At 68.8% G+C, this 41,076-nt stretch carries 22 protein-coding genes (1 of these 22 running past the window's edge); 7 read left to right on the top strand and 15 right to left on the bottom strand.

The window, feature by feature from the left end; all coding sequences use genetic code 11:
- A partial coding sequence (locus NS1_RS21140) for a non-ribosomal peptide synthase/polyketide synthase (RefSeq protein ID WP_157125325.1) occupies positions 1-20,847 on the top strand: 20,847 nt, incomplete at its 5' end.
- 151 nt (positions 20,848-20,998) lie between these two features.
- A complete protein-coding gene (locus tag NS1_RS21135) occupies positions 20,999-22,033 on the top strand; it encodes an ATP-grasp domain-containing protein (protein WP_084503884.1) in 1,035 nt (344 codons plus the stop codon).
- A 555-nt stretch (positions 22,034-22,588) separates the two neighbouring features.
- Here the strand turns inward: NS1_RS21135 and NS1_RS21130 are convergent.
- Positions 22,589-23,230, bottom strand: a complete 642-nt coding sequence (locus NS1_RS21130) for a TetR/AcrR family transcriptional regulator C-terminal domain-containing protein (RefSeq protein WP_084503883.1) — start codon at positions 23,228-23,230, stop codon at positions 22,589-22,591.
- 96 nt (positions 23,231-23,326) lie between these two features.
- Here NS1_RS21130 and NS1_RS21125 point away from each other — a divergent pair, with 96 nt between their 5' ends.
- Positions 23,327-24,322 (top strand): NAD(P)-dependent alcohol dehydrogenase, encoded by a 996-nt coding sequence (locus NS1_RS21125; RefSeq protein ID WP_255284625.1) that lies wholly within the window; start codon positions 23,327-23,329, stop codon positions 24,320-24,322.
- 15 nt (positions 24,323-24,337) lie between these two features.
- Here the strand turns inward: NS1_RS21125 and NS1_RS21120 are convergent, their stop codons facing one another.
- From NS1_RS21120 to NS1_RS21105, 4 genes are all read right to left on the bottom strand, one after another.
- The gene (locus tag NS1_RS21120) at positions 24,338-26,458 is read right to left on the bottom strand and encodes a 5-oxoprolinase/urea amidolyase family protein (protein ID WP_255284624.1); all 2,121 of its coding nucleotides are present in this window, start codon (positions 26,456-26,458) and stop codon (positions 24,338-24,340) included.
- Positions 26,455-27,069, bottom strand: a complete 615-nt coding sequence (locus tag NS1_RS21115; protein WP_062987006.1) for an urea amidolyase associated protein UAAP2 — start codon at positions 27,067-27,069, stop codon at positions 26,455-26,457. Before NS1_RS21115 ends, NS1_RS21120 begins: the two co-directional genes overlap by 4 nt.
- The gene (locus tag NS1_RS21110) at positions 27,066-27,812 is read right to left on the bottom strand and encodes a DUF1989 domain-containing protein (RefSeq protein ID WP_062987005.1); all 747 of its coding nucleotides are present in this window, start codon (positions 27,810-27,812) and stop codon (positions 27,066-27,068) included. Before NS1_RS21110 ends, NS1_RS21115 begins: the two co-directional genes overlap by 4 nt.
- A 114-nt stretch (positions 27,813-27,926) precedes the next feature.
- The gene (locus tag NS1_RS21105) at positions 27,927-29,465 is read right to left on the bottom strand and encodes an amino acid permease (RefSeq protein WP_062987019.1); all 1,539 of its coding nucleotides are present in this window, start codon (positions 29,463-29,465) and stop codon (positions 27,927-27,929) included.
- 217 nt (positions 29,466-29,682) lie between these two features.
- On the opposite strand from NS1_RS21105, the gene NS1_RS21100 reads away from it, so the two are divergent.
- The gene (locus NS1_RS21100) at positions 29,683-30,363 is read left to right on the top strand and encodes a TetR/AcrR family transcriptional regulator (RefSeq protein WP_084503882.1); all 681 of its coding nucleotides are present in this window, start codon (positions 29,683-29,685) and stop codon (positions 30,361-30,363) included.
- A 22-nt stretch (positions 30,364-30,385) separates the two neighbouring features.
- Here NS1_RS21100 and NS1_RS21095 read toward each other — a convergent pair whose 3' ends face one another.
- The 6 genes from NS1_RS21095 to NS1_RS21070 form a co-directional block, all read right to left on the bottom strand.
- Complete coding sequence (locus NS1_RS21095) at positions 30,386-30,913, bottom strand: hypothetical protein (protein WP_062987003.1); 528 nt, start codon at positions 30,911-30,913, stop codon at positions 30,386-30,388.
- 95 nt (positions 30,914-31,008) lie between these two features.
- Positions 31,009-31,806 (bottom strand): family 1 encapsulin nanocompartment shell protein, encoded by a 798-nt coding sequence (locus NS1_RS21090; RefSeq protein WP_056814091.1) that lies wholly within the window; start codon positions 31,804-31,806, stop codon positions 31,009-31,011.
- Positions 31,807-32,862 carry a Dyp-type peroxidase gene (locus NS1_RS21085; protein ID WP_062987002.1) on the bottom strand — a complete coding sequence of 352 codons (1,056 nt, stop codon included), beginning with the start codon at positions 32,860-32,862 and terminating at the stop codon, positions 31,807-31,809.
- Positions 32,863-32,939: 77 nt separating this feature from the next.
- Positions 32,940-33,266 (bottom strand): cupin domain-containing protein, encoded by a 327-nt coding sequence (locus NS1_RS21080; RefSeq protein WP_056814086.1) that lies wholly within the window; start codon positions 33,264-33,266, stop codon positions 32,940-32,942.
- 105 nt (positions 33,267-33,371) lie between these two features.
- Positions 33,372-33,851 (bottom strand): dihydrofolate reductase, encoded by a 480-nt coding sequence (locus NS1_RS21075; protein WP_062987001.1) that lies wholly within the window; start codon positions 33,849-33,851, stop codon positions 33,372-33,374.
- Between the two features lie 2 nt (positions 33,852-33,853).
- Entirely contained in the window at positions 33,854-34,657 is an 804-nt protein-coding gene (locus NS1_RS21070; protein ID WP_056814079.1) for a thymidylate synthase, read from the bottom strand.
- Positions 34,658-34,715: 58 nt separating this feature from the next.
- Between NS1_RS21070 and cobF the strand changes: the two genes are divergently transcribed.
- Both cobF and NS1_RS21060 read left to right on the top strand, forming a co-directional pair.
- On the top strand, positions 34,716-35,456 hold the full coding sequence (gene cobF, locus NS1_RS21065; protein ID WP_062987000.1) for a precorrin-6A synthase (deacetylating): 741 nt from the start codon (positions 34,716-34,718) through the stop codon (positions 35,454-35,456).
- Between the two features lie 43 nt (positions 35,457-35,499).
- On the top strand, positions 35,500-36,369 hold the full coding sequence (locus tag NS1_RS21060; RefSeq protein WP_062986999.1) for an Fpg/Nei family DNA glycosylase: 870 nt from the start codon (positions 35,500-35,502) through the stop codon (positions 36,367-36,369).
- Here the strand turns inward: NS1_RS21060 and NS1_RS21055 are convergent.
- The 3 genes from NS1_RS21055 to pdxR all read right to left on the bottom strand — a co-directional run bounded on the left by NS1_RS21055 (position 36,362) and on the right by pdxR (position 39,497).
- On the bottom strand, positions 36,362-37,807 hold the full coding sequence (locus tag NS1_RS21055) for a dihydrolipoyl dehydrogenase family protein (RefSeq protein WP_056814061.1): 1,446 nt from the start codon (positions 37,805-37,807) through the stop codon (positions 36,362-36,364). The two genes, NS1_RS21060 and NS1_RS21055, sit on opposite strands and share 8 nt — an antisense overlap.
- Positions 37,804-38,049 (bottom strand): DUF2630 family protein, encoded by a 246-nt coding sequence (locus NS1_RS21050; RefSeq protein WP_056814059.1) that lies wholly within the window; start codon positions 38,047-38,049, stop codon positions 37,804-37,806. The genes NS1_RS21055 and NS1_RS21050 overlap by 4 nt, the downstream gene beginning before the upstream one ends.
- 71 nt (positions 38,050-38,120) lie before the next feature.
- Complete coding sequence (pdxR, locus tag NS1_RS21045) at positions 38,121-39,497, bottom strand: MocR-like pyridoxine biosynthesis transcription factor PdxR (RefSeq protein WP_062987017.1); 1,377 nt, start codon at positions 39,495-39,497, stop codon at positions 38,121-38,123.
- Between the two features lie 81 nt (positions 39,498-39,578).
- On the opposite strand from pdxR, the gene NS1_RS21040 reads away from it, so the two are divergent.
- Positions 39,579-40,271, top strand: coding sequence for a pyridoxamine 5'-phosphate oxidase family protein (locus NS1_RS21040; RefSeq protein ID WP_062986998.1), 693 nt, complete (start codon positions 39,579-39,581; stop codon positions 40,269-40,271).
- Here the strand turns inward: NS1_RS21040 and NS1_RS21035 are convergent.
- Positions 40,268-41,076: the 3' end of a bifunctional lysylphosphatidylglycerol flippase/synthetase MprF gene (locus NS1_RS21035; protein ID WP_062986997.1), read on the bottom strand. It continues 1,294 nt past the right edge of the window; only the last 809 of its 2,103 coding nucleotides appear in the window; its start codon lies beyond the right edge, outside the window; the stop codon is at positions 40,268-40,270. The two genes, NS1_RS21040 and NS1_RS21035, sit on opposite strands and share 4 nt — an antisense overlap.

Below are 41,076 nucleotides of genomic sequence, written 5' to 3'. Positions count from 1 at the left end.
TTCGACGTGTCGGTGTGGGAGTTCTTCTGGCCCTTGCAGATCGGCGCGCGTCTGGTGGTCGCGAAGCCCGACGGCCATCGCGATCCGGCGTACCTCGCGGAGATCATTCGCGTCGAGGGCGTCACCGTCACGCACTTCGTGCCGTCGATGCTCGCGGTGTTCGTCGCCGACGCCGATGTCGCGCGCTGCGAGTCGCTGCGGATGGTGTTCGCCTCCGGTGAGGCGTTGCCGCCCAAGCCCGCGCATCGTCTGCGCGAGCTGACCGGCGCCGCGCTGCACAACCTGTACGGCCCCACCGAGGCCGCGGTCGACGTCACCTTCCACGAGGTCGTCGACGCCGATCTGGACACCGTCCCGATCGGCGCCCCGGTCTTCAACACCCAGGTCTACGTCCTCGACGCGCGCCTGCGCCCCGTGCCGGTCGGCGTCGCGGGTGAGCTCTACCTCGCGGGCACCCAGCTGGCCCGCGGCTATGTGGCACGCCCCGACCTGACCGCCGACCGTTTCGTCGCCGACCCGTTCGGTGACGACGGGGAGCGCATGTACCGCACCGGTGACCTCGTGGCCTGGACCGAACGGGGCGAGCTGGAATACCTGGGCCGCACCGACTTCCAGGTGAAGCTGCGTGGTCTGCGCATCGAGCTCGGCGAGATCGAGTCCGCGCTGACCGGCCTCGACGAGGTGGCACAGTCGGTGGTCGTCGTGCGCGGCGAGCAGCACACCGGCGATCAGCTGGTGGCCTACGTGATCCCGGCGACCGGCCGTACCGTCGACATCGAGGACGCCCGCGAGGAATTGGGCAACAACCTGCCCGCCTACATGGTGCCCGCGGTGATCATCGTCCTCGACGAGTTCCCGCTCAATGCCTCGGGCAAGCTCGACCGCAAGGCGCTGCCCGCGCCGGTGTTCGAGGCCGCGGTGTTCCGCGCCCCGACCACCCCGGTCGAGGAGATCGTCGCCGCGACCTTCGCCGACGTGCTCGGCCTGGACCGGGTCGGTCTCGATGACGACTTCTTCGCACTCGGCGGCAACTCGCTGACCGCCACCCAGGTCGCCGCCCGCCTGTCGGCCGCGCTGGAGACCGATATCGGCGTGCGCGAGCTGTTCGAGGCCTCGACCGTCGCCGGGCTGGCCGCCCGCGCCGAGACGCACTCCGGTGCCGAACGTCGCGCGCCGCTGGTACCGCAGCAGCGCCCCGAGCGGGTGCCGCTGTCGCTGGCCCAGCAGCGCATGTGGTTCCTCAACCGCTTCGACCCCGAGTCCGCGGTGGACAACATCCCCGCCGCCGTCCAGCTGTCGGGCCTGCTCGACCGTCAGGCGCTGCAGGTGGCCGTGGCCGACGTGCTCGCCCGCCACGAGTCCCTGCGCAGCTACTACCCGGAGGTGTCGGGCGCCGGCTACCAGGTGATCGTCCCGACCGGCAAGGTCATCCCCGACCTGGCGCCGATCGAGACCACCGTGGCCGAACTGCCGCAACGGCTTTCGGAGCTGGTACTCACCGCGTTCGACGTCACCGCCGAGGTGCCGTTCCGCGCCGCCCTGTTCGAGGTGAGCCCCACCGAACACGTGCTCGCCCTTGTCGTGCACCACATCTCGGCCGACGGCTTCTCCATGGGCCCGCTGACCCGCGACGTGATGACCGCCTACAGCGCCCGCGTGGAAGGCGCCGAACCGGCCTGGCGTCCCCTCGAGGTCCAGTACGCCGACTTCGCGCTGTGGCAGCGCGCCGTGCTCGGTGACGAGGACGACGCGAAATCGGTGATCGCCCAGCAGATCTCGTACTGGGGTTCGACCCTGCGCGGCCTGCCCGAGCAGCTCGACCTGCCCGCCGACCGGCCGCGTCCCGCGGTCGCCAGCGGACGCGGCGCCACCCACACCTTCGAGATCGACGCGAAAACCCATGCGGCGCTGACCGAGCTGGCCCGCACCCGCGGCGCGACCCTGTTCATGGTCGCCCACGCCGCGCTGGCCCTGCTGCTCTCGCGCCTGTCCGGCGAGAACGACATCGCCATCGGCACCCCCATCGCGGGCCGTGGTGAGCGCGCCCTCGACGACCTGATCGGCATGTTCGTCAACACCCTGGTGCTGCGCACCGAGGTCGACGGCGACGAGAGCTTCACCGACCTGCTCGGTGCGGTCCGCGCGAGCGACATCGCGGCCTTCGGTCACGCCGACCTGCCGTTCGAGCGGCTCGTCGAGATCATCAACCCCGCCCGCTCGCAGGCCCGTCACCCGCTGTTCCAGGTCATGCTGGCCTTCCAGAACACCGGCCAGACCAGCCTGGAACTACCCGGCCTCACCGTGAGCGGTGTGGAACTGCCGATCGACGTGGCCAAGTTCGACCTGCAGGTCGTGCTCACCGAGAAGCCGGGCGACGCGTCCGGCATCGTCGCCGAGCTGATCTACGCCACCGACCTGTTCGACGCGGCCACCATGGACCGCTTCGGCGCTCGCTTCGCCCGCCTGCTCGCCGAGATCGCGGCGGCTCCGAACCGCGCTGTCGGCGATATCGCCCTGCTCGACTCCGCCGAAACCGCACTGGCCGTGCGTGGTTGGAACGACACCGCGCATGAGCTGCCCGGCGCGGACACTCTGGTGGACGAGTTCGCCCGCCAGGCGCTGGCCACCCCTGACGCGGTCGCGATGGTCGACCCGGCCACCGGCGAGACCCTGACCTACGCCGAATTCGCCGCTCGCGTGCACCGTTTGGCGCATCGCCTGATCGAAGCGGGCGTCGGCCCGGAATCCCTCGTCGCGCTCGGCCTGCGCCGCAGCATCGACCTGGTCGTCGCCGCGTACGCGGTGCAGGAAGCAGGCGGTGGCTACGTGCCGCTCGACCTGGACCAGCCCGCCGACCGCATCACCTACGTCTTGGAGACGGCGGCCCCGGTCGCCGTCCTCACCACTACCCGCGACGGGTTCGGACTCGACGACGACGCGGCCGTGGACACCGCCCCGACGACGCTGGTCATCGACGCGATCGACCTCACGGCGTACCCGCAGACTCCGGTCAGCGATGCCGAGCGGATCGTTCCGCTGCTCCCGCAGCACCCGGCCTACGTCATCTTCACCTCCGGCTCGACCGGCCGCCCGAAGGGTGTGGCCGTGCCGCACTCGGCCGTGGTGAACCAGATTCGCTGGATCACCGGCGAATACGGCATCGACGCCGACGATGTGGTGCTGTTCAAGACCCCCGCCACCTTCGACGTGTCGGTGTGGGAGCTGTTCGGCCCGCTGAGCACCGGCGGCCGGATCGTCGTGGCGAGCCCCGACGGTCACCGCGATCCGCAGTACCTCGCCGATGTCATTGCCGCGCAACGGGTCACGATGACCTCGTTCGTGCCGTCGATGCTCACCGTCTTCGCGGGCAGCATCGATGCCGCCGCTGTCGCGGGCGGAGCTCTGTCCTCGCTGCGCGCCTTGCTGATCGCCGGTGAGGCGTTCACCGCCGACGCGGTCGTGGCACTGCGCAAGGTGAGCGACGCGGCCCTGTTCAACCTGTACGGCCCCACCGAGTTCACCGTCCACGCGACGCACGGCCCGGTCGCCGACCAGGTCGACGGCGCCGTCCCGATCGGCTCGCCGGTCTGGAACTCGCGGGCCTACGTCCTGGATTCGCGACTACACCCGGTCGCCGCCGGTGTCGCCGGTGAGCTGTATCTGGCCGGCGCCCAGCTGGCCCGCGGCTACTTCGGCCGCCCCGATCTCACCGCCGACCGCTTCGTCGCCGACCCGTTCGAAACCCACGGCGAACGGATGTACCGCACCGGTGACCTCGTCCGCCGCGACGAGAACGGCGTGATCACCTACCTCGGTCGCACCGACTTCCAGGTCAAGCTGCGTGGTCTGCGCATCGAGCTCGGCGAGATCGAAGCCGCGCTCACCGCGCACAACACCGTCACACAGGCCGTGGTGGTCGTGCGTTCGGACGCGCGTACCGGCGACCAGCTCGTCGGCTATGTCGTCCCCGCCGCGGGCGCGACCGTCGACATCGACGCGCTGCGCGCGCATCTGGCCGCGCAGCTGCCGTCCTACATGGTTCCGGCCGCGTTCGTCGTCATCGACGAGATGCCGCTGAGCGCCAACGGCAAGCTCGACCGGCGCGCCCTTCCGGAGCCGGTGTTCGAGGCGCGTGAGTTCCGTGCGCCGCGCACGCCGATCGAGGAGATCGTCGCCGCCACCTTCGCCGAGGTGCTCGGCCTGTCCGGCGACCGCGCGGTCGGCCTGGACGACGACTTCTTCGACCTGGGCGGCAACTCGCTCATCGCCACCCAGGTGGTCGCCCGCCTCGGTGCCGCCCTCGACACCCGCGTCCCCGTGCGCGCGCTGTTCGAAGCGCCGTCGGTATCCGCGCTGGCCGCCAAGGTCGAGGTCCACGCGGGCAGCGGCAGCCGCCGCGAGCTCGTGGCCGGTGCGCGCCCGGACCAGATCCCGCTCTCGCTCGCTCAGCAGCGCATGTGGTTCCTCAACCGCTTCGACAGTGCGACCGGCGTCAACAACATCCCGCTGGCGGTCCGCCTGACCGGTGACCTCGACATCGACGCCCTGCGTCAGGCCGTCGCCGACGTGGTCGACCGGCACGAGGTGTTGCGCACCGTCTACCCGGAGACCGTGGAGGGTCAGGGCGTCCAGGTCGTGCTGCCCGCCGGGCAGATGCCGATCTCGCTGCACCCGATCACCGTCGGCGAGGACGAGATCCGCGACCGCATCAGCGCACTCGTGCTCGCCGGGTTCGACGTCACCGCCGAGGTCCCGGTGCGCGCCGAACTGCTGCGCGTCGCGGGCTCGATGGATGGTTCGCACCCCGACACCCACGTGCTGGTCTTCGTCGTGCACCACATCTCCGGTGACGGCTGGTCGGTGCGCCCGCTGGCCCGCGACGTGATGATCGCCTACGCCGCCCGCTCGCGTGGTGAGGCACCCGGCTGGGTGCCGCTGCCCGTGCAGTACGCCGACTTCGCCCTGTGGCAGCGCGAAACCCTCGGCTCCGAAGCAGATTCGGCGTCGATGATCGCGCAGCAGGTGGCCTACTGGTCGCAGAACCTGGCCGGGCTGCCCGACCAGCTCGACCTGCCCGCCGACCGGGCCCGTCCCGCCGTCGCGTCCAACCGCGGTGGGGTGCACGAGTTCTCGATCGACCCCGCCCTGTCGGCCGGACTCAACGCGCTGGCCCGCGAACACGGCGCGAGCCTGTTCATGGTGGTGCACGCCGCGTTCGCCGCACTGCTGGCCCGGCTGTCGGGCAGCGACGACATCGCCATCGGTACCGCCGTCGCCGGTCGTGGTGAAGCGGTGCTCGACGACGCCATCGGCATGTTCGTCAACACCCTGGTCCTGCGCAGCGCCGTCGACCCGGCCCAGCCGTTCACCGAGCTGCTCGCGCAGACCAGGGAGAACGATCTCGCCGCCTTCGGCCACGCCGATCTGCCGTTCGAACGGCTCGTGGAGATCCTCAACCCGGCCCGTTCGCAGGCCCGCCACCCGCTGTTCCAGGTGATGCTGTCGTTCCAGAACACCGGCGAGGCATCCTTCGAACTGCCTGGCCTCGAGGTCGCGGGCGTGCCGCTGGATGTGGTCACCGCCAAGTTCGATCTGCACCTGAACCTGGCCGATCGCCACCGTGCCGACGGTTCCGCCGACGGCATGACCGCCGAATTCGCCTACGCCACGGACATGTTCGACGCCGACACCGTCGCCGCCCTCGCGCAGCGCCTGGTGCGGATGCTGACCGCGGTCGTGGCCAAGCCCGCCCGCGCGATCGGCGAGGTCGACCTGCTGGCCCCGGCCGAATACCGCCAGGTGGTCACCGACTGGAACGCCACCGAGCACTCGGTCGACCAGGCCGCCACGCTGGTGTCGATGTTCGAGGCACGGGCCGTGACCAGCCCGAACGCGACCGCCGTCACGTTCGAGGGGACGAGTCTGTCCTACCGCGAGTTCACCGCCCAGGTGAATCGCCTCGCCCGTCATCTCATCGCCCATGGCGTCGGCCCGGACACCATGGTCGCGCTCGGCATGCGCCGCTCGCTCGACCTGGTGGTCGGCATGTACGCGGTGAGCGTGGCCGGTGGCGCCTACGTGCCGCTGGACCCCGACCACCCGGCCGAGCGCACCCACTACGTGCTCGAGACCGCGGCGCCGGTGTGCGTATTGACCACTGTCCGTGACGAATTCGACGCGGGTTCGACCACGGCGCTGAACATCGAACGCCTGGATCTCTCGGGTTACTCGGATGCGCCGATCACCGATGCCGAGCGGATCGCGCCGCTGCGTCCGGAGAACACGGCGTATGTGATCTTCACGTCGGGTTCGACGGGTCGTCCGAAGGGTGTGGCGGTCAGCCATGGCGCGATCGTCAACCGTTTGGTGTGGATGCAGCAGGCGTACGGCCTGACCGAGGCCGATGTCGTCTTGCAGAAGACCCCGGCGACCTTCGACGTGTCGGTGTGGGAGTTCTTCTGGCCCTTGCAGATCGGCGCGCGTCTAGTCGTCGCGAAGCCCGACGGTCACCGCGATCCGGCCTACCTGGCCGAGATCATCGCCACCGAGGGCGTCACCACCGCGCACTTCGTGCCGTCGATGATGTCGGTGTTCGTCGCCGAACTCGCCGAGTCCGCCGCTGTCGCGCTTGCCGACGGACGGCAGATCTCGAGCAGCCTGCGCCTGGTGTTCGCCTCGGGTGAGGCGCTGCCCGCGCCGACCGCACAGCGGATGCGCGCCCTCACCGGCGCGGCCCTGCACAACCTGTACGGCCCCACCGAAGCCGCGGTCGACGTCACCTTCCACGAGGTCACCGACGCCGACACCACCTCGGTGCCGATCGGTGCGCCGGTCTTCAACACCCAGGTGTACGTGCTGGATTCGCGTCTGCACCCGGCGCCCGTCGGCGTTCCCGGCGAGCTGTACCTGGCCGGTGTCCAGCTGGCGCGCGGTTACGTGAATCGTCCCGACCTCACCGCCGACCGCTTCGTCGCCGACCCGTTCGGGACCGACGGCGAGCGCATGTACCGCACCGGCGACCTCGTCACCTGGACCGCCGACGGCGAGCTGGAGTACCTGGGCCGCACCGACTTCCAGGTGAAGCTGCGTGGTCTGCGCATCGAACTGGGCGAGATCGAGTCGGCGCTCACCACGCTGCCCTCGATCGCCCAGTCCGTGGTCGTGGTCCGCTCCGACGACCGCCTCGGCGACCAGTTGGTCGGGTACCTGATCCCGGCGGCCGGTGCGAGCATCGACCTCGATGCCGTGCGCACCGACCTCGGTGGCGCGCTGCCGACCTACATGGTCCCCACCGCCTTCGTGATCCTGGATGCCTTCCCGCTCAACGCCTCCGGCAAGCTCGACCGCAAGGCGCTGCCCGCGCCGGTGTTCGAGGCCAAGGTGTTCCGCGCGGCGTCCACCCCGATCGAGGAGATCGTGGCGGGCACCTTCGGCGACGTGCTCGGCGTGACCCGCGTCGGCGCCGACGACGACTTCTTCGAACTCGGCGGCAACTCGCTGCTGGCCACCCAGGTCACCGCCCGCATCGGCGCGGCCCTGGACACCCAGCTCTCGGTGCGCGACCTGTTCGAGGCCTCGACCGTCTCCGCGCTGGCCGCCCGCGCCGAGCACAACGCGGGCTCCGGCCGGACCCGTCCGCGCCTGACCGCGGGGGAGCGGCCCACCGTCATCCCGCTCTCACCGGCTCAGCAGCGCTACTGGTTCCTCAACCAGTTCGACACCTCTACCTCCGCGGTCGACAACATCCCCCTGGCCGTCCGCCTCACCGGCGAACTCGACGTGCCCGCGCTCGAACAGGCCATCGGCGACGTGTTCGCCCGCCACGAGATGCTGCGCACCACCTACCCGGCCTCGCCCGACGGCCCTCATCAGGTGATCCTGCCGAACTCACAGATCAGCGCGCAGGTGCACCACATCGAGGTCGACGAGACCGAATTGCTCGGCGCGGTCATCGAATTCGCGATGACGACCTTCGACGTCACCCGCGAGGTGCCGCTGGCGGTCGCGCTGTTCGAACTCACCGAGACCGATCACGTACTCGCGTTCACCGTCCACCACGTTTCCGCCGACGGTTCGTCGATGGGCCCCCTCGCACGCGACATCATGGCCGCGTACGTGGCCCGCGTGCAGGGCGAGGCGCCGCAGTGGGCGCCGCTGCCCGTGCAGTACGCCGACTACGCGCTGTGGCAGCGCGAAGTCCTCGGCGACGAGACCGATCCCGAATCCCTGGCGACCAAGCAGGTCGCCTACTGGACCGAAACGCTCGCGGGCCTGCCCGACCAGCTCGAACTGCCCACCGACCGGCCGCGCCCACCCGCGCAGTCGTTCCAGGGTCAGGCCATCCGCTTCGAGATCGACCCGGACCGCCACGCGGCCCTGCACGACCTGGCACGGGCGAACAACGCCTCGCTGTTCATGGTCGTGCACGCCGCGCTCGCGGTGCTGCTCGCTCGCCTGTCCGGCACCGACGACATCGCCGTCGGCACCCCGATCGCGGGCCGTGGCGAGCGTGAGCTCGACGACCTGATCGGCATGTTCGTCAACACCCTGGTGTTCCGCACCGCCGTCGACTCCGGCGCGTCCTTCGCCGAGCTGCTCGCCGATGTGCGCAACCGCGACCTGGAAGCCTTCGCCAACGCCGACGTGCCGTTCGAGCGCCTGGTCGAGGTGCTCAACCCGGTCCGCTCCACCGCGCGCAACCCGCTGTTCCAGGTGGGCCTGTCGTTCCAGAACCTGGCCGACACCACCTTCGAACTGCCCGGCCTGACCGTCAGCGCCGTCGACTACGACTCGCAGCTGGCCAAGACCGACCTGCACGTCACCCTCTACGACCGCTACACCGACGACGGCGCACCGGCTCAGCTGGTCACCGAATTCGGTTACGCCATCGACCTGTTCGACGCGGCGACGGTCCAGAGCTTCGCCGACCGCTTCGTGCTGGTGCTCGATGCGGTCACCGCCGACGCCACCATCGCGGTCGGCGATATCGACCTGCTCACCACGCCGGAATCCGCGCAGATCGTCACGGCGTGGAACGACACCGCGCACGCGGTCGACACCGACGCCACCCTGGTGTCGCTGCTCGACGCCAGCGTGACCGCTACTCCGGATGCCGTCGCGCTGGTCGTCGACGAGGCCGACGGTCGCCGCGAGCTCGCCCACCCGTCGCCCGACCACCACCCCTCATCGACTCGCTTCGCGACCCTGACCTATGCCGAACTCGATGCCGAGGTGAACCGCCTCGCGCGGCACCTGATCTCGCGGGGCATCGGCACCGAGGATCGGGTGGCGCTGGCCATCCGCCGCTCCGCCGAGCTGATCATCGCGATGTACGCGGTGGCCCGCACGGGTGCGGCGTATGTGCCGATCGACCCGGATCAGCCCGCCGAGCGCACCGACTACATTCTGGAGACGGCCGCGCCCGCTGTCGTGCTGACCACGGCGAACGCCGAATTCAGCACGGCGGCAGCCGAAGTGGTGGTCCTCGATGAGCTCGACCTGAGCGCGGTCAGCGACGCCGCGATCACCGGGCGCACCCTGGTTCCGGCGAACACCGCGTACGTGATCTTCACGTCCGGTTCGACCGGCAAGCCCAAGGGCGTAGCGGTCTCGCACGGCGCGATCGTCAACCAGCTGCTGTGGGAGACGGCCGAATTCGGCATCGGCGCCGACGACGCGGTGCTGCTCAAGACCGCCGCCACCTTCGACCTCTCGGTCTGGGAGTTCTGGACCGCCGCCGTCGCGGGTGCCCGCCTGGTGGTCGCCACCGCCGACGGCCACCGTGACCCGGCCTACCTCAACGACCTGATGCGGGCCACCGGCGTCACCACGCTGCACGTGGTGCCGTCGATGCTCGACGCCTTGCTCACCGAATCCGGTGCGGCACTACCGCGTACGTTGCGTCGCGTCCTCGCGATCGGTGAGGCGTTGCCCGCCGCGACCGCGCAGCGCTTCCGTACCGCGAACACCGCCGCGCTGTTCAACCTGTACGGCCCGACCGAGGCCGCGGTCTCGATCACCAGCCACGCGGTCACCGACGCGGACAAGGTGTCGGTCTCGATCGGCGCGCCGGAGTGGAACAGCCGTGTCTACGTGCTGGATTCGCGCCTGCGCCCGGTTCCGGTCGGTGTGTCCGGTGAGCTGTACCTGGCCGGCGCCCAGCTGGCCCGCGGCTACTACGGCCGCGCCGATCTCACCGCCGACCGTTTCGTCGCCGATCCGTTCTCGGTGCTCGGCGAGCGCATGTACCGCACCGGTGACCTCGTCGCCTGGAACGCCGACGGCGAACTGGACTACCGGGGCCGCACCGACTTCCAGGTGAAGATCCGCGGCTTCCGGATCGAGCTCGGCGAGATCGAGGCCGCGCTGCTGCGTCAGCCGGGCATCACCTCCGCCGCTGTCCTGGCCCACACCGATCCCGTGGTCGGCGACCGCCTGGTCGCCTACGTCGTGGCCGACGACGCGGTCGACAAGCTGGCCCTGCGCGCCGCGCTGGCCGCCGAGCTGCCGTCGTACATGGTTCCGACCGTGTTCCTGCAGCTCGACGCGCTGCCGCTCAACGCCAACGGCAAGCTCGACCGCAAGGCTCTCCCGGAGCCCGAGGTCGAGAAGGCCGTGTTCCGCGCGCCGGTGAGCCCGAGCGAACAGCTCGTGGCTGCCACCTTCGCCGAGGTCCTCCGCCTCGACGCCGACAAGCGCTTCGGCCTCGACGACGACTTCTTCGCCTGGGGCGGTAACTCGCTGCTGGCCACGCAGGTCGCCGCACGCCTCGGCGAAGCGCTCGACACCCGTATCCCCGTGCGCCTGCTGTTCGAGGCGTCCACGGTGTCCGCGCTCGCCCACCGGGTCGAGCAGCACGCGGAAACCGGTGACCGCAAGGCACTCACCGCCAGTCCTCGCCCCGAGCACATCCCGCTGTCGCTGGCGCAGCAGCGCATGTGGTTCCTCAACCGCTTCGACACCCAGTCGGCCGCGTACAACGTGCCGGTCGCGGTCCGCCTCACCGGCGAACTCGACATCGACGCGCTGCGTGCCGCGGTCACCGACCTGGTGTCGCGCCACGAGATCCTGCGTACGATCTACCCGCAGACCGAATCCGGTGCGGCACAGGTGATCCTGTCGCCCGCGCAGGCCGCGCCGGAACTGATCGAACGCATCGTCGCCGCCGAGGAGATGGAATCGGCGGTCGCGGAATTGATGTCGACGATGTTCGACGTCACCGTCGAGGTGCCGCTCGAGGTCGCGCTCTTCCGCGTCGAGCACACCGACGAGTTCGTCCTCGCCCTGGTCATCCACCACATCTCCGGTGACGGCTCCTCGGTCGCCCCGCTGACCCGCGACCTGATGACGGCCTACGCGGCCCGCTCGATGGGCTCCGAGCCCGGCTGGGCGCCGCTGGCCGTGCAGTACGCGGACTACAGCATCTGGCAGCGCGACCTCCTCGGCAGCGAGGACGACGCCGATTCGATGGCGTCCAAGCAGGTCGCGCACTGGAAGCAGGCCCTCGCCGATCTGCCCGACCAGCTCGACCTGCCCGCCGACCGTCCGCGCCCCGCGGTGCAGACGTTCGCGGGCAGCAAGGTCGACGTCCAGATCGAGGCCGACACCCACCGCGCGCTGGTCGAACTGGCCCGCGCCGAGGGCGCGACGCTGTTCATGGTCGTGCACACCGCCCTCGCGGTGCTGCTCGCCCGACTGTCGGGCACCGACGACATCGCCATCGGCACCCCGATGGCCGGTCGTGGCGAAGCCGCGCTCGACGACATGATCGGCATGTTCGTCAACACCCTGGTCTTCCGCACCAAGGTCGACAGCGGCGAAGCCTTCACCGAGCTGCTGGCCCGCCAGCGTGAGGACGACATCGCGGCGTTCGCCAACGCCGATGTGCCGTTCGAGCGCCTGGTCGAGGTGCTCAACCCGGTCCGTTCCACCGCGCGTCACCCGCTGTTCCAGGTGGGCCTTTCGTTCCAGAACCTCAGCCGCGCCACCCTGGAACTGCCCGGCCTGACGGTCTCGGGCCTCGACATCGACTCCAAGCTGTCGCAGTTCGACCTGCACCTGATCGCCACCGACCGCTACGGCGACGCCGGTGAGCCCGAAGGCATCTCGGGTCTGTTCACCTACGCGACCGACCTGTTCGACCACGCCACGGTCGAAAGTTTCGTGGAGCGGTTCGTCCGCCTCCTCAGCGCGATCGTCGCCACCCCGCGCACCGCGGTCGGCGATATCGAACTGCTTGCCCCGGCCGAACGCACCCAGGTAATCGACGCCCGCAATGCCACCGCCTACCCCGTCGACGCCGAGGCCACCCTGGTCTCGCTGCTCGACGCGTCGGTGGCCGCCGATCCGAAGTCGACCGCCCTGGTCACCGACGACGGCGCGCAGCTCACCTACGCCGAACTCGACGCGAAGGTGAACCGCCTCGCGCGGCACCTGATCTCGCTCGGCGTGGGCCCGGAGTCCCGTGTCGCGCTGGCGATGCGCCGCTCGGTGGATCTGGTTGTCGCGATGTACGCGGTGGCCAAGTCCGGTGGCGCGTATGTGCCGGTCGACCCGGATCAGGCGGCCGAGCGCACCGACTACATCCTCGAGACGGCGGCACCGGTCTGTGTGCTGACCAACGCCGAGTTCGCCACCGATGTCGCGCCCGTGATCCGTATCGACGAGCTCGACCTGGCATCGATCGACGCCACCCCGATCTCCGATGCCGAGCGCACCGAACCGCTGCGTCCGGAGAACACCGCGTACGTGATCTTCACGTCCGGCTCCACCGGCCGCCCGAAGGGTGTCGCGGTTCCGCACGCCGCGATCGCCAACCAGCTGCAGTGGAAGCTGATCGAGTTCGGCATGGACGCCGCCGACGCGGTGCTGCTCAAGACCGCCGCCACCTTCGACCTCTCGGTCTGGGAGTTCTGGTCGGCAGCGGTCTGCGGTGGCCGCCTGGTGATCGCCTCGGCCGACGGCCATCGCGACCCGGCCTATCTCAACGAGCTGATGTCGCGCGAATGGGTCACCACCCTGCACGTGGTGCCGTCGATGCTCGACGCGCTGCTCGCCGCGGGGATGCCCGATTCGCTGTGGCGGGTCCTGGCCATCGGTGAAGCGCTGCCGGGCTCGCTGGCCCAGCGCTTCCGCGCCGAGTTCAGCCGCACCGAGCTGTTCAACCTGTACGGCCCGACCGAGGCCGCGGTCTCGATCACCTCGCACCGGGTGAACGCCGCCGACCAGGTGTCGGTCTCCATCGGTGCGCCCGAGTGGAACAGCCAGGTCTACGTCCTCGACGAGCGCCTGCGCCCGGTGCCCGACGGTGTCGCCGGTGAGCTGTACCTGGCAGGCGCGCAGCTGGCTCGCGGCTACTACGGTCGCCCCGACCTGACCGCCGACCGCTTCGTGGCCAACCCGTTCACCCCTGGTACCCGTATGTACCGCACCGGTGACCTGGTGGCCTGGAACAACCGCGAACTCGACTACCGCGGCCGCACCGACTTCCAGGTGAAGATCCGCGGCTTCCGCATCGAGCTCGGCGAGATCGAGGCCGCGCTGCTCGCGTTGCCCGAGATCGCGCAGGCTGCCGTGATCGCCAAGTCCGATCCACGCACCGGCGACCGACTGGTCGCCTACCTGGTCGGTACGGATATCGAGGTGGCGCAGGTCAAGTCGACGCTGTCGGCCGGCCTGCCGTCGTACATGGTGCCCGCCGCCTTCGTGGTGCTGGACGCGCTGCCGCTCAACGTGAACGGCAAGCTCGACCGCAAGGCACTGCCGGAGCCGGAGTTCGAGGCACAGGTCTTCCGCGCACCGTCGACCCCGATCGAGGAGATCGTGGCGGGCGTGTTCGCCGATGTGCTCGGTGCCGAGCGTGTCGGCGCCGACGACGACTTCTTCGCCCTCGGCGGTAACTCGCTGCTGGCCACCCAGGTCGCCGCCCGCCTCGGCGCCGCACTGGACAGTCGGGTGCCCGTGCGCCTGCTGTTCGAAGCGTCCACGGTGGCCGGTCTCGCGGTGAAGGTCGAGCAGGGTGCGGGCGCCGGTGGGCGTCGCGCGCTGGTCGCCGGGCCGCGTCCGGACCAGGTGCCGCTGTCGCTCGCGCAGCAGCGCATGTGGTTCCTGAACCAGTTCGACACTGCTTCCTCGGTGAACAACATCCCCGTCGCCGTCCGCCTGTCGGGCGCGCTGGATGTCGAGGCATTGCAGCTGGCAGTCGCCGATGTGCTCGCCCGGCACGAGACCCTGCGCACGGTGTACCCGTCGACCGACGGCACACCGCACCAGGTGATCCTGCCGGTCGAGGGCAATGTTCCGGACCTGACGCCGGAAACCGTTGCCCCCGAACAGGTGCGCGACAAGATCGCCGAACTGATCACCACCGGCTTCGACGTGATCGACGAAGTTCCGTTGCGCGCCAAGCTGATGCGGGTCGCGGGCGAAGAATTCGTCCTCGTCTTCGTCGCCCACCACATCAGCGCCGACGGCTGGTCCATGGGCCCGCTGACCCGCGACGTGATGATCGCCTACGCCGCGCGTGCCGCCGGTGAGGCCCCGGGCTGGGCGCCGATGCCGGTGCAGTACGCCGACTTCAGCGTCTGGCAGCGTGAGGTGCTCGGCGCCGAGACCGACGAGACCAGCCTCGTGGCCCAGCAGGCCGACTACTGGAAGCGCGCGCTCGCCGGTGTCCCCGACGAGCTGAACCTGCCGTTGGATCGGCCGCGTCCGAGCACGCAGTCCTTCGCCGGTGGCCGGGTGCTGTTCCCGATCGGCGGCGACATCCACGCCGGGCTGTCCGCCATCGCTCGCGAGCAGAACGCGACGCTGTTCATGGTCGTGCACACCGCGCTGGCGGTATTCCTGGCGCGCATGTCGGGCACCGAGGACATCGTCATCGGTACCCCGATCGCGGGCCGTGGCGAGGCCGAACTCGACGACGTGATCGGCATGTTCGTCAACACCCTCGCCCTGCGCACGCAGGTGGGTGGACAGCTGAGCTTCGCGGAGCTGCTGACCCAGGCCAAGGAAGCCGACCTGGCCGCCTTCGCCCACGCCGACATCCCGTTCGAGCGTCTGGTGGAACTGCTCAACCCCGAGCGCTCCACCGCGCGGCACCCGCTGTTCCAGGTGGCGCTGTCGTTCGAGAACCTGCCCGACGCCAGCTTCGAGCTGCCGGGGCTGTCGGTCTCGGCCGTCGACTTCGACGTCGACACCGCCAAGTTCGACCTGCTGCTCACCGTGCGTGAAGCGACGGCTGGTGACGACGCGGGCGCTTACGCCGAGTTCTCCTACGCCAGTGCGCTGTTCGATCAGTCGACGGTGGAGAAGTTCGCGCAGCGCTTCCAGCGTCTGCTCGCCGAGGTCGTCGCCGACACCACGACGCCGGTCGGCGATCTCGAACTCCTCGACGAGTCCGAGCGCGTCGAACTGCTCTCGCGCACAGGTGGTCCCGCCGCTTCGGTGAGTACCTTGCCGGAGCTCCTCGCGCAGGCCGTGGCGACGAATCCGACCGGTCAGGCCATCGTCGCGCCGGGCGAGTCGGCCTCGCTCACCTACGCCGAACTCGACGCGGCCTCCTCGCGTCTGGCGCGGGTGCTGATCGAACGTGGCGCCGCGCCGGAAACGGTCGTCGCCATCGCAATGCAGCGTTCGCTCGACACCACCCTGGCCATCTGGGCCGTCAGCAAGACCGGCGCGGCTTTCCTGCCGGTCGATCCGAAGTACCCGGCCGAGCGCATCGCGCACATGATGTCGGACTCCGGTGCGGCACTGGGCATCACGGTGTCGGCCGAGGTCGACCACCTGCCCGCGCCCGCGCTGGGCGACTGGCTCACTCTCGACGACGCGGCCGCCGAGGCCGAGATCGCCGCGCAGTCCGACGCCGAGATCACCGAGGCCGACCGTCGTGGCGCGGTCCGCCCCGACAACACGGCCTACATGATCTACACGTCGGGTTCGACGGGTCTGCCCAAGGGCGTCGTCGTGACCCACGCCGGTGTGCCCAACTTCGCCGCCGCCCAGGTCGCGCAGTTCGGTCTGGACAAGGACGCTCGGACGCTGGCCTTCGCGTCACCGTCGTTCGACGCTTCGATCCTCGAGTTCCTGCTCGCGGTCGGCTCGGCGGGCACCCTCGTCATCACGCCGGTCGGCGTGGTGGGCGGCGAGGAGCTGGCCGACATCATCGCGAGCGAGCGGCTCACCCACGTGTTCCTCACCCCGCTGGTCGCGGCGTCGATGGAACCCGCGGCACTGGCCGGACTCCAGGCGCTGATCGTCGGTGGCGACAAGGCCCCCGTCGACCTGGTCGCGAACTGGCACAGCGCGGGCACCGATCCGGCGCACCACCGGTTCTACAACGCCTACGGTCCGACCGAGGCGACCATCGCCACCAACCTGTCCGATCCGCTGCTGCCGAGCGACACCATGAACATCGGTGGCCCGATCGCGGGCGCGACCGTGCTGGTGCTCGACTCTCGCCTGCGGCCGGTGCCCGAGGGCGTGGCCGGCGAGCTGTACCTCGGCGGCGTCCCGCTGGCTCGGGGCTACCACGCGCGCCACGGCCTCACCGCCGAGCGTTTCGTGGCCAGCCCGTACGCCGTCGGCGAGCGGCTGTACCGCACCGGTGACGTCGTCGCCTGGCGCACGGTGAACGGCAAGCCGGTCGTGGAATACGTGGGCCGCAACGACTTCCAGGTGAAGATCCGTGGTTTCCGGATCGAACTGGGCGAGATCGACGCGGTCCTCACCGCGCACGACGACGTCGAGTTCGCCGCCACCATCGGTCGCAAGACCGACGCGGGCGCCACCATCCTGGTGTCCTACGTGCGCGGCAACGTCGACCAGGCCGCCCTGGTCGACTACGCGGCGCAGCACCTGCCCGCGCACATGGTGCCCGCCGCCGTGATGGTCCTCGACGAGATCCCGCTGACTCCCGCGGGCAAGCTCGATCGTCGCGCACTGCCCGAGCCTGTTCTCGCTCCGCGCGAGTTCCGCACGCCGACAAGCGAAGTCGAGGCGATCATCGCCGTCGTCTTCGCCGAGGTGCTCGGTGTCGACGCCGTCGGCCTCGACGATTCGTTCTTCGCCCTCGGCGGCGACTCGATTCTGTCCATCCAGCTGGTCTCGCGCGCCAAGGACCGCGGCGTGCTCTTCAAGCCGCGCGACGTGTTCGAAAAGCGCAGCGTGGCAGGGCTTGCCGAGATCGCCGTGCTCGCGGGCGACGCCGAGCAGATCGTCCTAGAGGAACTGCCGGGCGGCGGTGTCGGCGACATCCCGATGCTGCCGATCATGCGCCAGATCCTGGCCGGTGGCTCCACCTACGACCGGTTCTCCCAGTCGATGGTGCTCCGCCTGCCCGAGAACATCACGGCCGAGGTCCTGCACGCCACGATCGGTGCGGTCTTCGACCACCACGACGTGCTGCGTTCGCGGGTGGCTCGCGGTGAGAACGGTTGGGAATTCGAGGCTTTGGCGCCGGGCGAGGTCGACGTGACCACGCTTGTGCGTCGGGTCGAGGTCGCCGGTGACGTCGCCGAGGACCAGCTGTCCAAGCTGGCCAGCGTCGAATACGACGAGGCCATGGGTCGTCTCGATCCCGCGAACGCCGCCATGGTGCAGTTCGTCTGGTTCACCTTCGGTGCGCCCGCGGAGGGTCCGCGCCGTCGCGACGTGCTGCTCGTCGTCGGCCACCACTTCGTGATCGACGGCGTCTCCTGGCGCATCCTGATCCCGGACCTCGGTATGGCCTGGGGCCAGATCGCGGCGGGTCAGCAGGTCACGCTGCCCGTCAACGGCACCTCGATGCGTCGCTGGGCGCACAGCCTGGTGGAGCAGTCGACGGATCGTCGTGCGGAACTGCCGTTCTGGCGCGAGGTTTCGGCCACCGCCGATCCGCAGCTGGGCGCGCGGGCCTTCGACCCGCAGGTCGACACCTTTGCCACTGTCGACCGGGTGCAGGTCACCCTCTCGCCCGAGGTCACCGACGCGGTCCTCACCGCGATCCCCGGCCTCTACCACGGCGGCGTCAACGACGGCCTGCTCACCGCACTCGCACTGGCCGTATCCCGGTGGCGCGGTGACGAATCCGGCACCGCTGCACTGATCAAGCTGGAAGGCCACGGCCGCCAGGAGGAGATCGTCGCCGGTGCCGACCTGTCGCGCACCGTCGGCTGGTTCACCACCGCCTTCCCGATCCGCCTCGACCTGGCGGGCGCCGACCTCGACGACGCGTTCGCCGGTGGCGCCGTGCTCGCCGACGTGATCAAGTCGGTCAAGGAGCAGATGCTGGCGGTGCCCGACAAGGGCATCGGCTACGGCATGCTGAAGTACCTCACCACCGAGGGCGCGGATCTGCCGAGCGTCGGCCAGATCAGCTTCAACTACCTCGGCCGCGCGACCGCCGGTGAGATCCCCGCCGAGCTCGCCGAACTCGGCTGGGTGCCGGTGGCGGATCTGGGTCAGCTCGACGCCGAGATGGACCTGGGCATGCCCGCCAACGCGACGCTGGACATCAACGCCATCGTCAACGACGGCGACGAGGGCCCGCAGCTCGGCGCGAATATCGCGTTCCCGAAGGGCTTGCTCACCGCCGACCAGGCCCAGGAGTTCGCCGATCTGTTCGTGGCCGCGCTGACCGCGCTCGCCACCCACGCGCAGCGTGCCGACGCGGGTGGCTTCACCCCGTCCGACATGCAGCTCGTGCGGGTCGGGCAGTCCGATATCGAGCTCTGGGAGCGCGACTACCCCGCGCTGTCGGAAGTGTGGCCGCTCTCGCCGCTGCAGGCCGGTCTGATGTTCCACGCCATGCTCAGCTCGGCGACCGTCGACGTCTACACCGTGCAGGCCGTGCTCGACCTGACCGGCACCCTCGACACCGAACGTCTGCGCGGCGCGGCCCAGGCCGTGCTCGACCGGTACCCGAACCTGCGGACCGCGTTCGTCACCGATTCGGCCGGTCAGCCGGTGCAGGTGGTGCTGTCCGAGCTCGAGGTGCCGTGGCGCGAGGTCGACCTCACCGACCTGCCCGAAGACGAGCGGATGCCGCGCATGCGGCAACTGCTGCTCGCCGACCGCGCCGACCAGTTCGACATGGCCACCGCGCCGCTGATCCGCTTCGGTCTGTACACGACCGGCGAGGGCACCGCGCACCTGGCGATCACCGTCCATCACATCCTGGTCGACGGCTGGTCCATGCCGCTGCTCATGCGCGACCTGCTCGTCCTCTACGCGGTGCGCGGTGACCTCACCGCGCTCCCGCGGGTGGCGTCCTACCGCAACTTCCTGTCCTGGCTCTCGGGCTGGGATCGTGAGGTGTCGCTGCAGGTGTGGGCCGAAGCGCTGGCCGGGGTCGAAGGCCCCACCCAGCTCGCGCCCGCGCCGCGCACCGAGGAACGCTACGAACTCGACAAGGTCGTCGTCGAGATCGACAACGACCGCACCAGGGCTCTCGGCAAGTTCGCGGGTGAGCTCGGCGTCACCGTGAACACGCTGCTACAGACCGCGTGGGGCATCGTCGTCGGTCGCCTCACCGGCCGTGACGACGTGGTGTTCGGCGCGACGGTCTCCGGTCGCCCGGCGGAGCTGCCCGGCGTCGAGTCGATGGTCGGCCTGTTCATCAACACCCTGCCCGTGCGTATCCAGATCGACGACCGGATGACCGCGGAGAAGCTGACCCAGCGGGTGCAGTCCGAGCAGGCCGAACTGCTCAGTCACCACTTCGTCGGGATGTCCGACATCCAGCGGGTGGCGGGCATGGGCTCGCAGTTCGACACCCTCGTGGTGTTCGAGTCCTACCCGATGGACAAGGACGCCGTCACCGCGGCGAGCTCGATCGACGGCATGCAGGTCACCGGTGTGGGCCTCGACGACGCCACCCACTACCCGCTCACGCTGGTGGTGATGGCCGAGTCGACCATCGAGATCACGATGAAGTACCTGACCAGTACCTTCACCGCCGACGAGGTTCGCACGCTGTCGCAGCGCCTGCTGCGGGTGCTCGACGAGCTGCTCGACAACCCGACCGGCCTGGTCGGCGACATCGACATCCTCGACGCGAGCGAACGAGCCCAGCTGCTCGCCGATTCCGGTGTGACAGCCGCTGTTTCGGCTCCGGTGGCTACCGGCGTCGGCGCGCAGACGGTGGCCAAGGTGCTGGCCGAGGTCGTCGAAGCCGACCCGCAGGCCCCGGCCCTGTTGCGCGGCGACAGCGAAATCGCCTACAGCGCACTGGATCGCAAGTCCTCACAGCTGGCTCGCGTGCTCATCGCACGCGGTGCGGGCCCCGGCGACGTGGTCGCGATCTCGCTGCCGCGCAGCGTGGATTCGGTCCTCGCCGCCTGGGCGGTCCAGAAGGCAGGCGCCGCGGCCCTGTTCGCCGGTGAACTCCCCGGCGTCGAGATCGCGGCCGCCGGAGCGACATTCGGTATCAGTGCGACCCCGGTCGCCGGCGTGGCGGGCCAGTGGTTGGTCCTGCCCGACATCGAAGCCGACATCGCCGCGGCCGCGGCCCACCCCGTGTCCTACGCCGACCGAGTCCGTCCGCTCACCGAAGACCACCCCGCCTTCGTGCTGGTCTCCGGCGAGAACACCACGGTCCTCGGCCAGTCCGAAGCGGTAGCCCTCGCCGAGCGCCTCCGCGACGAACACGGCATCGACTACGAATGCACCACCTACACCACCCATGCCTCCGGCCCGGCCGCCGTCCAGGAATTCCTGGCCTCGTCCACCGCAGGCGCCCTGTCGGTGCTCCCCGACGCCTCGGTCGACGACGACCTGGCCGAGGGCGAGGTGACGCACTGGTTCGTGGTGGCGGGCGATGCGACCGACGCTGCCGAGGGTGAAGTGACGGTGATCGTCGCCGAATAGTCCGGCCTGTGACGTGAAGTCCTTCCTGTCGAAATGTGCCTGAAGCAGAACCGGGATATGGTCCGGGTTCTCTACGGGAAACAGGAAGGGAGCGGTTGGTATTACGCTTCGGATTTGGCTGAGCAGTGCGGGGGCGGCGACCGTTCAGGTCATGCGGTTGCTGCGGGAGAACCCCGACGGGGTCGATGTCACAATTTATGCCAGCAATGTGGATCCGAGTGCGGCTGCTCTCTCGGTGTGTGATGTGTCGGCGGTCGAACCTCGGTACGCGAGCAACGAGGAGTACGCGCAGTTCGCGCTCGACTTCTGTCGGATGCACCGCATCGACGTGCTCATCCCGCCGCGCCGCCTCGACGCGCTCGCGGGTCGGGTGGCGGACTTCGCGGCGGTCGGTACCAGTGTGATGTGTTCGCCGTTGTCGGCGGTGACGGCGCTGACCAGCAAGGTGCTCACCTACGAGATCGCCGGTGCCGCGGGCATTCCCGTGCCGCCGTGGCGCGAGGTGAGTGACGCCGACGAGTTCTGCGCGGCCGTCGACGAGTTGTCGCTCACCGGGGAGACGCTGTGCGTCAAGCCGAGCGGTGAGTATTCGGCGTTCGGATTCCGCATCCTGGACGACCGCCCGCTGACCATGGCGAACCTGCGGGTGGCACCCCGGCCGGTGGCCTCGGTCGAGGCGATCGCGGAGGCGATGCGGCGGGCGGCGCAGGACGGGGAGGCCGTGCTGCCGCTGCTCGTGATGCCGTTTCTCGAAGGTCCGGAGATCAGCATCGACTGTCTCTCGGCTCCGGGAGGCGAACTGCTGATGGGAATTCCGCGGGCCAAGCAGGGGCGTTTCCGTATGCTGCTCGATGATCCCACCGTGGTCGATATCGCACGCCGGCTCGTACGGCACTTCGAACTGGCCTTTCTGACGAATGTTCAATTGCGCTATCGCGGTGGCGAACCGGTGCTTCTCGAGGTGAATCCACGACCCTCGGCGGGCCTGTTCCACACGTCCTTCGCCGACGTGAATCTGCCGTGGGCCGCGGTTCGGCTACTGCTGCAAGGTGATTCGGGATTGCGGAAGCCGCCGCGACTGGGCGCCTGTCTCGCCGTGGCGGAAGCGGTCATGGAGGTCGTGCCGCAGTTGGATGGTCACTTGCCCGGTGCGGTGCGTAGGAGTGCGGACCTGGTACCCGGTTGATCGAGGGTGGTTCCGTGGCGGCGCACGATTCTCGGGTTCGGCAGCTGATAAACCTCTGGCCACGTTCCGGAACGGTGAATTCGGCGGTGCGGAGGTCACTAAGTGGTAACACCCGGTTTCCCGCCGTCACGTCGGGAAAATCGTCGACTTCACAGCATGCGGGCTTTTCGGGGATGACCGTCGAACGGCGAAAGTGACAGTTCCGCGACACCGCTGCGCACGGCGTGACGCTTTCTTGTCTGGAATTAACCCTGTTGGCGGCGAACACTGAGGGGGCGCGTAGCTAGGAACTAACCGAGTTCACCCGAGGGAAGGATTCCCCTGATGTCCGTGAAGATGAGCAAGGTAGCCGCCACGGCCGCCGTCGTTCTGGCTCTTGGCGCTGTCGCCGCTCCGGTGGCCTCTGCTGCCGCGCCTGGGCCGCAGGCCTCAGAAGTTGGATCGGTGGGGATCTGCTTCCCGGTGGGCAGCGTGGAAATCTGCTTCTGATCGCATCCAGCGTTGATCCATTGGTTTCCCGGCGGGACAGAATCGGAAGGCTCTGTCCCGCCGTTGTCAGCGGGGGAGGAGTCCGGCGAACCCCTCGAGAAGTAGATCGAGGCCGAAGGTGAAATCAGCCGCGCCGGAATGTGCTCCGGTGATGACGAGAGCGGCCAGCGCGTGCATGTGGGGATGGGTTTCCGTGGGGATGAGCGGGAGAAATTGTGCTGCGGCCGAGGCGTATTCGGAGGGGTCGAGGGGGAAATTGACGGCCTGGACGGTGAAGCCGTAGATGTGGCTGTCCATGGCATTCCAGGCGCGATCGGCCTGTTCGTAGGTGAAGCCCGCGGTGATCAGGCAGCCGAGGGTGGCGTCGATGTAGCCGAGCATGGCCGGGCCGACGTTGATGCGGGAGCCGAGCAGGCCGGTGGCCCAGCGGTGGTTCAGCAGGACCTCGTGGGCGGAGGTGGCGCGGTGGCGGAGTTCCGCCCGCCAGTCGCCGCCCGCCCTGGGGACGTAGATCTCCGCGACCACCAGGTCGATGATGCCGTCGTAGAGGTCGTCCTTGTTGGCGACGTGGTTGTACAGCGACATGGCTTCCACACCGACAGCCTTGGCGAGGTTGCGCATCGACAGGGCGGCCAGGCCCTGCTGGTCGGCGAGCTCGATGGCGGCACGCAGGACTCGTTCCCTGGTGAGTGGGGTGCGCGGCGGCATGGGGCTCCTGACTGTCTTCTTGACCTACTTACGGCGTAAGTGTAGCGTCTCGCAATAGAAACTTACGCTGTAAGTGCGAGGCGAGGGACAGTTCTCATGACCGATGTGGATACGACTTCGATGACCGCCTGGATCGCACCCCGGTACGGCGGGGGTGAGGTGTTGCGGGCCGAGGTCGTGCCGCGGCCGACGCCAGGGGATCGGGATGTGGTGGTCCGGGTGCGGGCGGCGTCGCTGTGCAGTGGCGACCTGCATCTGCTCAACGGGACGCCGTATCTGCTGCGTCTCGGGTTCGGATTGCGCAGGCCGAAGCATCGGATGATCGGGCAGAACCTGGCGGGCGAGGTGGTCGCCGTCGGCGGCTCGGTGAGTGATCTTCGGGTTGGCGATCGCGTCTTCGGCGAGGTCCCCAGCGGCGCGTTCGCGGAGTACGTCTGTGCCGACGCGGGTGTGTTCGCCGTTGTTCCCGATGCGTTGAGCATGGAAAAGGCGGCGGCGATGCCTGATTCGGGCATGACGGCATTGCAGGGTCTGCGCGATATCGGCAAGGTCGGACCGGGGCGCCGGGTGCTGATCAATGGCGCGTCCGGTGGGGTCGGGAGTTTCGCGGTGCAGATCGCGAAAGTGCTCGGCGCGCACGTGACGGCGGTGTGCAGCACCCGGCATATCGAGATGGTGCGCGACATCGGCGCGGACGTCGTAATCGACTATACCGCTGACGATTTCACTCGTACGGAAGTGCCCTACGACGTGATCTTCGACCTCGCGGGCAATCGCAAACTACGGGAGATCCGCCGAGCGCTGGCCGCTGACGGCGTCTTCATCTCCTCTGCCGCCGCGCCGGGCAACAACTGGTTCGGCCCGATCCGATGGCTGAGTCAGGTGGCGCTCACCGACCTGTTCGCGCGGCAGACCCTGAAGGCTCTGCTCATGCGACCCGTTGCCGCCGACCTGGAATACCTGGCCGGGTTGGCTGTCGACGGAAGCTTGCGACCCGTGATCGAGCGACAGTTCCCGTTGTCCGACACAGCACTGGCCATCGCGGCCTTCGAGCAGGGACATGCCTCGGGAAAGACCGTTCTCGTCGCATGAGCGCCCAGGCTGACGTCAGTCGGTGAGTTCTCCTGCGGTGCGCCAGGATTGACGCTCCTCGGCGAAAGCATCGGCTTGGAGCGCGCGGAAGTCGGAGATGGAATCGTCGTTGTCTGCCAGGAACTTGCGGTAATCGGCGAGGCGGAAGTCGCCGTCCTCGGTGGTGATGTCCACCTTGCCCGCGGCGAAATCCGCGCGCAGGTCGAGCAATTCCTCCGCCTCTACCGGGTGCCAGCGAATGCGATCGAAATAGCGCAGGAGCCAGGGTGTTTCGGCATCGGTGGCGAAGCGATCCACGCCGGGTCCGGCGGTGCCGGTGGGGCGGGCTCGGTGGTTCCAGACCTGGGTGGTGCGGCCGACGAATTGGTAGCCGCCGGGGCCTTCCATGCCGTAGATGCACAGGTAGGCGCCGCCGATGCCGACCGCGTTCTCAGGCGTCCAGGTGCGGGCAGGGTTGTATTTGGTGGTGACGAGGCGGTGGCGAGGATCGGTGGGGGTGGCTACGGGGGCGCCCAGGTAGACATCGCCGAGGCCGAGGACCAGGTACTCGGCGTCGAAAACGGTCTTGTAGACGTCGTCGACGGAGGGGAGGCCGTTCATGCGGCGGATGAATTCGATGTTCCACGGGCACCACGGGGCGTCGGCGCGGACACCGTGCATGTAGCGGGTGATCGCCTCCCTGGTGGCGGGGTCGTCCCAGGACAGCGGGAGATGGACCGTGCGGCTCGGGACCACCAGTTGGTCGGAATTCGGTAGTTGCGCTTCGGCTTCGGCGAGGAGGTCGAGCAGGCGGGGAATCGGCAGGACGGCCGGATCGACCCTGATCTGGAGGGAACGGATTCCCGGGGTGAGCTCGATGACGCCGCGCAGCCCGATCGCGATGAGGTGCTGGTGCAGGGCGTGGACTCGGGCGCGCAGGCCGAGATCCAAAGTGAGCGTGCCGTATTCGACGAGTACGCCGTCATCGCCCTGTCGTCGGTAGGTCACACCGGTTTCGTCGTCGACTTCGGTACGGCGCAGGATGCCGTCGTCGCCGTCGCGGCCTGCTGAGAGAACGGTGCCGAATGCGGCGCGTCGGCGGGCGCCGAGTTCTCTTGCGGGAGCGGCGTGTTCGGAGCGAATAGGGACGAAGCGAACCTTGTCGCCCGGCGTGAGCTGGCCGAGTTTCCAGCGATCGGCGGCGACTACGGTGACCGGGCAGACGAATCCGCCGAGGCTGGGGCCGTCGGGGCCGAGCAGGATCGGGGTGTCGCCGGTGAAGTCGAGGGCGCCGATGGTGTACGCGTTGTCGTGGATGTTCGACGGGTGCAGGCCCGCTTCGCCGCCGTCGGTGCGGGCCCACTCGGGCTTCGGGCCGATGAGGCGGACACCGGTGCGATCGGAGTTGAAATGGACTTCGTAATCGGTACCGACGATGGTGTCGAAGTCGTTGCGGGTGAAGAACTCCGGTGCGCCGTGTGGACCTTCGGTGACGGCGAGTTCCCAGCGGTGGGCGAAGGCGGGCTGGTCGGCCATCGGGACGGCGGGGGCGAGGCGGGTCGACGGTATACCCAGCGTGAGCGATTCGTCGGCGCGCAGGGCCGCCCCGGTTCCGCCGCCGAACTTGCCGAGGGTGAATGTCGCCGCGCTGCCGAGGAATTCGTCGACCTCGATGCCGCCCGAGATCAGGATGTAGGTCCGCATGCCGGGGCCACGGATAGCGCCGACATCGAGCACGCCGCCCGCCGGCACCTCGACAGTGCGCCACTGCTCGACCGGGATGCCGTCCACCCGGACATCGGCGACCGCGCCGGTGACACACACCCACGTGGGGGCCGAGAACCGCAATGCGGACCCGCCCAGCGTGCACTCCAGCCCGGCCGCGCCTTCGGGGTTGCCGAGCACTCGGTTGCCGAGGCGGAACGACAGGTCGTCCATCGGGCCCGATGGTGGAACGCCGATGTGCCAGTATCCGATTCGACCCGGCCAGTCCTGGATGGTGGTCTGCATCCCGGGCCGCACTACATCGATGTGCCGCTGCGAGGGGGAAGGCGCGACCGTGGCGACGACGGCCGTGGACGTGATAGCCGACCCTCCCGAAGTCGTAGCGAAGGCGGCGGAAGGGGCGTCGTCGACGCGGGTGTCGGTGAGGCTCATCGGGTCACCACCATGCGGACTGGGGTCGGGTCGAAACCGTTGCAGGGGTTGTTGATCTGAGGGCAGTTGGAGACCAGGACCAGGGTGTCGATCTCGGCGCGGAGGGTGAGCTTCTTACCCGGGGCGGAGAGTCCGTCGACGATGCCGAGGGTGCCGTCGGATTCGACGGGGACGTTCATGAACCAGTTGATATTGGAGACGAGGTCGCGTTTGCCCAGGCCCCATTCGAGGGCGGCGGTGAGGAAGTTCTCCACGCAGGCGTGCTGGTGGCGGGTGTGGTGGCCGTAGCGCAGGGTGTTGGATTCCTGGGAGCAGGCGCCCGCGATGGTGTCGTGGTTGCCGACCTCGTCGGCGACCACCGTCATCAGGGGCGTGCCGCCTTCGGTGCGCAGGACGCTGCCGGTGGTGAGGAAGATATTGCGCTGGGCGGCGACGGTGGCCTGGGCGCTGTAGCGGTCGGTGCGGTCGGCGGCGGAATAGAGCAGGCAGTCGACGGCCTGGTTGCCGTGCAGGTCGATGATGTCGAGGTGGTCGCCCGCGCGGACGATGGCCGACCACGGGGCCCGGGCTGGAACGGTTTCGTCGAGGACGACGGTGCGGGTGATGGTCATGCCGGAACCTCCGTGTTCAGTGCGGCCGTCCAGGCGGCTTCGGTGTTCTCCACGGCCCGTCGGTATTCGGGGTCGTCGTTGGTGGCGCGGTCGGCGGGCGCGGACCAGGCGAGGAGGTCGAGGTCGCCGGTGGGGCGGTCGTCGAGGGGGTGGGGGGCGTTGGCCACCAGGAGAGTCACCGGTAGATGGACGATCAGGTCGATGGTGGCGCCCGCCTCGCCGTTGCCGGTCGACTCGATCGCGCCGTCGGGTGCTACGCGAGCGCCGCGGAACAGCGCGATGGAGGGGCCGATGTCGCGGGGTTCGAGGCCCTGTTTGGCGGCGGCGAGATGGAGCTGGTGGCGGCCGTCGGCGGTGGGGCCGCACAGGGTGTCGTGGTGGCCGGAGGTGTCGGTGAGCACGGTCGCCAGGACTCTGCCCTGGTCGGAAAGCAGTGGATGGCCCGCGCTCAGGTACGCCTGCCAGGGGACCTTCACGGTGTCGGCGACATTCAGCCGTTCCCACGGCGATTCGGCGCGCAGCAGGAACAGGTGGGCGCAGGTGGTGCCTGCGGGGTCGGTGAGGCGCACTCGGGTGCCGCGGCCGAGGACGACGTTCGCGTAGCCGCCCGAGGGGATACGTTGTGCGACAACGACCGTGGTGGGATCGACGCCGGGCGGTGTCTCAGGACGCGCGGGGGTTGCTGCCGCAGCCTGGGCGCGCGCGTGGGCGCGGGCGCCGTCGGTGGATTGGGTACTCGTCATCGGTTACTCCTCGGCGAGTGGGTTGACGAACGGGGACGATGGGCGAGCTCGTGGTGCGAGCAGGGTGGTTTCGCGCGGCGGATGCGTACTCGCCGCACCCGCCGCGAAACCGGATCACGCTGTCGCGGGAGCTATTTCGGCCTCGGGCTCGGCGTCCTTCGGGGTCGCGACCACGAAGCGGTAGACGACCGCGCCGACAGTGAGGATTACGGCCACCGACAGTGGGCCTGCCCAGAGCTGCCACCAGCTGCCGCCCGCGGGGGTGTAGACCTCGGGGCGGGGCCAGGCCAGATTGATGACCATGGCGATGCCCCAGACGACGGCGAGCGCGTTGATCGGGATGCCCCAGCGGCCGAGGTGGAACAGGGTTTTGTCGTCGGGGGCGGGCAAGCCCTGAATGCGGCGGAGCAGCAGCGGCACGGTGACCAGCAGGTAGGCCAGGTACAGGCTGACGATGCAGACGCTGGCCAGGGTGGCGAAGATCGCGGGGTTGCCCAGGTTCAGTACCAGCAGGCCGATACCGAGAGCGCCGATCGCGACGGCGGGCCAGACGGGGGTGCCGAAGCGGGGGTGCACGGTCGAGAGGGCCTTGGCGAAGGGCAGCTTGCCGTCGCGGGCCATCGAGAACATCAGGCGTGAGCCCGCGGTCTGGATCGCGAGGGTGCAGACGATCACCGCGACCGCGACGCAGCCGAGCAGCACCGAGCCCGCGGGGCTGTTCAGCTTCGAGGTGATGACGTAAGCCAGCCCGCCGGTGGACAATTCGCCGTCGGTCAGACTCGGGGCCGCCATCAGCGCGCCCAGCAGCATGAGGCCACCGCCCAGCGCCGAGACGGCCAGGGCGAGCAGGATGGTGCGCGGCGCGACCTTGCGCGGGTTCTTGGTCTCCTCGGAAAGCTCACCGGCGGAATCGAATCCGACCATCACATAGGCGGCCATCAGACCCGAGACCAGGAACGCCGCCCAGTACGGGCCGGCGGAGGCCTGGTCGGTCTGGAAGACCACGTCGGGGCCGCGCTCGGTATTGACGAAGAACAGCGCGATGATCGCCAGCACGCCGACGATCTCGACGGTGACGCCGATCGAATTGATCTTCGACATCAGGTCGATGCCGATCACGTTGATCGTGGTGGTGACGACGAGCAGCACGCTGCCGAGCAGGACGGCGTTCATCGCGCCGTCGCGGGAGGTGAGCGCGGTGTCGGTGCCGATGAACTGGAACCCGCTCCAGATCGAGGGCAGGACCACCTGGAGTGCGATAGCGGCCGCGGCGGCGGTGACGACCTGGGCGATCACCATCATCCAACCGGCGAACCAGCCGATCACCCCGCCCGCCAGGCGACGTGACCACTGATAGATACAGCCGGAGATCGGGTACCGGGCGGCGAGCTCGGCGAAGTTCAGCGCGACCAGGAACTGGCCCGCGAACACGAGCGGCCACGTCCAGAAGAAGGCGGCGCCGCCGAACGAATAGCCGAAGCCGAAGAACTGGAAGATCGTGGTGAGGATGGAGACGAACGAGAAACCTGCCGCGAAGGACGCGTAGCGCCCCAGTTTGCGGTGCAGGACCGGTTGATATCCGAAAGCTGCCAGATCGGCGCTGTCGCGGACGAGTTCGGCTGGGGCGGCGGGGGATTCGAGGGTCGTGGCCATGTCGGTGTCCTTCAGCGGTGCGGCCAATATCTATCAGTCGATAGTTTTGCGCGCCCGATCGCTCGAACGGTGTCGTGCGTGTATCGACTGCGCGGCCCGCGGTAACTTCTGTGTTGCCTGAGTTTCTGTCAAATGACAGAAATTCGACCGCCCGGCATCCTCGCTGGTGAGCTGCCCGCTGCGGTGCAGGTCGTAGCCCGATGACAGAATCTCCGGTGTGGCGAATCTCGGTCCCGGGCGTCCCCGGCTGGAACAGCGGCGCAGACAGGGAACTACGCCGCGCGCGGAGATCCTCGACGCGGCGGCGGAGCTCTTCACGACCAAGGGGTATGCCAACACCTCGACGCGGGCGGTGGCCGACGCGGTCGGAATCCGCCAGGCGTCGCTGTATCACCACTTCGCGGCCAAGGACGACATCCTCGACGCGCTGCTGGCGGAAACCGTGGCGGGGCCGGTCGAGCTGGCGCAGCGGATGATGACCGAACCGGACGACGCGGTGACTCAGCTCTACGCGCTGGCACTGTTCGATGTGCGCCAATTGCGCACGGCGCGCTGGAATCTGGGGGCGCTGTATCTGCTGCCCGAGTTGCGTACCGAACGTTTCGTCGCGTTCCGGCGTCGTCGCGACGAGCTACGCGGGCACTACGAGCGCCTCGCGGCCGAATCGTCGACGGCTGCCGGTGAAACCGACGAGGCGCGAATTCTGCCGTTTCGGCTGGTCGAGACGGTGATCGCGATCAGATATGACGAGGGAGCCCCGGGCGTGGACGCCGAGCGCGTCATCCCGGACGGTGTTGTGCGGATCGTGGGGCACCGCGGTGATATCGGTGCGGTGCGTACCGCGGCGAACGCACTGCTCACCCGGCTCGACGAGCTCGGCGGCAGCCCATCTGCTTGATGGCCGCCGCCGGATAGCCGGATCAGCGACTGGTCGGTGGGGCGATCTGCCAGTGCTGGTTGAGCGCACCCGCGATCTCGGGCAGCACGGTGATCGGGATGCGCTTGGCACGCAGCATCTCCCTGATCTCGCTCACCTGTTCGCGCTTGCGCATGTCGTAGGCGCCGGTGACGGGCCGGATCACCGGCGGGATCGACAGCAGCACGAGCTCGTCGGCCGACTCGCCGTCGAGGTCCAACGCCAGTGCCCAACGCGCGTGCTCGTCGAGGGTGAAGCGGCCCGCGACGACGCGGTCCCACAGCACCGTCGACGAGCGGAACGGGGTCCGCGTGTAGATCGCGTGCTCGTGCAGTTCGATCACGTCACGGACGAACAGCGCGACGCCCACCGCGAACCCGCCGACCGCCCCGACCAGTAATCCGGTGACCACCCGGTTCACCCCGAACATCGCCAGGAACAACCCGACGACGCCCGTGGTGACCAGGACTCCGATCAAGCAATAGAACAGGCTCCGCCTGGTGGACACCACACCGGCACGCACGACCGACATGCGGACCTCCCTCTCCAGCTCGCCGGGCCCGATGCTCGCGCCGATCGGCGAATCACGATTCGTGGCTCACCCTAGCGGTGCGCACCGCCGCGGGTTCACGAGCCGAGCGACACCGCGGCCTCCGAGGTCTCGACGACGAAGGCGAAGGTCTCCTGGAAGTACAGCTGCACGGTCTCGGCGTCGTGACTGAGGTAGCCGATCGACAGGTCCTGACCGAGCGCGAGCTCGAAGTCGCCGCCTCGGGTGGTGAGCGCGAAACCGCCGGAAATCGCCGGCGCCCAGATGATCTCGCCGTCGATCAGCCGCTCGATGTGGGTCCGGATCGGGTGACCGTGATCGGAGGTCTCGCTGACCTGGGTGTACAGCTCGGCGCTGAGCACCACCGAGTACGGGCCCTGCACGCCGGCCAGACGCAGGCCGGTGAGGGCATGCGAGACGGCATCGGGAATGTCGACGACATTGCTCGGGAGGGCGACGGGGGGGTTCGAGGAGGCCTCGCGGATACCGGTGATGGCCGCCGCGGCGTAGCTCTCGAAGATCGCCCGGTCTTCGGCGAAGGCGATTTTCTGCGCGGCGTCCTTGAGATTGTCGAAATCGGCGTCATCCGCGCCGCGCGCGATGTCGTCGAGTTCGGCGCGCTGCAGGGTGAACGGCACCCGCAGCTCGATCACCGGTTGGATTACGCGCTGACGGGCCTGCACGCCGTCGTCCGGCGAGTCGATCGCGGTGACCCGGCCGAGGTTGCGGGCCGAGAAGTCGAAACCGTGCGGTCCCGACACATCGACCACCCGGCGGCCCGCGATATTGCGCTTGAACGTGCGGGTGGCCTCCTCCTCGATCTGCGACCAGGCTTCGCCGGTGATCGGCGCCAGTTCGCGATGCAGGTTGTTCATTCAGATACTCCTTTTCATCGTGCCGATTGCGAGGGAGCCGTCAGAGCGAGCTTCCGCCGTCGCATTCGCGCGTTCGACGGGGTCGATTTCCGGCAGGGTCGCCGGCTCGATCTCGGTGCCTGCCGCGTCGGGTGCGTCGGGCAGGTCATCGAGGAAATCCACGGTGGGAGTGAAGAAGAGTGTGCCGGTGACGGCGAAGGAGAAGTCGAGGATGCGGTCGTAGGCCGCCTCGCCAGTACCGAGGAACATCCGCTCGAGCATGCGTTCGGTGACACTCGGGGTGGCGGCGTAGCCCACGTAGTAGGTGCCGAACTCGCCGGTGCCGATGGTGCCGAACGGCATATTGGCGCGCACGATCTGGCGTTCGGTGCCGTCGGGGTCGGTGATGGTGTTCACCGCGACATGGGAGTCGGCGGGTTTCACGTCGTCGGGCAGTTCGTAGTCGGCGAGCTTGGTCCGCCCGATCACCCGCTCCTGTTCCTCGATCGACAGCGCGTTCCACTGGTCGAGCGGGTGGGTGTACTTCTGCACGATCACGTAGCTACCGCCGGCGAACTCGGGGTCCTCGTCGCCGATCAGCGCCGCCGAGACCGCGCCTCGGCCCTCCGGGTTCTCGGTGCCGTCGACGAAGCCGAGCAGGTCGCGCTGTTCGAAATAGCGGAAGCCGACTGTCTCGTCGACGATCGTCGCCGCGCCTTGGAGGCGGGCGCCGATCACCATGGCGAGTTCGAAGCACGGGCCCTGGGTCTCGCCCCTGATGTGGAAGAACAGGTCGCCCGGGGTGGCCGGTGCGCTGTGGATCGGACCGTCGTAGCCGGGAAACTCGTGCAGCTCAGCGGGTTTCGGGCCGACGAAGAGCCGGTCCCAGGCCGCGGAGCCGATCGAGGTGACGCAGGTCAGTCCTTCGCCGGGTACTCGGAATCCGATCGAACGGCGCAATCCGGAGATGTCTGCCAAGAGGTCACGGACCGCGGATTCGCCACCGGAGTCGATGGTGGCGACAAGGAAAATCGCGGACGGCGTGAGTGGATCGAGGATCGGCTGTGGCTCACCCATGGCGTCCACAGTACGGCTCCGAACCGACAGGTTTGATCAACACCTCGAGGTGTTGATCACTTCGGGCGATCGACCTGCTATTTCGCGACGGTCAGCAAAAATGTGACGTCGTCGACGGCTTTGACGCTGTGGCGGGCGCGCGGCACTACGAGGAGATCGCCCGCCGAACCCTTCCACTCGTCGGTGCCCGCGATCAGCACCAGCGTGCCGGAGAGCACCTGGATGGTGGCGTCACCCGCGTTGTCGTGTTCGGCCAGGCTCTGGCCCTCGGCCAGCGCGACGACCGTCTGGCGCAGCACATGGGTATGGCCGCCGATGAGGGTTTGCGAACTCCGGCCGCTCGTCGAGGTGGCCGCCAGCTTGAGCTGTTGACGGGCCACCGCGGTCAGCGATTTCTTGTCCATTGGATCGGGCCTTTCGCAGGCTTCTCGCGGGCTGGTCTTCGAAGGAGTATGCCCGACAGCGCCCACGCGTTCGGGCGTTTTGCCGTGACCGTTAGCTGGGTGTTGTCAGTCGCGGGTGTAGCGGCGAATGCGGTAGCGCAGACCGGATTTCGAGGTCAGCCACGGCGTGTCGTCCGCATGCCATTCCGGGCCGATGACCGGGGCGAAGGCATCGCCCGCCACGGTGGTGTCGACCTCGGTGACCAGCAGCGTCGTCGCGAGCGGCAGCGCAGCGCGGTAGATCTCGCCGCCACCGGCCACCCAGGTGTCGGTCTCGTCGGTCATGGTCAGCGCGTCGGGCACCGAGGCAGCGCGTTCGGCGCCTTCTGTAGCCCAATCAGTCTGGCGGGTGACTACGATATTCCGGCGGCCCGACAGCGGACGAAAACTCGCCGGGAGCGAATCCCACGTCCGTCTACCCATGATCACCGGGTGACCCATCGTGGTATCGCGGAAATTGGCCATGTCCTCGGGCACGCGCCACGGAATCGTGTTGTCGACGCCGATCACACCGTTGTTCGCCTGCGCCCAGATCAGGCCGATCATCTTCACACCGCCACCGGCGCCTTGATGCCGGGGTGATGTTTGTAGTCGGACACCTCGATGTCTTCGTAGGCGTAATCGAACAGGCTCGTCGCCGGGCGCAGGTGCAGCGTCGGGAACGGGTAGGGCTCACGGGTGAGCTGCTCGCGAACCTGGTCGACGTGGTTGTCGTAGATGTGCACGTCGCCGCCGGTCCAGATGAACTCGCCCGGCTCGAGCTCGGTCTGCTGGGCGACCATCAGGGTGAGCAGGGCGTAGCTGGCGATATTGAACGGCACGCCGAGGAACAGGTCGGCGCTGCGCTGGTACAGCTGGCAGGACAGTTTGCCGTCGGCGACGTAGAACTGGAAGAACGCGTGGCAGGGGGCGAGGGCCATCTTGTCCAGGTCGGCCACGTTCCAGGCCGAGACGATCATCCGGCGCGAATCGGGGTCGGTGCGCAGGGTGTGCAGTACCTGGGCGATCTGGTCGATGTGGGTGCCGTCCGGGGTCGGCCACGAGCGCCACTGCACGCCGTAGACGGGACCGAGTTCACCCTTGGCGTCGGCCCATTCGTCCCAGATGGTGACGCCGTGTTCGCGCAGCCAGGAAACATTGGAATCGCCGCGTAGGAACCACAGCAGTTCGTAGGCGATGGACTTCATGTGGACCCGCTTGGTGGTGATCAGCGGGAAGGACTCGGCCAGGTCGTAGCGCAGTTGGTGACCGAAGATGCTGCGGGTTCCGGTACCGGTGCGATCGGCCTTGGGCGTGCCTTGCTCCAGAACGAGCCGGAGCAGATCCTCGTACTGCGTATCAGGGGTGGCCACGTCTTGCGATTCTACGGGGGTGGGCTCGGCGGATCGGCACCTGGCAAGCTCTTCGGCTATGCGCAAGCTCTACGTGATCGGCATCGGTGCGGGAGACCCCGACCAGGTGACGGTGCAGGCGGTCAAGGCCATGCGGAAGGCCGAGGCCTTCTTCGTGATCGGCAAGGGCGCCGAGAAACAGGAACTCGTCGACGTACGCACCACGATCTTGGCCGAGCACGTGGACACGCCGCATCGGATCATCGAGATCGCCGACCCGCCGCGCGAGCGCACCCCCGCGGACTACGCAGGCGTCGTCGTGGACTGGCACGAACGGCGCTCCGAACTCCTCGAAGCCGCGTTCGACCAGGTGGACGGCATCGGCGCGATCCTCGTGTGGGGCGATCCGGCGCTCTACGACAGCACCCTGCGGATGGTCGAGCACGTGCTCGCGCGGGGGCGCGCCGACTTCGACTACGAGGTGATCCCGGGCGTCACCAGCATCGCCGCGCTCGCCGCCCGCCACCGCATGGTGCTGCACCGGATCGGCGAACCCGTCCATGTCACGACCGGGCGCCGACTGCGCGAAGAAGGGCTCGGTCCCGGATCGACCGTGGTGATGCTCGACGGCGAATGCTCGTTCACCGAGGTTCGCGGCGACGATATCCAGATCTGGTGGGGTGCCTACCTCGGCATGCCCGACGAAACGCTGATCGAGGGAAATCTGCGCGAGGTCGAACGCGATATCGTGGCCCGCCGCACCGAACTGCGCGCGGAAAAAGGCTGGATCATGGACGTTTATCTGCTCCGCGCCGGCTGACGGATCCCGCGCCGATCCGCGAGAGATCGCTAAACTGGCAACCGTGCCCGAGCTGCCGGAAATAGAGGCGTTGGCGCAGTTCCTTCGGGATCATGCCGTCGGCGCTGTGGTCGGCCGTGTGGACGTGGCGGCCCTGAGCGCGGTGAAGACCTTCGATCCGCCGGTGACCGCGTTGTCCGGCCGCGATGTCACCGGCGCCGGGCGGTGGGGGAAATTCCTCGGAATGGATTGTGGCGGACTCTGGTTGATCACCCATCTGTCGCGCGGTGGGTGGTTGCGCTGGATCGATGAGCCGAATCCGTTGCCGCCCAAGCCGGGTGGAAAGAGCCCGCTGGCGCTGCGCGTGCATTTCTTCACGCCCGAGGGGGCCACGCCCGCGATCGACTTGACCGAGGCGGGCACCAAGAAACGGCTGGCGGTGTATGTCGTCGAGGATCCGGAGCTGGTGCCGGGCATCGCGCGGCTCGGGCCGGACGCGCTGGGACTGACCGAGGACGAATTCGCCGCGCTGCTGAAAAGCACCTCGCAGCGGATCAAGACCGCGATCGTGGATCAGACCTTGATCGCCGGGATCGGCAACGCCTATTCCGACGAGATCCTGCACACCGCGAAGATCTCGCCGTTCGCGAACACCAAAACGATGTCGGCGGAGAAGGTTTCGCAGTTGTACACCGCGATGCGCACAGTTCTGCTCGACGCGGTCGATCGGTCGGTGGGTCAGGACGCGGCCCGGTTGAAGGGCGAGAAGCGTTCGGGCATGCGGGTTCACGCCAGGACCGGCCAGCCGTGCCCCGTGTGCGGGGACACCGTGCGCGAGGTCTCCTACGCGGAGCGCTCGTTCCAGTACTGCGCCACCTGCCAGACCGGCGGCAAGGTGCTCGCCGACCGGCGGATGTCGCGATTGCTCAAATAGTCTTCTCGCGCCAGGCTTCCAGCAGTCGGAGCCAGAATTCGCTCACGGCGGGGAAGGCGGGCACCGCGTTCCACAGCGTGTCCAGCGGCACCTGTCCGACCACCGCGATGGTGGCCGCGTGCAACTGCTCGCCCATGTCGGGGCCGACGAAGGTGGCACCGAGAATGCGATCGGCCGCGGTGTCGACGACGAGCTTGGCGCGGCCGTGGAAGTCGTCACGCGAGAGCGCGGAACCCGCGACGGCGATATCGAGCTCGACCGTGTCCACCGCGAATCCGGCGGTGCGCGCCTCGTGTTCGGTGAGGCCGACGGACGCGAGTTCCGGTGCGGTGTAGACGACTTGGGGCACCTGCTGGTGGTCGGCGCTCGCGGTGAACCGAGTGCCGTTCAGTGCCCTGCCCTCGGCGCGGGCGGCGATCACGTCACCGCACACTCGGGCCTGGTACTTGCCCATGTGTGTCAGTGCCACACGGTGATTCACGTCGCCGACGGCGTAGAGCCACTCGCCGGGAACCTCGCGCGCGGTGAGCTGATCGTCGACCGCGATGTATCCCGAGGGCAGCCCGACGGTATCGAGGCCGAGATTCGAGGTGGCGGGGGTGCGGCCGGTAGCGGCGACGAGTTCGTCGACCTCGAGTTCGCCGTCGTCGAGCACCACGGTGACCGGACCACCGTGGATGTGGCCGACGCCGGTCTCTTCGGGATCGCGACGTGAGACCAGCAGCGGTTCGGTATGGAACCGCACCGTGACGACACCGGTTTCGCGCAAGCCCCGCAGGACCAGCTCCGAGGCGAACGGCTCGCTGCGTGGCAGCAGACGGTCGCCCCGGACCAGCAGGGTCACCTCCTCGGCGCCGAGTTCGGCCAGCCAGGTCGCCGTTTCGCAGGCGACGACACCGCCGCCGATGATGGCGACCCGGCGCGGGACGACGGTCAGGTTGGTGGCGTCACGGGAGGTCCACGGCAGGGCCTCGCGCACGCCCTGGATGTCCGGAATGGTGGCGGTGGTGCCGGTCGCGATGACCACCGCGTGCCGGGCGCGCAAGACCTTGACGCCGTCGTCGGTATCGACCTCGACGAGTCGTTCGCCGATCAGCCGACCCGCGCCGCGGACGGGATCGATGCCTGCCGATTTCGCCCACTCGACCTGGGAGCTGTCGTCGTGGTTGTGCACGAAGCTGTCGCGGCGGGCGAGCACGTCGGCCACCTGCGGGCCGCTCGCGCTCACCCCCGGCATCGACTCGCCGAGGCCGAGTACGGCGCCGGGCCGCAGCAGCGCCTTGCTGGGGATGCACGCCCAGTAGCTGCACTCGCCGCCGTACAGCTCCCGCTCGACGAGGGCGGCGGTGCGGTCGCTGCCCGCGATGGCGTAGGCGGCGGCGTTCTCACCCGCCGGTCCCGCGCCGATGACGATGACGTCGTACTCGGCCTCGGTCACTGCAGGTAGCCCTCGACCTCACGGGGGGAACGCAGCCCGGTGTCTTCGGGAGATTCACCGGAGCCGGTGCGAGCACGTCTCTGCCGCAACAGATCCCAAGCCTGATCGAGCATCACTTCCAGCTCGGCCAGCTGCTTGCGTTCGGCTATCGGGTCGATCTCGCCCGCGGTGGCCTTGGCTCGCAGCGCGTGCTCGTCGTCGACCAGCTGCTTGATCCGCGCCAGAATGTCCTGATCGGTCATGTGCTCACCTCTTCGATAGTCGCCAGGGGTAGTGCCGGTTCCTGGTCCATGCTACGACCGAGAAGGGTCGGCTATCGGCGCGATGCCTCGGCGAGGCAGTCGGCCGCGACGGGCATGGCGCGGGCGAGGTCGGCGCTGGTGAGGGCGGTGTAGCCGATGGCGACGCCGAAGTGGTGCGGTTCGGCGAGGTGGTGGCGAGCCAGGCCGTCGAGCAGGACACCGCGTGCGCGGGCGGCGTCGACGGCGTGGCGTTCGGCGCCGGGGCCGGGGAGTTCGACGACTACGTGTGAGCCCGCGTCGTCACCGATGACGGGTAGGTCGTGGCGGGCGAGTTCGTCGACGACCATGGCGCGGCGGGGCGGCACGACCCGGCGAAGTCGGCGCAGGTGCCGGGACAGGTCGCCGTGGCGGGCGAATTCGCTGAGGATCCGTTGCCCGGCCGGGCTCGGGGAACTGCCGATCTCGGCGCGATGGGCGAGTACGGCGTCGGCGATGTCGGGACGGGCGACGAGCCAGCCGACGCCGAGGGTGGTGGCGATGATCTTGCTGGTGGTGCCGAGATGTACCACGACATCGGGTGCCGATGAAGCCAACAGCGGCAGCGGAGCTGTGTCGTAACGCAATTCGCCGTCGTAGTCGTCTTCGATGATGAAAGTTCCGGTTCTCCTGGCGAATTCGATGAGCTCGACCCGGCGGGCCGCGGGCATCATCGCGCCGAGCGGGAACTGGTGTGCCGGTGTGCAATACACCGCGCGGACACCGTCCGGGATCAGGTCGACACGCAAACCGTCGGCGTCCACGGGCACCGGGACAGCCTCGACGCCCGCGGCTCGCAGCGCGCCGATGGCACGCAGGTAGCCGGGATCCTCGATGGCCACCCGATCGCCGGGCCGAAGCAGCGCGGTGGCCAGCTCGCCCACCGCCGCGCTGGTACCCGCGGTGGCCATGACCACCGATCCGGCCCCGGCGGCCAGCCCGCGATGGCGCAGGAGGTGATCGGCGACCGCCACGAGGAAGTCCGGTTCGCCCGCGCGATTCTTGCGGGCCTCGGGCGCCTGATCGCCTGCCGCGCGCCAGGCGCGGCGCCACGCGGCGGAGTCGACCGCTTCGGCGCACGGTGCGCCGGGACCGAGATCGAGCAGGCCCGCATCGGGATCGGCGCCGCGGTCGGTCTCGGTGCTCGGCGGTGCGGTGGCCGGGGCGGTGCTCAAGTAGGTGCCCGAGCCGTGCCTGCCGGTCAGCCAGCCTTCCGCGTGCAACTGGTCGTAGGCGCCCGCCACTACGGCCCGGCTCACCCCGAGTCGCTGTGCCAGTGCGCGCGAAGACGGCAAGCGGTCGCCGACGCGCAGCACCCGGTCGGTCGCCGCGGCGCGCAGGGCGTCGGCCACCTGCACCGAGAGCGGCTCGGGGGCGGTTCGGTCGAGGGGAATCGGAAGGTCGTCGAGCATTTCGTCCACCTCGAATTGGCCTGTTGAAACTCGGTTGAATTGGACCTACACATGGTCCACTTCTTCGGCGAAGCTCATCTTATGAGCACGCACGACGTCCACCGCAACCCCCTGTCGCCGACCCCGCGCACCACGCTGACCCGCGCCAAGGAACGCGGCGTCACCGATCGCGCCGCGCTCGACGATGTGCTCGACGCGGGTCTCATCTGCCACCTGGGTGTGCTGCTCGGCGGGTCGCCGGTCGTGCTGCCCACCATCTACGGGCGCATCGGCGACACCCTCTACCTGCACGGATCCACCGGAGCCGGCAATATGCGCGCCGCGATCGACACCGATATCTCCCTCACCGTGACCCACGTCGACGGGCTGGTGTACGCCCGCTCGGCCATGCACTTCTCGATGAACTACCGCAGCGCGGTGATCCGGGGCAGGGCGGTGCTGGTCACCGACGAGGTCCAGCGCGACAACGCCCTGCGGGTGATCGTCGAGCAGGCTGCGCCGGGTGCCTGGGACCGGGTGCGGCCGCCCAACCGCAAGGAGCTGGCGGCGACGATGGTGCTGGCGCTCGACCTCACCGAGGCGTCGGTGAAGGTGCGTACGGGCGGGCCGAACGACGACGAGGGCGACATCGCGGCCGGTGGTGTGTGGGCCGGTGTGCTGCCGCTGCGACAGGTCTGGGGCGAGCCGATCCCGGCCGACAACCTCGAGTCGGGCATCGACGTGCCTGCCGATGTCGCGGACCGGGTGACATCGATCGACGTGCCGGTTCCCTAGTTCCCCGCCGCGCCGAGCGCCATCAGGTCCTTGGCCGAGACCTCGGGGAGGTAGGCCTTCGTCAGCGCGATGCCGATTCGGGGCAGGTCCGCCTCGTCGCGGTAGCACAGGTACACCGGCTCGTGGCGGGGCTGGAACTTGGCTTTGAACGAATGCAGTGACCGGAAGCCGTAATACGGTTCCATCGCGGCGCCGAGCCCTTCGAGCAGACGATCGATCGGTTCGGCGCCCTCGGTGCTCGCGCTGCGCGCCAGCGGAGCCCCCGACAGCGAAACGATCTCGGCGCCTTCTTCTTTGAACTCCTGGCATGCCGAGGCGATGAGGAATTCCACGACCGGCCGGAAGCCGTCGGGGCGCCTGCGCATCACGTCAAGGGTCCAACCGCGGATCTCGTCGCCGGGGCCGTAGACGGGTAGCCAGGAGGTCACGCCGTGCACGCTGCCCTGGGTGTCGATCGCGAGCCCTACCCGTACGTCCGGGTCCATGGCTTCCTCCACTCCGCCGAGTGTGAATCCCATTTCCGGCAGGCCCTTCTCACCCACCCATTCCTCGGAGATCGCGCGTACCTGGGCGATCACCGCGAACGGCTGATCGCCGAGTTCGACGAGACGGAACTCGATGCCCTCCTTGGTCGCCCGGTTGATCGCCGACCGGATGTCTTGCCAGGCTTTACCTTTGAACTCGAGCTCGGGCAGGTCGACGATGGTGTCCTCGGCGATCTGCACGCTGCGCCACCCGAGCTCGTCCGCGATATCCGCGACGGCCTCGGTGGTGGAGAACAGGCACGGAACCAGGCCGTGGGTTT

The organism is Nocardia salmonicida NBRC 13393 (assembly GCF_001613085.1).
GTDB lineage: Bacteria > Actinomycetota > Actinomycetes > Mycobacteriales > Mycobacteriaceae > Nocardia > Nocardia salmonicida.
Note: the sequence above shows the minus strand (reverse complement) of the source record. Positions and strands in the feature narration are given on the sequence as shown.

Excerpts from the sequence above, each read along its gene's own strand:
- NS1_RS21130 (WP_084503883.1), bottom strand. The coding sequence starts at position 23,230 with ATGCCGCCGCGCACCCCACTCACCAGGGAACGAGTCCTGCGTGCCGCC.
- NS1_RS21090 (WP_056814091.1), bottom strand. The coding sequence starts at position 31,806 with ATGAACAACCTGCATCGCGAACTGGCGCCGATCACCGGCGAAGCCTGG.
- NS1_RS21110 (WP_062987005.1), bottom strand. The coding sequence starts at position 27,812 with ATGACGAGTACCCAATCCACCGACGGCGCCCGCGCCCACGCGCGCGCC.
- NS1_RS21105 (WP_062987019.1), bottom strand. The coding sequence starts at position 29,465 with ATGGCCACGACCCTCGAATCCCCCGCCGCCCCAGCCGAACTCGTCCGC.
- pdxR (WP_062987017.1), bottom strand. The coding sequence starts at position 39,497 with ATGCTCGACGACCTTCCGATTCCCCTCGACCGAACCGCCCCCGAGCCG.
- NS1_RS21050 (WP_056814059.1), bottom strand. The coding sequence starts at position 38,049 with ATGACCGATCAGGACATTCTGGCGCGGATCAAGCAGCTGGTCGACGAC.
- cobF (WP_062987000.1), top strand. The coding sequence starts at position 34,716 with ATGCGCAAGCTCTACGTGATCGGCATCGGTGCGGGAGACCCCGACCAG.
- NS1_RS21040 (WP_062986998.1), top strand. The coding sequence starts at position 39,579 with ATGAGCACGCACGACGTCCACCGCAACCCCCTGTCGCCGACCCCGCGC.
- NS1_RS21125 (WP_255284625.1), top strand. The coding sequence starts at position 23,327 with ATGACCGATGTGGATACGACTTCGATGACCGCCTGGATCGCACCCCGG.
- NS1_RS21120 (WP_255284624.1), bottom strand. The coding sequence starts at position 26,458 with ATGAGCCTCACCGACACCCGCGTCGACGACGCCCCTTCCGCCGCCTTC.
- NS1_RS21080 (WP_056814086.1), bottom strand. The coding sequence starts at position 33,266 with ATGGACAAGAAATCGCTGACCGCGGTGGCCCGTCAACAGCTCAAGCTG.
- NS1_RS21115 (WP_062987006.1), bottom strand. The coding sequence starts at position 27,069 with ATGACCATCACCCGCACCGTCGTCCTCGACGAAACCGTTCCAGCCCGG.
- NS1_RS21095 (WP_062987003.1), bottom strand. The coding sequence starts at position 30,913 with ATGTCGGTCGTGCGTGCCGGTGTGGTGTCCACCAGGCGGAGCCTGTTC.
- NS1_RS21075 (WP_062987001.1), bottom strand. The coding sequence starts at position 33,851 with ATGATCGGCCTGATCTGGGCGCAGGCGAACAACGGTGTGATCGGCGTC.
- NS1_RS21085 (WP_062987002.1), bottom strand. The coding sequence starts at position 32,862 with ATGGGTGAGCCACAGCCGATCCTCGATCCACTCACGCCGTCCGCGATT.
- NS1_RS21135 (WP_084503884.1), top strand. The coding sequence starts at position 20,999 with ATGCGGTTGCTGCGGGAGAACCCCGACGGGGTCGATGTCACAATTTAT.